Raw genomic sequence first — 55,456 nt, 5'->3', positions numbered from 1 at the left:
TGCCGAGGGGGGAGCAAGCCGCCCCGCCATGTCCTGCACGATCGGATCGTAGCTGGTGAGCAGAGGGGCAGCCAGAGCAACCACGATCAAGAGCACGATGATGACGAGGCCGGCCAAGCCTAGCGGGTGCAGGCTGAATTTCAGCCATCCCTGATGGATCTGCTGCGTCGACGACTGAAACCAGCCCTGAGGCTCCGGTGCCAGCAGCCATTTGCGAAAGCCGCCGGCGTCGGCGCTGTTTGCGTCTTCGGTGGAGATCGTCATGGCGTCACCGTGTTCTCGGATCAAGAATGCGATAGAGGAAGTCCGACAGGATGTTGATGATCAGGAAGACGGCGCCGATCGTCAGCACCGACCCCATGACGACGTTCATGTCGTTCATCTGCAGCCCGCGGGTGAGGTACTGGCCGAGCCCAGGCCAGCCGAAAACCGTCTCGATCAGCACCGCCCCTTCGAGCAGCCCGCCGAAGGTCAGCGCCAGAATCGTCAGGAGCTGCACGCGGATATTCCTGAAAGCATGGCGCCAGACGACCTTGCGGGTGCCAAGCCCTTTTGCCCGGGCGGTGATGATGTATTCCTGGCTCAGCTGCTCCAGCATGAAGCTTCGCGACATGCGGCTGATATAGGCGACGGAATAATAGCCGAGGATCGCCGCCGGCAAGATGATGTGGCCGAGCGCGTTATAAAACACGTCCCATTGGCCCTGGATTGCCGCGTCGATCAGAAGAAAGCCGGTTATCGGCGTGACGAGGCCCTCGTAGAAGACGTCGATCCGGCCCGATGCGCCGACCAGCTTCAGCTTCGCATAGAAGACGAAGAGCGCCATCAGCCCGGTCCAGAAGATCGGGATGGAATGGCCGGCAAGCGCAACGATCCGGGCGATATGATCGATGATCGTTCCGCGCCTGACCGCAGCCGTGATCCCCAGGGGAATGCCGATAATGGCGCCGATGATCATGGCGATGATGGCAAGCTCGATGGTCGCGGGAAAGATCGTCATGAGATCGGTGAGGATCGGCTGACCTGTTGTCGCCGACATGCCGAGATCGCCGGTGGCGATCTTCCCGACATAGGCGAGGAACTGCATCCAGATCGGTTCTCCGAGCCCCAGCTCGTTATAGACGCGGTCGTAAACCTCCTTGCTGACCTCCGCCCCGGTGATGGCGAGCACCGGGTCGGCGGGAAGCAGGCGGCCCATCGAGAAGGTCAGGAAGAGCAGGCCGAGCAGCGTGGTCACGACAGCTACACCACGCCCCGCCAGGCGCCGCAGCAAGCCCATCAACGGATGCGGGGCCGCATTAGCGAACCCGCCCGCCTGAGAACGGCCGCTGCTCTCCTGCTTCGATGTCAGATCGGCGCTCGCCACGCGCTCTACTCCTTCGTCACGTCATGCCAACGCGTCGACCAGGTCGTGTGCCCGTGATAGTTCTTGACGTTGGCGCGCATGACATAGGGGTCGGTTCGCTGGAAGAAGATGACGAGCGGCGAGGCCATGCCGGCATAGATGCCGTCCATCTTCTTGAAGATGTCGGTGCGCTTTTCCGTGTCGCGCTCCTTCATCGATTGGTCGATGAGCGTGTTGAGCTCGTCCACCTTCATGCCCGTGCGCCAGAGATAATAGCTGCCGAGGCGCGCCTCGTCGCTGTTGTCGGGGTTGTAGGCATATTGAGTGGCGACGGCGAAGGGATCGGGCAGCCGGGCGCCGGAATTGCCGAGCAGCACTTCGAATTTGCGCTCGCGGAAGGCGGGCGTGAATTCGCCGGGCACGAGATCGAGATCGAGACCGGCAGCCCGCGCGCTTGCCTGCAACGCTTCCGCAAAGGGCAGGGTCGCCGCACCCGACGGATTGAGGACCTTCTTCAGCCCGTTGGGATATCCGGCCTCTGCCAGCAGCTGTTTGGCCTTGGCGGGATCGTAATCGTAGTGGGCCGCAGCCTCCCCGGGAGCGCCGATCATGCCGCGCGGGACCATCGACTGCCAGGGAAAACCGGTATAGCGCATGATGTTGCCGGAGATCGCCTTCCAGTCGAAGGCGTGCTGGAAGGCTTCACGCACCTTCGGCTTCTGCAGATCGGGGTCTTTCTGGTTGAGGGCGATATAGTAGAATCCGAGCCCCGGAACGTTGTCGATGACCATTTCCTTGTTGGTGGCGAGCGCATCGAGATCGCCGCTTGCCACATACTGGCCGACATCGACGTCGCCTGCTTCGAGCTGAAGTCTGAGATTGCCGGATTCAGGGATATGGCGGGCAACGACGCGAGCCATGGCAGGTTTGCCGCCCCAATATTTCGGTTGCGCATTGAAGATCGCCACGTCGTTCGGCCGCCACTGCGCGAGGCTGAACGGGCCGCTGCCGGCGGAATTGGCTGAAAGCCAGGCGCCGCCGAAATCGCCGTTCGCCTCATGCGAGAGCACCGTCTTCTTGTCGACGATGCCGAGCGACGAGCCGGCGAGCGAATAGAGCACCAGATCCGTGTTGACCGCCTGCGGCAGCTCGATCTCCAGCGTATGTTCGTCCTTGGCCCGCACGAGCTTCTCGACATTCTCGGGCTTAAAGCCCCAGAGCGCCACGTCAGTTGAGCCGACCTGACCCATCTTGATGACGCGCTGGATCGACCAGGCCGCATCCTCGGCGGTGACCTTGTTGCCGCTCTGGAAGATGGCGTCGTCGCGCAAGGTCAGCGTGATGATCTTGCCGTCTTCGGAGACGCTCCACTGCGTCGCAAGCATCGGCTTCAGGGTCTTCAGATCGTCCGGCGACAGCTGCACGAGGTTATCGTAGAGATTCGAGATCAGCTCGGAGACCGTGCGGGCATTGTTCTGAGCCGGGTCGAGTGTGCGGATACCGGTGAGATTGGTGCCGATGACCAGCATGTTCGGCGGCGATGCCGCGAGGGTGGGCTGCGCCGTCATCAGGGCGCCTGTCATTGCGATCGTCGTCAATAGCTGCTTGAGCATCTCAAGACCTCCCAATCCTGTTGCTTGCGGGGAATGATGATTTGACTTAGCCGGCTGCCTTGATGTTCTGCCGGTCCGTTTCAATGTCGCCTTCGGCCTCCCAGCCATGGAGCAGCCGATGGAGTTCCTCGCGGTCATGCTCGTCGAGGCGCGGCAATCCCGGCACGCGCACGGGGCCGACATCAAGGCCGGAATAGGTGACGGCCTCTTTCACGACGGTCACGTTCGCGCCGTTGCGGAATTTGGTCCGCATCCGCTCGAAGGGTTCGAGCCTGTTGACGATGGCTCTCGCCGCGGCGAAATCGCCTTTCTCGAGCGCGTCGTGGACGGCAAGCGAGAGCTTCGGCGCGACGTTGACGAGGCCCGAGGTGAAGCCGCGCGCGCCGGCTGCGGTGAATGTCGGCGCCCAGCTTTCCGCCAGGCCGCAGACGAACAGCGCGCCGGCCGGATCGGCCGCGGGAATCGCTCGCGACAGCAGCATCAGGTCTGTTGTGGCGAACTTGATGCCGGCAATGTTGCCGTGATTGGCCAGCCGAACGATGTCGGCAACGGTGAAACCCTCGGCCCTGACATAGGCGATGAGCGGCAGGGCGGACGCATCGGCGAGATTGCAGAAATAGTCGATCTGAGCCGAAGGTGCTGCGAAAGGATCGACGGGCTGATGCGACATGACGGCCGAGGCGCCGATCGCGGCCGCATCCCTGGCCATGCCGATCGCCTCGCGCAGCGACCGGCCGATCGCTGCCGTCACCGGCGCCCTGCCATCGACACCTGATACCGCCGCCTCATGGACGAGCCGGATCTCCTGCGGCGTCAGGGCATAGAATTCCCCGGTATTGCCGGCGGCGACGATGTTGTGAATGCCTGCAGCCGCCACCCGTGCATAGACCTTCGCCGTGATCCCAGGCTCGACTTCGCCTTTTCCGTCATAGGCCGTGACGGGAACGCCCGACACGCCGGTGAGCGCCTTGCGCATGATCGCGATGCTCATTGTTCTCCCCCGTTCGCTTTTCTTCCAGATGGTCGTCATCCGAAGCGGAAGGGCGCCAGCCCCTCAGCATCGACATCGAAGGCAATGACTGTGCCTGCCTCGAAACGTCCCGTGCGGTCGGTCGACAGGCTCGTGACGTAGAGGGTGCTGAGGTCAGGCCCTCCGAAACACGGCATGGTCGGTGCTGCGACCGGCAGAATGTAGATCTCGACGATTTCGCCTTCGCTCGACAGGCGGTTGAGACGGCCGGCAGAGACGCCGGCGCTCCAGTAAAACCCGTCGCGATCGGTCGTCGCTCCATCGGGGCGGCCCTGTTCTTCGGTAAAGCTGCGCAGCCGTCGCGCGGCGCCGATCGCGCCGGTCTCAGGATCGAAATCGAAAGCCTGCAGGAAGCATTGCCGGCTGTCGGAGTGATACATCCGCCGGCCGTCCGGCGACCAGGCAAGGCCATTGGAGCTCGTCAGTCCGGTTGCCACGGTCCGCGTGCTGCCGTCGGCGCCCACGCGATACAATGCGGCCTCGTCGGTCTGCGGCTTGGCTTCGCTGATCGAGCCGACCCAGAAGTGCCCGTCGGGCCCGACCTTTCCATCGTTCAGGCGGCCATTGATCTCGCGGCCGACCGGATCGGAAAGAAACTCGAGATGGCGGGAGACGGGATCGAAGAGATGAACGCCGGTCTGGAGGCCGACGACGATCCTGTTGTCGCGGCAAAGTCCGAGGCAGCCGATCTCAGCCGGCATGTCGAAGCGGTCGATCCTGCCTTCGCCCGAAAGCCGGACGAGTGCCGGCGCCAGGATATCGGTGAGCCACAGGGCGCCGGTCTCTTCGTCCCATACCGGCGACTCACCGACCGTCAGCGGTTGCTGCAACATCGAACGAACCTTCGGCTCAATGACACGCGGCGCCGTCACGAGACCGTCTCCAAGCCTTTGACGAGCCCCTCGGCATCGCGCATGTGGATGTCGCCGTCGTGATTGTATTCGCAGAAACCCCCGCCCTGGAACGTCAGTGCTATCCGGCCCTCGGCAACCTGCTCGATGCGGGCGTGATCGCGCGGGCGGTCTTGCGGGAGGTAGCCAAGGCGCGTCGCCAGATCGTTGTCCCACCATTTCTCGTCTGCATCGGAAACGCCGTAGACGACAGTTGCGGCGATCAGCGGGTGGGTAAGCCCGATGCGAACCAATTGCGCCAGATCCCGCGCGCTGATCCAGATCGCTATCGCCCGCTCGCTGTTGGGATAAGTGCCCGCATTGCCGATGCGGATGGAAAGCGTGCGGATGCCTGACGTATCGTAATAGAGCCCCGCCACCAGTTCGCCCCAGCATTTGGAAAGCCCGTAGGGGCTGTCCGGCCGCATCGGATCGAGAGGCGATACGACCTCGCCGCGCGGATAAAAGCCGGTCGTATGGTTGCTCGAGGCGTAGACCATCCGCTCAACGCCGTTGATCCGGGCAGCCTCGTAGAGATTGTATGTCCCGAGCACATTTGCCTGCAATATCGCGTTCATGTCGATGCCGCTTGCGATGCCGGCAAGGTGAACGACGCCGTCGATGCCGTTGAGAGCGGCGGTCGCCTCGTCGAGATTGGCAAGATCGGCCTGGACGAAGCTTTCGTTTTCAGCCAGTTCCGCGGGTTCGCGAACGTCGATCAGGCGGAGGTGCTCGACATCAGGTCGAAGGAGCGGGCGCAGCAGCGTTCCGACACGTCCGGCAGCACCCGTCACAGCGATCCGTCTCATCGTCCGTCCTCCCATCATCGTTCAAACGCCCTGGAACATGCGGGCGCGTGCATTCAGTATGTGTCTCTTCATCGCGTCATGCGCTTCGGTTTCCCGCCGCGCGAAGATCGCCTCCACGATCACCGCGTGCTCGTCCTGCACACTGCGGATCTGCTCCGGCGTGCGCTTCAGGCTCAGGCTTCGCGTCACCGAATGGCCGATGGCGAAATGCGGTCTGAACCATTCGCGCACGGTGATGTGAAACTGATTGCCCGTCGCCATCGCAATCGCATCGTGCAGAGCCTGGTCCTCCTCAGCGCCGAGTTCGCCGTTCTTCAGACATTGCTCGATCGCCAAAAGGGCGGCCGTGATCCGCTCCTTGTCAGCCGGCTGCCAGTTTCGCGCCGCAAGCTCGGCCGCCTCCGCTTCGAGGCCGGCGCGGAACTCGAAGAACCGCTGTACATCCGCAAGCGAGCCGACCGGAACCATTTTCAGCATCGACGAATCCGGCCGCTGCCTGACATAGGAGCCGGACCCCTTGCGCGACACGATGAGGCCGTCGGTTCTGAGCCTCTCCAGGGCCTCGCGCACAACGGGCCGCGACGCACCGAAATCGGCGGCGAGCTTCGTCTCCGATGGCAGCCGCTCGTTCACAGGAAACTTGCCGTCTGCGATCATCCCCACGATCTTCTCGTAGATGATGTCGCTGAAGCGCGTTGCGCCCCTGTTCGAAACGGCATCGACTGCAAACGTCATTATCGTCCTTTTCTCTCCCGCCACATGGCCCATTCACCCCATCGGCTCTTCGCCCGGCGAGCAGAAGCCAGATATGCCTCCTCGACCATGCGCCAGCATGGCGCGATGCAGTCAGCTGCTGCGATGTTGTTGTGGACAACATCTGACAGATCTGCCGTCTTTCCTTCCGCGAGGCTTTCCTGCCAATGGCTTGAGCGCCTCGTTTGATGCTGCATCGCTATCGAATCTGTAATTATCTGTCAACTCTTGTAATCATTTGAGAACGTGTCTATGGTTCCCTCGCAGCGCCGAGGAGGGCGCGAAACGGCAGGTCGGGAGCCCGCCGCAGCAGCCGGCACAAAGGCCATACCGGCATAAAAGCGGCCGGCATAAAAAGGGGAGGAACTCGATGTCCAATGAAATACTGTCTGGCGGCGTCACCCGCCGCGCCGTGCTCGGCGGCATGGCTGGTGTCGCGGCACTGTCGCTTGCCGGCCGCGCCTTTGCCGCAGGCGGCGAAGCGCCTGATCTGGCGCAGCTCGTCAAGGACGGCAAGCTGCCGCCGCTGGCCGAGCGCCTGCCGAAAAAGCCGATGGTGGTGACGCCGTTCGAGAAGGTCGGTACCTATGGCGGCACGCTGCGTCGCGGCCTGCGCGGCTCGTCGGACCATAACGGCATCCTGCGCATGGTCGGCAACCAGAGCCTCGTGCGCTGGAACCTGGATTTTACCGCCGTGCAGCCGAACCTTGCCGAGCGCTGGGAGGTCAATGACGACGCAACGCAATTCACCTTCCATCTGATCGAAGGCGTGCGCTGGTCCGACGGCCATCCCTTTACATCAGACGATATCGTTTTCGCGATCGAGGATTGCGTTAAGAATACCGAGCTTTACAGCTCGACGCCGGCCCAGCTTTCCGTCGCCGGCAAGCCGGTCACGGTCGAAAAGATCGACGACCATACGGTGAAATTCACCTTCGCGGCGGCGAACGCCCTTTATCTGGAAAACCTCGCCACGCCGCTCGGCCAGCATCCGACGCTCTTTCCGAAGCATTACTGCAGCCAGTTTCTGCCGAAATACAATCCAAACGTCGAAGCCGATGCGAAGAAGGCGGGCGTTACCAGCTGGACGGAGCTGTTCCGCAGCCGCTGCGGCGACATCGAAATCCCGTCGCGGTGGGGCAATGTCGACAAGCCGACGCTCGATCCATGGGTCGTCAAGGAGCCCTATGCCGGCGGTGCGACGCGCGTCGTCATGACCCGCAACCCCTATTTCTGGCAGGTCGATACATCAGGCAACCAGCTTCCCTATATCGATGAGATCAACTTCGGCATCTCGCAGGACGTCGAATCGCTGATGCTGAACGTCATTTCCGGAAAGATCGATATCCAGGAACGCCACATCAGCGTGCTCGCCAACAAGCCGACGCTCTCCCAGAACATGCAGAAGGGCGATTACCGCCTGCTGACGCTCGTGCCTTCGGCCTCGCAGCAGTGCCAGATCTATTTCAACATCACCCACAAAGATCCTGCCATGCGCAAGATGTTTGCCGATAAGTCGTTCCGGCAGGCGCTGTCGATCGGTCTCAATCGCCAGGAACTCATCGACATCGTCTATTTCGGGCAGAGCGAGCCCTATCAGGCCGGACCGCGTCCGACCCATCCCTGGTATCATGAGAAATATGCGCGCCAGTTCACCGAATTCGATGCCGACAAGGCGGGCGCGATGCTCGATCAGGCCGGCTACAAGAAAGGCGGCGACGGCTTCCGCCTTCGCCCGGACGGGCAGAAGGTGTTCTTCTCGGTCGACGTCATTCCGACGCTCTATCCCGACCTCGTCGATGCCCTGGAACTGGTCAAGACGCATTGGGCCCAGATCGGCATCGACATGAAGGTCAACACGATCGAACGGGCGCTCTACTACACCCGCGGCGACGACAATGCCCATGATGCGCAGGTATGGCCGGGGCCGGGCGGTCTCGACCCAATGCTCGATCCGCGCGATTTCTTCGCTTTCCATCCGCAAGGATCGCGTTACGCCATTCCGTGGACGCTCTGGTATACGTCGAATGGCGCGCGCGGCGAGGAGCCGCCGGAAAGCCAGAAGAAGCGCATGAAGCTGTTCGACGAGGCGCGTTCGACGGCCGATCTCGACAAGCGCGGCGCGATCATGAAGCAGATCTTCGATATCGCGGCGCAGGAATTTGAAACGGTCGGCCTCTGCCTTGCCGTCGGCGGCTTCGGCATCATCCGCAACAATCTGCGCAATGTTCCCGAGAAAGAGCCGGACAGCTGGTCCTGGCCCAATCCGGGGCCGGCACTGCCGCAGCAATTCACCTTCACAAGCTGATTTCGATCTCAAGCGCCGCACCCTCAGGCACGGTGCTTTCTTTCAGGTTCGCTCTCCCCTTGCGGTCGTGAAAGCCGCAAGGGCCAGAGGGCGGCGTCCAAGCCGGGAGACGCCTCATGTTGGTGTTCATCGCCAAACGCTTCTTATGGATGATTCCATCGCTTTTTGCCGTCAGCTTCCTGGCTTTCGTGCTGATCCAGCTGCCGCCGGGCGATTATGTCACGACCTATATCGCGACGCTTGCGGCATCCAACGAGATCGTCGACCAGAACACGGCCGCACAGCTGCGCGAGCGCTTCGGCCTCGATGATCCGATGCTCATCCAGTATTTCAAATGGATCTGGGGCATCCTTTCGCGCGGCGATTTCGGTATTTCCTTCGAGTGGCAGCAACCGGTCTCGGATCTGATCTGGGAGCGCATGGCGCTGACCCTGGTGCTCGCCCTTTCGACATTGATCGCCACCTGGGCGATCGCCCTGCCGATCGGCGTCTTTTCCGCCGTAAAGAAATATTCGATCGGGGACTATCTGTTCACGGCTTTCGCCTTCTTCGGCCTGTCGGTTCCGTCATTCCTGCTGGCGCTGGTGCTGATGTATGTCGCGGCGGTCGAATTCGGCCAGGATGTCGGCGGGCTGTTTTCGCCAGCCTATGAGACGGCGCCCTGGAGCTTTGCCAAGATGCTCGATCTCCTGACGCATCTCTGGCTTCCGGTCATCATTCTCGCCGTCTCCTCGACGGCGAGCCTCATCCGCGTCATGCGCGCGAACATGCTGGACGAGCTGCCGAAACCTTACGTGGTCACCGCGCGGGCAAAGGGCCTCTCGGAGTTCCGGCTGCTGATGAAATATCCTCTGATGATCGCGCTCAATCCGTTTATTTCGACGATTGCCTGGCTGCTTCCCAATCTGATTTCCGGCTCGGTCGTCGTCGCCATCGTCCTCAACCTGCCGACGGCCGCACCCTTGCTGCTGCAGGCGCTCATGGCCCAGGACATGTATCTTGCCGGCGCCTTCGTTCTGCTGATCTGCGCGCTGACGCTGATCGGCTCCCTGATCAGCGACATTCTTCTGGCGCTGGTCGATCCCCGCATCCGGCTGGAATAGGAGGCTGGCATGGCCGACATCAGCATTACAAATCTGCAGCCGGATCGCGCCGCCGTCGCATCGCAATGGCAGCTCATCTGGTGGGCTTTCCGCCGGCACAAGCTGGCCATGGTGGCGCTCGTCGTCACCGTGATGATGTATATCGTCGCCCTGCTTCCCGGTTTTTTCGCCATCAACGATCCGAACCTGCAGAATGCGCGGGCGACCTTTCACCCGCCGCAGAGAGTGCATCTGATCGATACTCAGAACGGCTTATCCTTCGGCCTGCATTATTATCCGATGAAGCTGACCCGCGATCCGGAGACGCTCGCCGCCATCTTCAAGGAAGACATGACGAAGCGCGTCGATATCAAGCTCTTCGGCCGAGGCTACGAATATTCGGTGCTCGGCCTCTTCAGGTCGAACATTCATCTGATCGCTTCGCCCGACAAGACGACGCCGCTGCTTCTCTTCGGCGCCGACAGGCTTGGGCGCGATGTCTTCAGCCGAACGGTGCAGGGCGCGCAGATCTCGTTGTCGATCGGCCTCGTCGGTGTCTTCTTCTCGCTGATGCTCGGCATCGTGCTCGGCGGCATCTCGGGATATTACGGCGGCCGCATCGATTTCTTCCTGCAGCGGGTGATCGATTTCGTACTGTCGCTGCCGACGATCCCGATCTGGCTGGCAATGGCCGCGGCCCTGCCGCAGGACTGGCCTGCGACGCTGCAATATATGATGATCACGATCATCCTGTCGCTGACCGGCTGGGCACAGCTTGCCCGCGTCGTTCGTGGCCGCTTCCTGTCTTTGCGCACCGAGGAATTCGTCGCCGCCGCAAGACTCGACGGCGTTCGCGAAAGGCGCATCATCTTTCGCCACATGCTGCCGAGTTTTGCGAGCCACATCATCGCGTCCATCACGCTTGCGGTGCCGGCGATGATCCTTGCCGAAACCTCTCTTTCCTTCCTGGGACTCGGGCTGCAGCCGCCGACCATCTCCTGGGGCGTGCTTTTGCGCGAGGCCCAGAACATTCGCTCGATCGCCACGGCACCCTGGCTCTTCATGCCGGGCTGCGCCGTCGTGGTCGCCGTGATGGCGCTCAACCTCCTCGGCGACGGTTTGCGTGATGCGGCCGATCCCTACAACAAATGAGGCTGGCATTGACCGATATCGTACCCATTGCCGGCAGGCCGCTGCTGCAGGTGAAAAACCTGACCGTCGAGTTTCCTCTACGCACCGGCGTCTTTCGCGCCGTCAGCGATCTGTCCTTCTCGATCGAGCCGGGCAAGACGCTCTGCGTGGTCGGCGAAAGCGGATCGGGGAAGTCGGTGACGGCGCGTTCGATCCTGCAGATCGTCGATGCGCCCGGCCGCATCTCCGGTGGATCGATCATCTTGAACGATCAGGATGGCGGCTCGATCGATCTGACCAGCCTCAATCCGCGCGGGCGCCAGATCCGTGCGATCCGCGGCCGCGACATCGCCATGATCTTCCAGGAGCCGATGTCGTCGCTGTCGCCGATCCACACGGTCGGCAACCAGATCGTCGAGGCGCTCCGCCTTCACACCAGGATGAGCAAGGCAGAGGCACGCGCTGAAGCCATATCGCTGCTCAAGCAGGTCGAGATTCCCTCGCCGGAAAAAGCGCTGGACCGATATGCCTTTCAATATTCCGGCGGGATGCGCCAGCGCGCGATGATTGCCATGGCTCTCGCCTGCAAACCGCAGCTCTTGATCGCCGACGAGCCGACCACCGCCCTCGACGTGACGACGCAGGCTGAAATTCTCGACCTGATCGCCCGGCTGCAGAAGGACAAGGGCATGGCCGTCCTCTTCATCACCCATGACATGGGCGTCGTGGCGCAGATCGCCGACGATGTGCTCGTCATGCACAACGGCGTCGCGAAGGAATATGCGCCGGTCGAGCAGATCTTTCATGCGCCGAAAGACGACTATACCCGCATGCTGATCGGCTCGGTGCTGAAGCTGGAAGCAAAGGCCGAAATCCGGCTGGCCCGCGCTCCGCTCGACACGACGGTGCCGCCGATCCTCGAACTCCGCAATCTCTCGATGGATTTCGGCGAGGTGAGGGCGCTGGACGATGTTTCCATTTCGCTTCTTCCGGGCGAGACGCTCGGCATCGTCGGCGAGAGCGGATCCGGAAAAACGACGATGGGCCGCTCGATCATGCGGCTGATCGATCCCACAGCGGGCGAAATCCTCTATCGCCGCGCCGACGGCGACATCATCGATCTGGCAACGGCAAAGGGCCAGACGCTCGCCGCCGCAAGGCGGGAATTGCGGATGGTGTTTCAGGATCCTTTCGGCTCCCTCAACCCACGCATGACCGTCTCCCAGATCATCGGCGAGCCGCTGCTCGTCAATGGCGTGGCAAAGGGGCGGGTGCTGGACGAGCGCGTTTGCCATCTCATGGAGCAGGTCGGCCTCGACCCGAGGGCGCGCGAGCGCTATCCGCACGCATTCTCCGGCGGTCAGCGCCAGCGTATCGGCATTGCGCGGGCCATCACGCTCAATCCGCGTGTCATCGTTGCCGATGAGGCAACCTCGGCGCTTGACGTTTCCGTGCGCTCGCAGGTGCTCGATCTCCTGATGCGCCTGCAGGACGAACTCGGCCTCGCCTATATCTTCATCAGCCATGACATCGGCGTCATCCGCTACATGTGCGACCGTGTCGGCGTCATGTACAAAGGCCAACTCGTCGAAATCGGCGATGCGGAAAAAGTCTGCCGCACGCCCGAGCACGCCTATACGCAGGCGCTCATCTCAGCCATTCCACGCCCCGATCCTCGTGACCGGGATCATTCGCGGCGTTTCCGCTACGTCGCGCCGGACATTCTGAAGAATGGGAGTTCTCAGCGATGAAAATCACCGGGATCCGCACGTTTCTCATGCATGCCGGTCAGCCCGATCCCTCGAAATGGGCCTCGGACGAGCGCTCCGGAGACGGTGCGTCCAGGCAGCTCGCCGGCACCCGCAACTGGCTCTTTCTGAAGATCGATACCGACGAGGGCATCACCGGTATCGGTGAATGCTCCGGCTGGCCGCGCGTCATCGAGACGGCGATCCACGATCTTGCGCCCCTGCTTATCGGCGAGGATCCGGCCCATATCGAACGGCTGTGGCAGAAGATGCATATCGCCATGATGGGTCACGGCATGCTCGGGACGGTGGGCGGCGGCGCGATGACCGGTATCGACATGGCGCTTTGGGACATCAAGGGCAAGGCGCTCGGCGTGCCTGTCTGGATGCTGCTCGGCGGCAAGGTGCGCGACTGGATCCCGATCTATTCGCATGCGAATACGCCCGAGCGCGCGCTTGCCATCAAGGAGCGCGGCATCAAGGCGATCAAATGCGGCGGGGTCGCCGATCCCGTCCGTAAGGTCGCAGCTCTTCGCGACGCCGTCGGTGACGACATGGACATCGCCATCGATCTGCATGGGCCGCCATGGCTGACGCCAGCCGATGCCTGCCGGCTGGTGCGGGCGCTCGAACCTTACGAGCTGATGTGGGTCGAAGATCCGATCGCGCCCGACAATATCGACGGCTACCGGCGCATCCGCGACGCAGCCCATGTGCCGCTTGCGGCCGGTGAGCGCTCGGCGACTATCTTCGGCGAGCGCGAGCTCATCGAGAAGGAACTGGTCGACGTGATCCAGCCGGATACCGGCCGGGCCGGCGGCATCACCCAGATGAAGAAAATCGCCGCCATGGCCGAGGCGCATCATATCCAGATGGCGCCGCATTCGGGCTCGCTTGGGCCGGTGGCGGAATATGCCGCCTTGCATCTGCTTGCGGCGATCCCGAACGCCCTCATTCTCGAGCGTCTTGACGACGACTGGGACGGCCGCCGCCAGACGATCGTGCCGCACCCCGTCCAAGTCGACGGCCTGATTGCGGTTCCCGACGGGCCGGGACTCGGCTGCGATATCGACGAAGCGTTTGTCGCTCGCTTTCCGAGCGGCAGCAATGTCTCCGTTCCCGTGCCGGAATCTGCCGGCTCCTACAATCCCGGAACCTACAAAGAGCATCTCTACGTGCAGACGCGCGTCGCACGCCGCAGCTATTTCAATCTCTAGAAGGACAGAAAGATGAAGATCGACCGCATGCGGGTTTTCATGACCCGCGACAAGGACCGTCCCCGCGTGATCGTCGCGCTCGACACCGATGACGGGCTGACGGGCTGGGGCGAATGCTACAATCATGGCCCCGACAAGGCGCTTCCGCCGCTTTTGGATTATCTCTACGCCTTTCTCTCCGGCCAGGATCCGACGCGCGTCGACTATCTCGTCAATCTGTTGATCCAGCAAAGCCGGTTTCCGCCTGGCGCGCTTGGCCTTGCCGCGATCTCCGCGCTCGACCACTGCTTATGGGATCTTGCGGCCAAGGCAGCGAATGTCCCGGTCTACAAGCTGCTGGGCGGCGAGGTGCGCGACCGCATCAAGGTCTATGCCGGTGTCTACACCGCACCGGATGCTCCGGCGGCCCGCGACGAATTCGATCGTTTGAAGGAAGAATGGGGTTTCACCGCCTTCAAGCTCAGTCCCTGGCGGATCGATATGCATGCCCATCGCTGGGGCAATGTCGTCAAAGCCTCAGCGGATTATTTCCGCTCGCTGCGCGAGACGGTCAACGACGAATACGAGATCGCCTTCGATGCCCATGCCAAGATTTTCGAGCCGGTCGCCGCAAGGCAACTCGGCAACGCGTTGGCCCCCTACGATCCCTTGTTTTATGAGGAACCGCTGCGCCCTGAGAACATCGAGGCCTGGGGCGATCTGAAGCAAGGACTCAACTGCGTGCTCGCGACCGGCGAGTCGCTCTACAACAGAAATGAGTTCCTGCGCCTGCTGCAGGTCAAAGGCGCCGATCTCATCCAACCCGATATCTGCGTCGTCGGCGGCATCAGCGAAATGCGCCGCATTGCGACGCTGGCCGAAGCCTATTTCGTCGGGGTCGCGCCGCACAACCCGATGGGGCCCCTTGCGACGGCGGTCAATGTTCATTTTTCGGCCGCGGCGCAGAATTTCCGCATCCTCGAATACCGGTTGCCGAAGGGCCAGGCCTATGTCTATGGCGGCCTCGACCTCGAGAAGCGACAGGGGGAAACCCGCTATGTCGTCGATCCTTATCTGCCGAAGGATGGCTATCTCGAACTGCGTCCCGACCGGCCGGGCTGGGGCGTCGAAATGGACGAGAAGGCGATGGAGGAGGAAGGCTACATTCACTGGCAGCGGCGCGTGCCGAAGCGGCCGGACGGCTCTTACGCCTTCGCCTGATCTGCTGAGAGACAGCACCGGCCGCCAACCGAATGGAAAGCGGCCGGTCCTGCAGCGAAAATGGGGAGCCGGACAGGTGGGACGCTCGCCTGCCAATTCGTTGGCCACAGAATGAAGCCGAAAAAAAGCCGTGTTCGGAGAAGCGGGCGATGGTATCAGCGACACAGCGATGGAAGGCCCGGATGATCTCCCGCAGATCCTCAAGATCGAGACGCGAAGCGAGCGCCGTCGAGCCGACGAGATCGACGAACATGACAGTAAGCTGCCGGCGCTCGGCATCAGGCTCGGCAGCGCTCGAATCGGAGTGGTTTGTAGACCGCCCTAGTTCCGCGATTGCCTTGAGAAGCCGCTTGCGATGTCCGAGCAAATACCGAGCTGCCGGAGGTCTGCTTCGGTCAGGTCGGACAGAACTTCTGCATCGACCGCATTCTCGCGGAACGCCTGTTCGTATTGCTCGAGGCCGAGGCGTCGCAACCAAGAGGCAATGTCCACGACAGCCCCCTTCGCCTGAATTCGCCCTAAGACATACTAATGAAGAAGTGCCGACGCGTCATCATCATTCCGTGACCACCGTCATGTTACTGAAGCGATAAATCGCCGCTTCAGACACGCAGCTTCTTCATTTGCCCATTTGCAGGACACGTTCCCCCAAAACCCATCCGCAAAAAGAAGCGCTAACTGCGCAACACAACATATCGCAGCAGACTTTTCTCGCGCATCCCTGGTTAACCCCACAAAATCACGCAGTAATAAACCGGATCGGGTGTCTTCACGTTTCGAAAGCAAGGAAGGATCCTCTAGGATCGAGCCGTCAGGGGCAGCTTAAACGCGGACCAAAATAGCGGAAAAGACCGGGCTCGTGTGCCAGCGCGGCCCCGGTCGTGGTAAGATGCCCAATTCCCTGTTTCAAAAGGGGGCAGAGAAATGGAGAGGCGTCTCGCCGCGATACTTTCCGCTGACGTGGTAGGCTATAGTCGCCTCATGGGAGTGGATGAGGGCGGCACGCTTGAGCGCTTGAAGGCCTGCCGTCGGGAACTGGTCGATTCGACCATCGAAGAGCACCATGGTCGGATCATCAAACTCATGGGTGACGGCGCGCTGGTCGAGTTTGCTAGCGTTGTAGACGCGGTTCAATGCGCGGCCGTAATCCAGCGGGGAATGTCCAGCAGAGAGCGAGGACTTCCTGCGGAACAGCGCATCCGGTTTCGCATCGGGATCAATCTCGGCGACATTATTGTTGAAGGCGATGACATCTATGGCGACGGCGTCAACATCGCCGCCCGTCTGCAGGGAATCGCCGAACCTGACGGAATTTTCATATCCGGCACCGCATTCGACCACGTCGTGCACAAGGTCGATGCCGGTTTCTCGGCGCTCGGCGAGCATCACCTGAAAAACATCGCCGACCCCGTTCGCGTCTACCGTGTTCTGCTTGACCCATCCCACCTCGGCAAGGTCGTCTTTGCCTCGCGGGCAAGGTCGCGCGCTATGGGGTTGTTAGCACTCGTAGGGCTATCGATCGCCACCGTTGCGGCCGTCGTCGCATGGCAATGGCCTCATAAACAACGCGCATCGATTGCAGTACTGCCGTTCGCCAACTTGAGCGACCAGACCCAAGATTATTTCGCCGATGGCATTACCGACAACCTGATTACCGATCTCACCAGGCTGTCGAAACTTGATGTCATTTCCCAGAATTCCGTCTTTGCCTATAGGGACAAGCCCCACGTACTTGCAGACATACGTCGTGATCTCGGCGTGCGTTATGTCGTCGAGGGCAGCGTGCAGCGAATGGGCGACTTGATGCGCGTCGACGCGCAACTGCTCGACACTGAGAGCGGCGACCATCTGTGGGCCAATCGGTTTGACCGCAGCGGGGCGGACGTGTTTGCCGTCCAGGATTCGATGAGCCGTCAGATCGCCAATGCGCTCGGTTTGAACCTGACCCCGTCCGAGGCAGAGCGAATTGCGCGTCCGCCGACCGCCAATCTCGAGGCATATGATTATTATCTGCGTGCCGAGCAGGCCGCCCGGACGGGACGTCGTTCTCTGATGCTGGAGGCGTTGGCGCTGTTTGACAAGGCCGAGGACCTCGACAGCGGCTTTGCCGAAGCCTTCGCGTCCGATGCGCACGCGACGGCCTATGTCTGGCGAAGCGCCTATGACGATGTCCTCCAGAGTGCCCTGGCGCGCAAAAGAACCTACGACAAGGCAAGTCGCGCCCTTGCCCTCGATCCCGAACTTCCGTCGCCTTATGCGGTCCTCGCGATCATGCAGGTGGTGGACCGACGCTACGAGCAGGCGATCGCCTCGGCCCAGAAGGCCGTGGCACTCGGCCCCTCCGACGCCGAAGCTCATATGGCGTTCGCATATGTTCAATTGATATCGGGCAATCACGCCGATGCTGTTGCGGCTGTCGAGAAGGCGCTCAGGTTTGATCCGAACCCCTCCGCCGTCGACCGATATACGGCTGGCATGATTTTTTATCTGCAACGCGACTACGAGAGGGCGATAGACAGTTTCAAACGCGCGGGCTACGGCTCTCAAGGCAACGGCGAGTTCGTTACCCCTCTCGCCATGGCGTATGTCCGTGTCGGTCGCATTGATGAGGCCCGAGCGACTGTCGCCGAGGCCCAACGTCTTCTCGGGGGACGCGACTGCCTTGCGGCTTGGCGTATCGGCAATGCGCATTTCAGGGACGAGGACTTAGCATTTATCCTAGACGCGCTGCGCGAGGCCGGGCTGCCGGAATGGCCGTTTGGCTTCCAGGGCGACGAACAAAGTCGGTTGAAGGGTGCCGAGATCGCCGCCACTGTCATGGGCAAACTTCTGCGAGGAAAGACCGAACCGTCCGAAAGCCTTGCGCTCATGCAAGTCCAACTGGACGGAAAGGCCGCATTCCGCTCGGCATCCCAGATGATGACCGAGAAGGTTTCTGTCAAAGGGGACCTGCTTTGCGAGCAAAGTGAAAACGCATTTGGCCGACCCGATTGCGGCCCGGTCTATAGACACGCAAACCCGGCCGACCAAACCAGCTATGCTTACGTAAATTCGACCAAGGTTTTTTACTTTTCGGCTGCCCAATAGAGCCTTGTTAAGCCGTCAGTGATACTGATCCAGTTCGAGATCGGCCGCGACCTTCGCCCATCTGGCATCCGCCTTGGCCACAGTGTCCGCCGGATGCGCGGCAAAGTCCTCCGCATCCGCCTTGTCATACATCAGGTAAAGCTTGCCTTCGACAATCTTGAAGGCTTCCGGATCGATGTTGACCGTGACAGATCCGTCGCTTACTTCGCCCGTGCAGTAGCCGCCGTATTGAGGCGCGTATCTAAGCGGTTCGCTCATGAACATCTCGCGATGTTTGGCATTTGCGAAATGCCAGGGCGTCCCCATCCATTCGTAGGAGATTTTTTCCGAACCTTTCGTCGCTTTGCCTTCGGTAAAGTAGGCGACAGTATCGTAGCCCATGATTGCGACACCGCCGAAGTACCCCGTGTTTACCGAGTCGTCCGCCATGGCTGGCGATCCGCTGACAACTCCCGCGACAGCCAGACCGATCACTGCCAAAGATCGACCAATGCATCGTGTCCCGTTTCCAAAATGCATCTGCGCCTCCTGTCTTATTCGTGTATTTCCATGCACTTAGCGTAATTGTCCGCGCCGAGAACGCTGGCCGGAGGACATGCCACGCCATGTCGCTTGAAGAGCCGGACAATATCGAAATTGCCTTTCCACATGGCCCTCGTGATTGGTGCATAGCCGTGAACCTCGGCGTGGGTGACATCGGCGCCCTTGGCGAGGAAAAACTCCGCGAGGAGAACACGGTTCTCTTCGCCTGCAACCATGAGCGGCGTAACACCCGCTTTATTGGAAGCATCGTCGAGAATTGCTCCGTGCTCTAGGAGCAGTTTGCTGATGGGTACGCTACCCGAAAATGCCGCAGCATGCAGGGGCGTAAAGCCGCCTGAATTCCTGGCCATAACATCGGCATTTCTGTCTATTAGCAACTCGGCAACGGCAAGCTGATTTTCAAGTGCGGCGTTGATGAGTGGTGTTGCCTGGTCGCGACTGCGGCTGTTGACATCGGCACCCGTAGCCAGGAACTGCTCCACGGCAACGGTGTTTCCCGCTGAAACGGCGTCGAACAAGGGATCACCCGCGGCCGCGACTGTCGCAGAAAAAAACAACGCTACCGATGTAAGAAACCGGCGCATAGCGTCACCATAATGTTTTCCGCCAGAATAGCATACCGTTGGCAGTTAGGCTACCCAGCACCTGCGTCGGCAGCAGCGACCGCCTTGAAATGGGCGGCTTCTCCTGGACAGTACGAGTCGGGCCCCCACCCGATCCGATTGACAGCGATCTATCACGCAGCGCCGGTGAGAGGCCGCCGCTTGCGGCTCTACTCCGGAGGTCCGCTCCAACGAGGAGAGGGAGACACCGAGCAGGCGGATGCCTTTTCGCGGCGGAAAGAACGGCGAAAGCAGCAGGCCAATTATCTCGTCAAGGTCGGTGATCGCCGGCAGACCCTGAGAATCGGCCGGAGGCAGTTGAGGTATGCTAGGAGGGGGCAAGATGGCCCACTCCGACGCAGAACTATCGGCGTTCCTCGCTTCGCAGTATCGCAAGGATAGTTTTGATGTTATTTCTTTTAGCGTTCGGTTCGGCGGAGGCCTGTCATGAGGCCCTGGAAGAGGGTCAGACTACCGGACACCAAAACTGGGATGACGCCATGACGGAGTTCGACCCAAAAAAACTGTCGCACATTCACCACGCGCTCCACAGCGACCTTCCGTCTGAGCCCGCCTTGCGCACCAAGGCTCTCGAAAGCTTGCTGACCGAGAAGAAGCTGCTTGACGCCGCAGCTATAGACGCTTGGATAGAGATGTACCGCGATGAAATCGGACCGAAGCGGGGAGCGGCCGTGGTCGCGCGCGCCTGGATCGATCCGGCCTTCAAGGAAAGGTTGCTTGCTGACGGAACGTCAGCCATCGCCGAACTCGGCTTTGCCGGACATGCCACGGGCCATCTCCAGGCGGTCGAGAACACGCCGACGGTCCACAACCTCGTCGTCTGCACATTGTGCTCCTGCTATCCATTTTCACTGCTCGGCATGTCGCCCGCCTGGTACAAATCGAACGAATACAGGGCACGCGCGGTGCGGGACCCAAGGGGTGTGCTCAAGGAGTTCGGCGTCGAACTAGGCGCAGAAACACAGGTGCGCGTTTGGGATTCGACGTCCGAACGCCGCTATCTCGTCGTTCCGCAACGTCCCGTGGGCCTCGAGGGTTGGGAGGAGGGCGCTCTAGCCGAGTTGGTGACGCGCAATTCGATGATCGGCACGCAGCGCGATCTTTATCCGTCAGGGATGACGAGCTGATGGACGGTGTCCATGACCTAGGCGGCCGTGAGGGCTTTGGCTCCGTCCCCAACAAGGAAGATGGCAAGCCTTTCCATGCCGAGTGGGAGACCCGTGCGTTCGGTATCGTCCAATCGTCTGCCCTTGGGCCGGGATGGTCCATAGACTGGTTCCGGCACTGCCGCGAGCTGATCGTTCCGACGGATTACCTGACCCGGCCGTATTTTGACCAGTGGATCACAACGCTTGCCGCTCAGATGGTCGATGAGGGCTACATCACGCTCGATGAAATCCGGTCCGGACAGTCGTCCTTCATCCCCCAGCCCGCACATCCCCCTGACACTGCCGAAGCGTCGCGCGCTTATGTCAAAGCGCCGAAGAGCTATGCTAGGGAAGTTGGAACGGCTCCCAGGTTCTCTCCCGGCGATTCTGTCTGTTGTTCGGCGATGGGTCGGCCTGGCCATACGAGGCTGCCCGGATATGTTCGAGGCCGCAGAGGCGTCGTCCACGCGCATCACGGCGGCCATCTGCTTCCAGACGCATCGACGCGCGGCGAGACGAAGGCAGAACACCTTTACACAGTGATGTTCGAAGCCGGCGAGCTATGGCCTGAAGCAGAGCGCGCGATGGACCAGGTGTTTGTCGATCTCTGGGAGAGCTATATTGACCCCGTATGACCTTCACGCGCCGGAGCGACTTAGGATGCGCGACGGGGAGCCGCCGTTTCTTGAGCCGTGGCATGCGCAGGCGATGGCCATGGCGGACCTGCTTGTCAAGTCCGGACAGGTTTCTTCTAAATCGTGGGCCGAGGCGCTCGGCGCGCAGATAAGCGCGTCAGCTGCAAGGGGGGCGGCCGATAACTCGGAAGCCTATTTTGGAGCTGTCCTTTCTGCGCTGGAACGGCTGCTGGCCAACGACGGGAAGGTGTCTGCGGCAGAGCTTCACGAACGTGAGCACGCGTGGGAGGAAGCTTATTTGCGGACGCCTCATGGGCAGCCCGTAAAGCTCGACTAGCTGTTTTTCTTCACTACCTTTTCGATGTTGGCGCAGATCTCCGATGAACTGTTACGCGTTGGGCGAAACTCTGAGCCCGGAAACTGGCCCTCACCTGGTCTGTGACGATCGGGAATGCCTACCACTCGATGGACGAACCCGTCGTAAACGACCCGCCTGTCTGCGACGCCCTGTCCAAGAGCAAGCTGAGGCAGCAGTGGTGCGATGCCGAAATGCGGAAATTCGCCGGGGAGCGGTGAACGCCCACAAACCGTCGCGTTTGCTATCCTTCGCCTGCCCGAGCCACGCGATGATGTGATGGGTGTGGCGGAAGCTCCGGACAGCGTCAAGGAGCTCATTGTCGAGCGTTGGCCTCTCTTGCGCGCTTGAAGAACATTTCCGCCCGGTCATTGTCCCCCTTAGCTTGGGAAAGCAGGCCGAGATTGTAGTTCGTCTGTTGGTCGTCAGGTCGAAGCCTCAAGGCATTGGCATAGTGCTCCTCGGCGGCATCCAGATCACCGGCTTCGTGAAGCAAAACGGCCAGATTGTTATGGGCCTCGGCGTAATCTGGATCGGCGAAGATGGCCGCGCGATAGTGATCCTCGGCCAGGCTTGGATCGCTCAACTCGAGGGACGACGCGAGATTGTAGTGGGCTTCGGCGTAGTCGGGCTGTAATCGCAAGGCCTCTGCATAATGTGACTGCGCCGACGCCGTATTACCCTTCCGCTCAAGGAAGACGCCATAATTGTTGTGGGCCTCAGCGAAGCCCGGTCGTAAGCGCAGGGTTTCCTGAAAATGCCGCTCCGCTTCAAACCGATTGCCCGTCGCTTCCAAAAGGCCCGCATACCGCAGCCAGGCGTCGACGTAATCCGGCCGCGACCGGATAGCCTCGCGATAGTGCGCAGCCGCTTCGGCGTGTTCGCCAAGCGCCTCCAAAAGGATCGCGTAGTTGTAATGTGCCTCAGGATACTGAGGCCAGTGGCGGAGCGCTTCCTGGTAGTGCTCATCAGCCAAAACGGGATTTCCGATCGTTTTGTGCAGAACCCCCAGGTTATTGTGGGCTTCCGGATACGATGCTCGAAGTTGGACAGCTCGATTATAGCACCGCAGTTCCTCATCGACGCCTGCAGTCGATTGGTTGGCAACGCTTACGCCCTTGAGGAACCAGTCCTCCGCCGTCATCGCCTCTTCCGATCGCGCAGAAAGTGCCAAGCTGTCTATCGATGACACTCTGTAAAGCTGCCTCTGCGGAAGGAAATCACCCCGGAGTTCAAAAAAGCCAGCCTCGACAAATTGATAGACGGGGAGGTCGATCAGTTCGAGGATCGTTTGGGTCACGAACAGCGAATCCGCCTCAGCGTTCGATTCCACCCTTTTTGCGATGTTGATCGCACGTCCAATCCACGCGTCCTCGTCCGCCATCCTAAAGCATTCGCCGAAATGGCATCCTACACGCATCGGCATGTCCTGTGCGCTCGGTGCGGCCACCAGCGACCGACGGCGCTGCTTCCAATAGGCAATGAGCTTCAGCCCGAAGTGCACTGCTACGTCCGCGGATTCGAACAAATAGAGGTGTCCGTCGCCGGTGAAATTCTCGTGTCTTCGGCCATATTGGCTTGCCAGGGACTGCGACAAGTAGCGGTGCTCCGCGATGACGTGGGTGATGTTGTCGCGAGGCATTCTGGCCCACGCTACTGAGTGGCGGACCAGATCGGTAAACACGGCGGCGAAATAGATATTCATTCCGTTTTCTACCGCGAAAAGCTATAGTTTGGACGATGGTGGCCGTGAATATTTCGCCGCCGCCTGTCTCACGCCGAAGGAGACTATCATGCCACAGTATATGGTTGAAAGACACTTGCCTGGCATCACTCCGGAACAACTCACCGCAGCCGCGTCTCGTGCGAAGGCTGTCACCGCCAAGTTGACGGACGAAGGTAAGCCGGTGCGCTATTTGCGCTCGACGTTCGTTCCCTCAGAGGAGAAGTCTTTCTGTCTCTTCGAAGCGCCTTCTGCCGAACGCGTCCGCGAGGCGAATGTGCTCGCGGAAATACCCTTGCTTCGGATCATCGAGGTCGCTCACATCGCGGCCGATGATCTGGCCTGACAAAAGTTCGCCATGTGTTCAATGAGCAAGAACGGCTCCTAAGCCCATAAATTCGAGTGATGATGACGGACAGTAGCACAAATAATCCGTGCCTAACGCGCGGATCGCCGGTTCATCTCCTTTCAAGGCGACCGGTATTGGAGATAGCTGGCGGACAAATTTCTCAATTGGGATGTCCAATCTATCGCCGCGGTGGACGCCCTGATCCTAGTAGCTGATCAGTCGTTCAGCAGTGAACTTGTCGGTCACGAGCATGTCAATGACGCCGATATGAAGGGCTCCTGCAATAGCAGCAGTCTTCTTTGCACCCCCCGCGAGCGCAATTACCCGATCGACCCGCTCTAAATCTTCGATAGGAAGACCGATGACGCGGTCATCGAGGGGCGTTTTCACCAATCGGCCATTCTTGTCGAAGAATCGTAGGGAGATGTCTCCAACCGCGCCGGCCTCCTCGAGGTCAGCAAGTTCACGCGACGAGAAGATGTTGCCGGATCGCGCCAACAATTCGGATGGTTCAACACCACCAACGCCGACAATCGCAAGAGTGATGCTGCCGAAGAGGTCCATGGTCTCGCGCACGTAAGGGTCGGACTGCATCAGCAGCCTGGCTTCGCGCGAGGTCGTGACGCCCTGCACGGGCAATAGCTTCGGCTCAGCTCCGGTAAGGCGTGCCAGCCGCGTGGTGAGCTGTGTCGCGTGTGTTTGCACTGACGGATCGCCCATCCCTCCGAGCGTCTGGACGACATATTTCGCCTGGGCACTTTTCTGCGGATGGATGTTTTCGACCATCTTGAAGATCGTCTGGCTCCAACTCGACACGCCAATGATCTCACCGGGTGAAAGCGTCACTTCGAGCATATGGGCCGCGGCTTCACCAATGCGGGCCATGATGGCCCCGTCCCGGTCTTCGGTGCATTCGACGACGATGGCTTCCGGTAGTTGGAACTTGTCGCGCAGCCCGCCCTCAAGTTCGCTATAGGTCCCGACGGGGGGGATGACGCTCGTGCGAACGATGTCCTCGGCCTCGGCCCTCTTCAGCATTCGCGAGACCGTCGCCTGGGAAAGCCGCAGATGCTGCGCTATCTCCGCCTGCCGCCGCCCTTCGATGTGGTACATCTGGGCAACCCTGGAAATCAGGCGGAGTTCGTTGAGTCGGGACATGGGCGATACCGGCTTGAATTTTTATTCACATTTAACCGGTGTCGGTCGCAACGTCGAGCGGGCCAACGCATCATTCCATGTATTGAGGAGGCCGATGCGATCGATCTCTTCGGGGCGGATGACTGCGGTGCTTCGGGGCAGTGCCTCGATTGCGTCGAGATCCTTCCACAGCCCGAGTGAAAGCCCGGCGAGATAGGCGGCACCGAGAGCGGAGGCCTCCGGTGCCTCGCACTGGATCACAGCATGCTCGATCAGATTCGAAACGCATTGCATCAGAAAGCGGTTCTGGCTCGGGCCGCCGTCGACATACAGAGCGCCGAGCTTTCCGCCACTCTGGGCGCGCATTGCGGCGATCACATCATGCACCTGGCAGGCGATCGAATCCGTTACTGAGCGTGCCATCTGGGCGCGGGTTGTGGAAAAGTTGATCCGAGCGAAGAGAGCGCGCGCGTCGGAGCTCCAATAGGGGGCGCCGAGGCCGACGAAGGCCGGCACGAATCCCGGTCCGCCCGGCTCGGCCGTTGCCGCAAGGTCGACGAGGGCGGCCACATCGGCAAGTCCCAGAATACCGGCCATCCAGGGAAGGCTCGCGGCCGAAACAAGGATATTGCCTTCGAAGGCAAAAGTCGGCACGCCAGCGATCCGCCAGGCGACCGTCGTGGTGATGCCGTTTTGTGGCGCGATGAAGCGCGGCAATGTCGTCATGACGGAGGAGCCGGTTCCAAACGTCACCTTGCCATCGCCGGGCTTGAAGGCGCCATGACCGAAGAGTGCCGCATGGCTGTCGCCAATGGCGGAGCGGATCGGCGTGCCATCTGCGATGCCGGGAAGCCCCCGCGTCGTGCCGAAATCGGCAGCACTGTCAAGCACTTCGGGCAACAGGGCGATATCGACGCCAAAAATTTGGCCGAGTTCCTCGCTCCAGACCTGGCCATTGAGGTCGAACAACTGGCTGCGGGCGGCATTGGAGGCATCGCAGACGTGGCGGCGTCCATCCGTCAGGCAATGAATTAGCCAGCTGTCGATCGTGCCTAGACGCACCCGGTGCCCGGCCGGAACGCGATCGAGCAGCCAGCGGAATTTCGACCCGGGAAACATGGGGTCGAGCGGCAGACCGGTAAGAGCTTGCACGCGGTCCAAATGCCCTTCGGCGATCAGGCGCTCGCAGTCCGGCGCGGTGCGGCGGCACTGCCAGCTGAGCACGGGGCCGAGCACCTCGCCGGTCTCTGCATCCCACATCGTGACAGATTCACGCTGGTTGGACACCGCCACTGCCTCGATAGTGACGTCGGAAACTTTCTTCAGGCAGGACTCGATTGCTTCGCAAACGGAGGCAAAGATCCGGCGGGCATCCTGCTCGACCCAGCCTGGCTGCGGATAGGAGATGCCGACTGTGGCCGAGCCTCTGGCAAACACCTCCCCTGTTTCGGAAACCAGAACTGCCTTCGAATTGGTGGTGCCCTGATCGATTGCCAGAATAGCCCGCATCATCGTCTCCTCGGACAATGGCCAAGGCGGATGCACGCCCCGGCCCAATAGACCTGCTATCAGATTATTTGCGCGTGATCAGCGCCTGGGCCGCGTCGGCGATCGCCGCCGGCGCCATGCCGAATTCGTCGAGGAGGAATTCGGCCGAACCCGTCGGCGCGTATATGCCGGGAACGCCAAGACGCTTCATCGGCACGGGCGCGTTGTCGACGACCACTTCCGCGATAGCGGAACCGAGGCCGCCGAAGATTGAATGTTCTTCAGCCGTCACGATTGCACCGGTCTCGTTGGCAGCCGCGATAATGGCGGTCTCATCGATCGGACGAACGGTTGCCATGTTGAGCACGCGCGCCTTGATGCCGCGCTCTGCCAGGATTTCGGCGGCCTTCACGATGCGGTGGGTCAGCGTGCCGTTGGCAATCAGCGTGACATCGGAGCCTTCGCGCAGCAGGTTCGCCTTGCCAACTTCGAACTTGTGGCCCTCGGGCAGCAGATCCGGGACGCCGACGCGCGACAGGCGCAGGAAGCAGGGACCATCGTAGCTTGCGGCCCATTCCACGGCGGCGGCAGTCTCTATCCTGTCGCATGGCGCGATGACCGGCAGGTTCGGCAGCACGCGGGTCCAGGCGAAGTCCTCGATCGAATGATGGGTCGGACCAAGTTCGCCGTAAGCCATGCCCGAGGAAATGCCGACGAGCTTGACGTTGGCATTGGAGTAGGAAATGTCGGCCTTGATCTGCTCGAGCGACCGGCCGGTCAGAAACGGCGAAGCGCCGCAGACATAGGGCAGGCGTCCGCCATTGGCGAGACCGGCGCCGACGCCGACCATGTTCTGTTCGGCAATGCCGACATTGACGAGGCGATCAGGGAATTTCGATTTGAAACCGCCGAGCTTGGAGGAGCCGACCGAGTCGTTGCAGACGGCAACGATGGTTTCATTCTCGGCCGCCAGCCGTTCGAGCGTCGCGGCAAAGGCATCGCGGCAATCAAAGAGCTTCGGTGGGTTTACGGGCGCGTTCATTGGAGTGCCTCCGACAGTTCTGCCAATGCGGTTTCATACTGTTCCTTGCTCGGAACCTTGTGATGCCAGTCGACGCGATCCTGCATGAACGAGATGCCATGGCCCTTGTTGGTGTGCGCGACGATGCAATGGGGACGGTCACTGCGATGCTCGAGAGCGGGCACGATCGCGTGCATGTCATTCCCGTTGATTTCGCTAACCTCCCAGCCGAAGGCCTCGAGCTTGGGGCGAAGCGGCGCGAGATCGTTGGTGTCCGAGAGAGAGGCGCCCTGTTGGAATCGATTGTGGTCGATCACCAGCGTCAGGTTGTCCAGGCGGAACTGGTAGGCGGCCATGATGGCTTCCCAGTTGGAGCCTTCCTGCATCTCACCGTCACCGGTGATGACATAGGTGTGGTATTTCGCGCCTGAGAGTTTCGCCGCCTTGGCCATGCCGACAGCGACCGGCAGTCCGTGTCCCAGAGGCCCGGTATTGGTTTCGACGCCCGGCACCTTGTTACAGTTCGGATGACCGTTCAGCCGGGAATGCGGCTTAAGGAAGGTTGCGATTTCCTCTTCCGGAATGAAGCCCCGCTTGGCGAGGACCACGTAGAGCGCGCAGGCCGTGTGACCCTTCGACAGCACGAACCTGTCGCGATCAGGATGTTTGGGCTGATGGGGCCAGATACGCAGCACGCGGAAGTAAAGCGCGGTGAGCAGATCGATCACCGACATCTCGCCACCAATATGGCCGGCACCTGCCTCGTATACGGCCTGGAGGTCGCGCAGACGTATCTGGCGAGCAACATGTTCAAGTTCGGAAGGCTCCATCGGTTCCTCTTGCATAAATATTCACATGGTTATATTTTTGCATACAACCAGCCTTAGTCAAGCCCCTTATTGGCCGTTGTGCTTTGTCCAGCGTCCGAAAAGCCAGTTGACAGTATCTAAGCAAGTTGTTAATGAATTTTCCAGCAGGCATGAATAAATATTCGTGCTTGAGGAAATATTGGCCGCCGGCCTTAATCCCAGGGAGGAACAATGGTGGCGATCGACGTGAATGAACAGAGCCGTCCGTCCGGCACGTGGGTCAGCAAGCTCACGGGAGCAACCGGCCCGCTCATCGGGCTGCTCTTGCTCTGCCTGTTCCTGACCTTCAGCACCGATGCATTTCTCTCCGTCCGCAATGGTCTGAACATTCTCGACCAGATCACCGTGCTCGGGATCATGGCAGTTGGCATGACCTTCGTGATTCTGATCGGGGGCATCGACCTGTCGGTCGGTTCGGTTCTCGCTTTGGCGATGATGGTGATGGGCTGGACGGCGAATATCGCCGGCCTGCCGCTTGGCGTCGGGATCCTGTTAGCGCTCATTGCCTCGATGATCAGCGGATTGATCGTCGGTATCATGGTCACCTGGTTCAGGGTGCCCGCCTTTATCGCGACGCTAGCGATGATGTCGGCCGCACGCGGCGTGGCGAACATGATCACTGACGGCCAGCAGATCGTCGGCTTTCCAGACTGGTTCATGATGCTGGCGATCGATCGTCATTTCGGCGTTCTGACCGCAACCGTATTCCTGATGCTTGCCGTTACGGCGGCCGCTTGGATCTTCCTTCACTTCCGCGCGGAAGGCCGCATGCTCTATGCGGTCGGCGGCAATCCTGAAGTGGCACGCCTTGCCGGCATCAACGTCCAGCTCGTGACCATTCTCGTCTATGTCGCCAGCGCCGTTCTGGCGGGTCTTGCCGGCATCGTTCTTGCCGCCCGTCTCGACTCCGCCCAGCCGTCCAGTGGCTTCGGCTATGAGCTCGACACGATCGCGGCCGTCGTCATCGGCGGGACCTCGCTCTCGGGGGGCGCGGGCGGTATCGGAGGAACACTTATCGGTGTTCTTATCATCGGCGTCCTTCGCAACGGGCTCAATCTTCTCAATGTGTCGCCGTTCCTGCAGCAGGTGATCATCGGCATCGTCATCGTGCTCGCGGTCGGCACGGAGACTATTCGTCGGCGTCGCGCCTGACGAACGGGGGCGCCCACGTCGGCGGGCCTGGAATTCCGCTCTAAAGGTTTGGGGCGGATCAATACCCCGAGGGGGAGGACACACCCGAGGGTTCCATCAAACAACGGAGGAAATACAATGAAAATTGCGCGCACCATGCTCGCGTCTGCTGCACTGCTCGGCCTCACGCTCGGCCCCGTACACGCGGCGGAACTGAAGAAGCTCGGCTTGGCCGTTGCCAACCTTCAGGCAAACTTCTTCAACCAGATCAAGCAATCGGTCGAAGCCGAAGCCAAGAAGCGCGGCATCGAAGTCATCACGGTCGACGCAAAGGGCGACGGACCGACGCAGGTCAATCAAATCCAGGATCTTCTCACCCAGAAAATCGACGCGCTGATCTACATTCCGGCAGGTGCGGCGGCTGCGACCGTGCCGGTCAAACTCGCCAAGAGCGCTGGCATCCCGGTCGTGAACGTTGACCGCAACGCCGAGGGAGCACCCGGCGATACCTTCCTTGCAACGGATTCCGTCGCGTCTGCCAAGGCGGTGTGCGACTACATCCTGAAGGAAGCCGGCGGCAAGGGGAAGATGGTCATCATCCACGGCCAGAAGGGCACGACGCCGGAAGTTGATCGTTCGAAGGGTTGCGGTGAATCTCTCAAGGCATATCCGGACGTCAAGGTTGTCGCCGAGCAGTTTTCGAACATCTGGAGCCAGGATGAAGGATTTCAGATCATGCAGAATATGCTGCAGGCAAATCCGGACGTTTCGATCGTATTCGCCCAAGCCGACGGCCTCGCCCTTGGTGCCGCGCAGGCGATCAAGGTTGCCAATCCTTCCCAGAAGATTGTCGTCGGCGGCTTCGATGGCGACACCGCAGCTCTCGAAGCGCTCAGCAAGGGCGTCTTCAACGTGACCGCGACACAGCAGACACAGAAGATGGGCCGCGATGCGGTTGCCAACGCCATCAAGCTCGTCGCCGGCGAAAAGGTTCCCCCGGTCCAGCTTCTCGATGCCACCCTGACGACCAAGGAAAACGTGGCAGGCTTCATCGCCAACCATCCGTAATCAGTCGAAATCTCGAGGAGGTGTGCTGTGACCGAGCCGGTTCTTTCCCTGAGGGGGATATCCAAGCGCTACGGAGCGCTCCAGGTTCTGAAAAACGTGGACCTGGACGTCTATCCCGGTGAGGTGGTGGCACTTCTCGGCGAAAACGGCGCCGGCAAGTCGACGCTATCGGGCATCATCGCCGGATCACGCACACCGTCCGAGGGTACGATGACATGGCTGGGGCAGCCTTATGCCCCGGCCGCTCCACGTGAGGCGATCGACAAGGGCGTCGTACTGATCCATCAGGAACTGCAGCTTCTGCCGCATCTATCCATCGCTGAAAATGTCTTTATCGGACGTTGGCCGATGAAGAATGGCGTAGTCGACCGCACCCAGATGGTCCGCCGCGCCCAGGAACAGCTCGCGCGGCTGAACCTGCATATTTCCGCGACCCGAAGGGTCGCCGGTCTTTCGACCGCCAACCAGCAGCTCATCGAGATCGCCAAGGCGCTGGCGCACAATGCAAAACTCCTGATCCTCGACGAGCCGACGGCAGCCCTTGGCGGGGCTGAGACGGAAGCCCTGTTCGAGCAGATACGCAAGCTCCGCGCCGAGGGCGTGGGCATCATCTACATCTCCCACCGCATGGAGGAAATCAAGCAGATCACCGACCGTATCGTCGTGCTTCGCGACGGAGAGCGTGTCCATGAATTTGCTGACAGCTCGACGCCGGTGCGCACGATCGTCGAAAGCATGGTCGGCCGCTCGCTCGATCGCATGTTTCCGACGCTTCCCGAGCCGACCAGCAGGCCCGTCCTTGAGGTCTCTGGGGTGACGTCGCCGGACGATTCCTTCCGGGATGTGAGTTTCGACGTTCATGCGGGCGAGATCCTCGGCATTGCCGGCCTCGTCGGTGCCGGCCGCACCGAGCTCGTGCGTGCGATTTCCGGTGCCGATCCAATCAGCGCCGGCTCGATCCGGCTGGAAGGCCAGGCGTTGAAGCTGCGCAGCCCAGCGGATGCGATCGCCAAGGGCATCGTGATGGTCCCGGAAGATCGCAAGGACCAGGGCCTCGTCGTTGCGCACAAGATTAGCGAAAACATCATCTACGCCAATCTCGACAAGCTTGGCGGGCGCTGGCTCACCTCCGGCGTGAAACGCGTTTTCGCCGAAAAGGCGGTGACGAAATTCGGCGTCAAGGGGCGTGCGGAGCAGTTTGCCTCCGACCTCTCGGGTGGCAACCAGCAGAAGGTCGTCATCGCCAAATGGCTGATGCGCGATCCGAAAGTCGTGGTGCTGGATGAGCCTACGCGAGGCATCGATGTCGGAGCCCGCGCCGGAATCTACGATATTATTGTGAACCTCGCCAAACAGGGCGTCGCGGTCATCGTCGTAAGCTCCGATCTCGAAGAGGTTCTCGGCGTATCACACCGGATTCTCGTGCTGGCGCAGGGCAAACAGGCAGGCATTTTGAAGCGTGACGAAGCGAACGACGTTTCGGTCATGGAACTGGCGACAATCTAGGTAAAGACAGAAAGGAAGAGCGGTGTCCGACATCTCTCTGAACGCACCGAAACTATTCGATCTCAGTGGCCAGGTTGCCATCGTGACGGGCGCCGGCAGCGGCATCGGGCAAAGGATCGCCATCGGTCTTGCCCAGTGCGGCGCCGACGTGGCACTTCTCGATCGCCGCAGCGATGACGGTCTTGCCAATACCGCCAGCCATATCAGGGCTGTCGGCCGCCGCTCGATTGAAATCGCCGCCGATGTGACCAGCAAGTCGTCTTTGGCCGATGCTGTCGCCCGCACCGAATCCGATCTCGGCGCCCTCTCGCTTGCCGTCAATGCGGCCGGCATCGCCAATGCCAACCCCGCCGAGGAAATGGAAGAGGACCAGTATCAGACGCTGATGGACATCAACCTGAAAGGCGTCTTCCTGTCCTGCCAGGCCGAAGCACGCGCCATGCTGAAGAACGGCCGCGGTTCAATCGTCAACATCGCCTCCATGTCCGGTGTCATCGTCAATCGAGGTCTCAGTCAGGCCCATTACAACGCTTCCAAGGCGGGCGTGATCCACATGTCCAAATCGCTGGCGATGGAGTGGGTGGGGCGTGGCATCCGCGTCAACACGATTTCGCCAGGCTATACCGCAACGCCGATGAATACCCGGCCGGAGATGGTGCATCAGACAAAGCTCTTTGAAGAGCAGACGCCGATGCAGCGCATGGCTGGCGTCGACGAGATGGTCGGTCCGGCCGTCTTCCTGCTGTCGAATGCCGCAAGCTTCGTGACGGGCGTCGATCTGCTCGTCGACGGTGGCTTCTGCTGCTGGTGATGCCCATGCGCAGGCTGATCGCAGGCAACTGGAAAATGAACGGTCTCGCCTCCTCCCTGGCAGAGATCGCGGCGCTGAGGGAACTAACGGGCAAGGCGGCGTGCGATATCGTCGTCTGCCCGCCCTTCACGCTGATCGACCGCGCTGTCGAACGCGCCAAGGATTCGAACCTGGCGATTGGCGCGCAGGATTGCCATGCTCAACAGTCAGGCGCCCATACGGGCGATGTTTCTGCCGAAATGCTCGCCAATATAGGTGCGCGTTATGTCATCCTCGGACACTCCGAGCGCCGTCTGTCTCACGGCGAAGATGATGAAATCGTCCTTGCAAAGGCTATTGCCGCGCATAGAGCGGGCTTGATTGCGATCGTCTGTGTCGGTGAAACGCGGCATGAGCGAGACGAGGGCCGGGCGATCGAAGTGGTTGGCGGGCAGCTGAGGGAATCCATCCCAGAGCGAGCGACGAGTGCGGATCTCGTCATCGCCTATGAACCCGTCTGGGCGATAGGAACCGGGTTGGTGCCGACCAACGAACAGATCGAGGAGGTCCATGCCGCGATCCGGCAGATACTCGAAGAGCGGCTGGGCAGCGATGGTCGTTCGGTCAAGATCCTCTATGGCGGCTCGGTCAAGGCATCCAATGCCCAAGCGATATTCGGGCTTCGCAATGTGGACGGAGCGCTGGTCGGCGGCGCTTCGCTGAAGGCGTCGGAATTCGCTGGGATTATTTCTGCGGCCGTTTGAAGCCTGAGTGAGGAGGCATGTACCGCCGACCTACAGATCGGCGCGCTCATGCCGGCACCGTTGAAGGGAAAAGAGAATGCAACGATTTGAAAGCAAGACCGTCATCATTACCGGCGCAAGCCGCGGTATCGGGGCTGGGATCGCCAAACGCTTTGCGCGCGAAGGCGCCAATCTCGTCGTTTCGGCCAATGAAGACAGCGTGCATAGCGTGGCCGAACAGATCAAGGCCGATGGCGGCAAGGCAATTTCCTTCGTTGGCGACGTCACTGACAAGGCTAGCGTCAAGGCCCTATATGACGCAGCCGAGCAGGCATTCGGCGCTGTCGACGTTTCCATTCAGAATGCCGGCGTCATCACTATCGCCCGCATCGAGGATCTGACCGAGGGCGAGTGGGACAAGGTCATGGCCGTCAACACCAAAGGCGTGTTCCTCTGCGCCCAGGAGGCGATCGCCCGCATACGCAAGCACGGCCGCGGCGGCCGTATCATCAACACTGCCTCCGGCCAGGCGCGCGACGGCTTCATCTATACGCCGCATTATGCCGCCTCGAAGATGGGCGTCGTCGGCATCACCCAGAGCCTTGCCAAGGAAGTCGCGACCGACGGCATCACCGTCAACGCCTTCTGCCCGGGCATCATCGAGACCGACATGTGGGCCTATAACGACCACGCATGGGGCAAGCTGCTCGGCAATTACGGACCCGGCGAACTGATGAAGGAATGGGTCGAAGGCATCCCGATGAAGCGCGCCGGTTCCGGCGAAGACGTCGCCGGTCTCGTCACCTTCCTTGCCAGCGACGATGCAGCCTACATTACCGGTCAGACCATCAATGTCGATGGCGGCCTGATCATGTCCTAGCTCCGTTCGGCAATAGGAAACGGTGCTTTCACCCCTGCGAGGCAATTCCCGCGGCGAAATCTATACACAACCTCTTGCAGAACAAGGCCTTCATCATCTATCTAGGTAATGTTCTCAGGGCGGGGTGCAATTCCCCACCGGCGGTATCGAGGCAACTCGGAGCCCGCGAGCGCCTTCGTGAAAGCGAAGGGTCAGCAGATCCGGTGAGATGCCGGAGCCGACGGTCATAGTCCGGATGGAAGAGAGCAACGCAGAGGGCACCGCTCGGCTCGCGGTGTTTCATATGCTTGTTCGCCCAAGGGAAATTGGTGGCTTTTGATAGGCCATGTATGCCGCACGCTGCGGCTAACCCTTGAAAGGCAGAGAAGATGGCAATTTCCAAAATCGAAGATGCGGTCGCCGCAATTGCGCGCGGCGAAATCGTCGTCGTCGTAGACGATCGCGACAGGGAGAATGAGGGCGACCTCGTCATCGCTTCCGAAGCAATTACCCCACAGGCAATCGCTTTCATGATGAATTACGCCCGCGGTCTCATCTGTGTGGCGATGGAAGGCGAACGGCTGGACGAACTGCAGATCCCGCTGATGGTGCCCAATAATACAGAAATGTTGAAGACTGCCTTCACCGTCTCGGTTGATTACATTCCCGAGACGACCACCGGCATCTCCGCCGCCGATCGCGCCGCGACGGTTCGAGCGCTGGTCGGCGAAGGGTCACGTCCTGAAGAGTTCGCGCGTCCTGGTCACGTCTTTCCTCTTCGGGCGCATCCAGACGGTGTGCTCTCTCGCCCCGGACATACAGAAGCGGCTGTCGATCTTGCTAAGCTCGCCGGTCTTTCTGCCTCGGGCGTCATCTGCGAGGTCGCAAACGATGATGGCAGCATGGCCCGCCTTCCGGATCTGGAGATATTCGCAAAACGCCACGGCCTGCATCTCATCACGATCGAAGATCTCATTGCGCATCGACAACTGGCATTGGCAATGAAAGCCGCTTAGACCTCTTTGAGTGACAGGGCCAAATCGGGACGAGACTTGCCAACCGCGATGCCGCGATTGGTCGGCTCCCTCCAACGATTCAATATCGCCAGCGGTCCGATCTGTTTCATCATGTCTTCGAGATGGTGATGCAGACGCGGGCGCGCCTGGCACCTTTTCGACGGGCACAATTCCGTTTACCCGGGCGTCTGGCAAAATCCTATGAGGAGCACGGCCGGATCGTGACCGCGATCATCTACGCGGAAGCCGCGGCCGCGGGGCAGGCGGCATATGCTCCTGTAGAAGTTGTCAGCGATGCCAGCGCGATATTTGCAACGGCCGGAGAGTAGAGGGGGCGTGACGCCTAAAATCAGGCCCCATTAGCCCTCTTACGAAGAACGCCCAGTTGTTTCGCAGCGTCTCCTCCGCGGCTTCGACGAAGCGGTGAGCAATTCAAGAACCTGTCCTCCCGTGGCATCAGCTTGCGAGAAATACTCATCATGCCAACGGACCCTTCAGTGTGGCTAACTGTCATAAATCTGTCATAAACACGCTCAGGCAATTGAAGCAACGGGCAAATCGGCAAGCCAATCACTATGAAGTCTACCAAAAAAAGCCCGGAGCCCCGACCAGACAAGTCCCAGACATTGCTTCGGCAGCTTGCGACCGTTCCCGCCAAGCTGTTCTCCGGTGCATTCCGTCAACAGTACGGCGCTCTTTGCTTCCGCTACAGCAATGGAGGACCCCAGGTCGAAATCCTTGTGGTTACATCACGCGAGAGCGGACGCTGGATCATCCCGAAAGGGTGGCCGATGAAAGGGAAGAAACCCTTCGAAGCTGCGGCGATCGAGGCGTGGGAGGAGGCAGGCGTGCGCGGGGCGGTGAGGAAGAAGCCGGTCGGCTACTACACCTATCTGAAAGAACTCGAGAATGGCGACGTGGCGCCCTGCATTGTCGACGTGTTTCAGGTTGAAGTCACGGAGATCAGGGGTGACTTCAAGGAGCAGGGCCAGCGTGTTCTCGAATGGGTAAGCCCTGATGAAGCGGCGCGACGCATTCGTGAGATCGAACTCAAGTCACTGCTCGTCCAATTTGAGGCGCACGGCCGAAAGAAGCGTGATCGCGGCTAACCAGGGGCGTCTTGCAGGCGTGCCACAGCGCGCCCGCGTCTTTATCGCTCGAATGGTTCGCCGAGCGAAGCGACGCCGTTCAGTTTCAGTAGACGACGGTCCGCAGAGATGATGCCGAGCACGATGATGGTGACGAGATATGGCAGGCTCGAGAGCAGTTGCGAGGGAACGTCCAGTCCGGTTGCCTGGGCTGCAAGCCCCATCAACGAGACCGCCCCGAAGAGGCAGGCTCCGAGGAAGATCCGGCCGGTAAGCCAAGTCCCGAAGACAACGAGGGCGATGGCGATCCAGCCGCGCCCGGCAATCATTCCATCGGCCCAGAGTGGCGTATAGACCACCGACGCATAGGCGCCGGCGAAACCGGCCATCGCACCGCCGAAGGCGATGGCGAGGACGCGGACTGAGATTACCGAATAGCCGATGGCGTGGGCGGCCTTGGGGTTCTCGCCAACGGCGCGGACGATGAGGCCAAGCTTGGTGTGGGCAAATATGGCCCAGAGAGCGAGAGTCGCGGCGAGCGAAATCCACACGACGATGTCCTGGATGAAGAGGCCGCCGACAACCGGTAATTCCGAAAGCCCGGAAAGGGCAAGCTTGGGAAGTCCCCTGACCGTGAGGCTTTCATAGGTCTTGCCGAAAAGCGCGGAGAGGCCCTGACCGAGAATGCCGATGGCAAGGCCCGCTGCCACCTGATTTGCCCGGAATCCGAGCGTGACGAAGGCGAAGAGCAGGGAAAGGACAGCGCTGCCGAGCCCAGCGACGACGAAGCCCAGGAGATGTCCGCCGCCCTGATAGACGACGATGAAGGCGAGCACGGCGCCGAAGGCCATCAATCCCTCGACCCCGAGGTTGAGAACGCCGGCGCGCTCGGCCACCAGTTCGCCAAGGGCCGCAAGAAGAAACGGTGTCGCAGCCGCAAGCATGCCGGCAAGAATGAACTCGATGGCGTTCATGACGGGCTCCGGTGGGCGGCGCGGCGCCATTCAAGGCGGTAGCGCACGAAGGCGACGGCGATCAGGTAAGCGAGCAACAGACTGCCCTGGAAGACCCGGACAGCGGCGATCGGCAGGTTAGCCGAGACCATGGCATTGTCGCCACCGATGTAAATGACCGCCATGACCAGCGCCGAGGCCACGATGCCGATCGGATTCAAGCCACCGAGATAGGCGACGATGATGGCCGCATAGCCATAGCCGCTCGCGACAGAACGCTGCAGCTGGCCGAGTGGACCGGCAACTTCGGCGGCCCCGGCAAGGCCGGCAGCAAAACCGCCGATCAGCAGCGAAAGCCAGATTGCCCAATCCTCCTTGAAGCCGGCATAGCCGGCGGCCCGAGGCGCCAGACCGCCAACCTGTAGCTTGTAGCCGATGAAGCTCTTCTGCATGAAAACCCAGGCCGCAACCGACAAGACGAGCGTAATCAGGAATGAGACGTTGAGGCGCGTGCCGGAAATCAGCGTTGGCACCATCGCATCATATTGGAACATCACCGACTGGGGGAAGTTGAAGCCGTTCGGATCCTTCCAGGGGCCGAGCAGCAGGTAGTTCAACAGCTGCGCCGCAACGAGGCTCAGCATCAGCGAAACGAGGATCTCATTGGCGTTGAGGCGCATGCGCCAGAAGGCGGTGAGAGAAGCCCAAAGTGCGCCCCCGATGGCGCCGAGCAGCAGCATTGCCGGCCAAATCCACTGGCCCGTTGCCTGAGGAAACCAGACCGGAATGGCAGAGGCAAAGATCGCGCCGAGAATGAACTGGCCTTCGGCGCCGATGTTGAAGACCTTGGCGCGAAAGCCGATCGCCAGTCCCTGGGCGATCAGGAGCAGCGGACCTGCCTTCAAAAGCACTTCCGAAAATGACGCCCAGGAGAGAAAGGGCTCGAAAAGCATCGCATAGACGACCGCGACGGGGTCACGGCCCATCAAGATGTAAAGGCCGAGGTTGAGGGCGATCGCTATGACAAGCGCCATGACGGGCGCGAGCAAGGTCGCGGCAAGCGAAGCGCGCTCCCGGCGGACCAGGGTGGGAACGAAAGCAAGGAACCAAGCACTCATCATTGGACTTTCTCAGGCGAGGCTTGTGCCCCGATCATGTATCGGCCGATCTCCTCGGGCTCCGTGTCCCGCGTCTTTAGCGGCGGGCTGAGCCGGCCGTGATACAGTACCTGGATGCAATCGCAGAGCTCGAACAGTTCTTCCAGCTCCTCGGAAATCACCAGAATCGCCATCCCCTGATTGCGCAATGCGACCAGGCGGCTGCGGATGGCGGATGCGGCGCCAATATCGACACCCCACGTCGGTTGCGCCACGAACAGCAATTTGGGTGCCAGCATGATTTCCCGGCCAACGATGAACTTCTGTAGATTGCCCCCGGAAAGCGTCCCGGCTTCGGCATCCGGGCCGGGTGTACGGACATCGTACTGACGGATACAATCATGGGTGAACGCAGTGGCTCGCGTCCCGTCGACCAGACCGTATCGCAAAAGCTTGAGCGGATGGGCCGTCAGCAGGCTGTTGAGGACGAGCGACATTTCGGGCACAGCGCCGCGTCCGAGCCGGTCTTCCGGCACGAAGGCAAATCCCAGCGTCCGTCGCGCGGCGGCATCGAGCCTGCCGACGTCGATCCCCATCATGTAGATCCGATCGCGTTGGTCGCGCCCCAGCACCGTCTCGCCCGAAATCAACGTGGCGAGCTCGCTTTGGCCGTTTCCCGAAATACCGGCGATCCCGAGGATTTCACCGGCATGCACTTCGAGGCTGATGCCGGAGAGCGACACCGCAAAGGGATCGTCGGGCTGATAGTCCAGACCGATGATCTCCAGCCGCTTTTCGCCACCAGACAGCGGTAGCGCCGAGATGGGGGCGGGCATGTCGCGGCCGATCATCATGCGGGCAAGGTCATGGGCGTCATGTTCGCGCGGGTCGACGTCCCCGGTCACCCGCCCGCCGCGCAGGATCGTCGCCCGGTCGCAGATTGCCCGGATTTCCTCGAGCTTGTGGGAGATCAACAGTATGGACACGCCGCCGTCGCGCAGCCGGCGGAGTGTATCGAAGAGCTTCTCCACCAGTTGCGGCGGCAGGACGGAAGTGGGCTCGTCGAGGATCAGCAGCTTCGGATCGGTCATCAGGCTTCGGATGATCTCCACCCGCTGCCGCTCGCCGACAGACAGCGCATGCACATGGGCGAGCGGATCGACTTCAAGGCCGAACTCCCGTCCAAGAGCCCGAATGCGTTCCTTGAGCTCAGCCTTCCGCCCCGGCACGACCAGCCGAATATTCTCCAGGACGGTCAAGGTCTCGAACAGCGAAAAGTGCTGGAAGACCATGCCGATACCCTTGCGCCTTGCCTCAGCGGGTGAGGCAAGGCGCAAGGGTTTTCCTTCCCAGATGACGTCTCCGCCATCCGGTTGCTCGACGCCGTAGATCAGCTTCATCAGCGTCGATTTTCCCGCCCCGTTTTCTCCGAGGATCGCATGGATCGATTGCGGAGCCACGTCCAGATCAATGGCCTGATTGGCGTGGATCTGGCCGTAGCTCTTCGAAATGCCGCGCAGCGACAGGAGCGGGGTCGTCATGACTTATTTCGGCAGTGGCGTGGACACGCCCTTGACGTGCCAATTCATGGCGATGATCTCGGCGTCGGCCATGGTTGCACCGGATGCGACACCTTCGCTGCCGTCGGCCTTGATGATCGGCCCGGTGAAGGGCGAGAAGCTGCCGTCAGCGATCTTTGCCTCGATTTCCTTGATCTTGGTCATCACGTCAGCCGGAACATCCGCACTCCAGTCGACCACTTCGACGACCTTGTCGGCAACGCCGAGGAACGCATTGGCGCCCTTGAAGGTGCTGGCAAGGTGGGCGTCGACCGATGCCTTGAAGAACGGCGACCAGTCCGTCGAGATGCATCCGAGATAGGTTTTCGGTGCATATTTCTTCATCGAGGAATTGAGGTTGAAGGCGTAGACGCCGGCTTCCTCGCAGGCCGAGATGACGGACGGGGTGTCCTGGGCGTTTGAGAAGATCACGTCACACTTCTGCGCGATCAGGGCTTTGGCGGCTTCCTGCTCCTTGGCCGGGTCGAACCAGGAGTTCACCCACACCACCGAGACCTCGATATCGGGCTTGACGGCCTGGGCTCCGAGGGTGAAGGCGTTGATCGAAGTGATGAGTTCGGGAATGGCGAAAGCGGACACAGAGCCGAGCTTGCCGGTCTTGGAAAGTGCTGCGGCAGCCATGCCGAGCAGATAGGTGCCCTGGAAATATTTGGCGGCGAAAGGCGAGAAGTTCGGAGCAACCTGGAAGCCGGAAGCATGCAGGACCGTAACCCTCGGATCGCGGCGGGCGATCTGCAGGGCGCCGTTCTGATAACCGAAAGAGCCGGCGATCAGGAACTTGTTTCCGTCGGCGACCGTCTTGTTCATGATGCGGTCCGCATCCGGACCTTCCGCGATATTCTCAAGCACGGTGACCTTCACCTTATCGCCGTAAGCAGCCTTGATCGGCTCGAGACCGGCGGCCAGTGCATGCCCCCAGCCGACATCGCCAATCGGCGACGGAACGACGAGCGTGATGCCGAGCGGCTCGTCCGCGGCCAAAGCAAGGCGGCTGCCGAGCACACCGGCAAGGCCGGTGGCGGCAGCGGCCGTCATCAGGTTTCTGCGGGTCAGTTTGGTCATGGTCTCAGTTCCCTCTTTTGGTTTTTTTAAAATTCCACGGCGGATAGTGCGGCCTCCGCATCGGCAGCGAGCTTGGCCTCGTCGAGCCCGGGGAATTCGCCCTTCTGCCAGACGATGCGGCCATTGATCATGGTCATGTCAGTCGCCATGCCGATCCCGACGCGGGCAATCAGGCTCAGCGGGTCGTGCCGCGTGCCGACATAGTCCATGCGGCGTGTGTCGATCGCAAACAGGTCAGCGGCCATGCCAGGCGCGAGCCGGCCGATATCGCGCCGGCCGAGCAGGCTGGCACCCCCGGTGGTGCCGTAGCCGAGGAAATCGACCGGAGGCGGCACGGGATGGGCACGGCTGGAGGATACGAGGCACTGCAGCATATAGGCGGAGTGCAGGCAGTGCATCAGGTTGGAATTGTCGTTGGAAGCAGCGCCGTCGCAGCCGAGGCCGACACGCAGGCCGAAAGCGGCCATGGCGGGAATATCGGTGACTTCTGCGCCGACCAGATAGACCGGTTCCGGGCAATGCGCGACGCCGGTGCCACTGGCCGCCATCTTCCTGAGTTCGTCGTGGGTCAACTCCCAGCAATGGGCATAGAAGGCGTCGGGTCCGGCAAAGCCGAGTTCTTCCAGATAGTCGACCGTGCGCATGCCATGGCGAGCCTGAATGACTGGACTTTCGCCTTCGCCCACATGGCTATGCATCATGACGCCGCGATCACGCGCCAATGCCACCGATTCCACGAAGGTCTCACGGTAGCAGTTCACCGGCTGGCAGGGCGCAACCACGACCTGCCGCATGCTGTAGGGGCTGGTATCGTGATAGGTGTCGATCAGTCGGGCGCAGTCGGCGATAAATTCGTCGGTCGTTTCCAGCATCTCATCGGGGATGGTCGAGCCTTCCGACTTCGGCAGGGTGTTGCCGCCACGGCCGGCGTGGAAACGCATGCCGAGCAGCTCGGCTGCCTCGAACTGCCGGTCGATCAGCCGCTTTCCAGCGTGCCGGGGAAAATTGTACTGATGGTCGAAAGCCGTGGTGCAGCCATGCTTGACCATCTCGGCCATCGCCGTGACGGAGGAGTGGTAAAAGCACTCCTCGTTAAGCTGCGAAAAAATCGGGTAGATGCGGTCCAGCCACTCGATCACCGAGAGCTTCGTCCAGTCGAGATCGGCGCGGTTGCGCACGAAGCACTGGAAGAAGTGATGATGGGTATTGACCAGACCGGGATAGACGAACCAGCCGGCAGCATCCTCAAGGATCGTGCCGGCAGGCAGCGCGTCCGCCCCGAGATTTCCGCCAATCGCCTCGATCGCCGGCCCGCTGGTCAGGAGATCGACATTGCGGTGAACGACCGGCCCGTTGCCTTCGTCGACGATCACGGCTGCGCAATTCTTCAGGAGATATCCAGCCATGTCACGCCTCGCCCGCTTCGATCTGGGGTTCCGGCTTCAATTCGTGCAGCCGGTGAATGCCTGGCATCTCGATAAACTTGTCGAGGGCGCGCAACGCGCGGGACCAGAGCCGGATCGCAGGATAAGCGTCCAGCGTGACGCCGCCGTCAGGGGCCAGCGCCGCATAGGGAAAGCAGGCGATGTCAGCAATTGTCGGCCGGTCGGAGGCGAGGAAGCGCATGCCGCGAAGGCCCTGCTCGACCAGCCCGGCTTCAAGCTCGCGAAGGGCGGCGGTGCCCAGGGCCTGCAGCGCGCCGATATTGCCCGGCCGCAGCAGCATTTCATGGAGCCTCGCTGTCCCGAGGCTTGCCGTCAGCCGGCCGGAGAATGACAGCCATTGCTGCACTCGTGCCGCTTCCTTTGCCTTGCCGCTGCCGAGCCATTCGGGTGCTACCTTGGCGGCGAGATAGACGAGGATCGCCGAGGATTCGGTCAGGATCAGGTCGCCATCCTCAAGGATCGGAATGGAACCTGCCGGGTTGAGCGCAAGCAGCTCGGGGCTGCGATGCTCACCGCCGGGATGGAAATCCACCGGGCGCAGGTCAAGCTTCACACCGATCAGCGCCGCCATTAGGCGAACCTTGTAGCAGCTCGGCGAGAGAATGTAGTCGTAGAGTTTCATTGCGCCACCAGCTGTGCACCGTAGGTATAATTGTGACGCTTCAGCCAGCGCCGGTAGGCGATCGATGTCAGGTCGGCGCGCGTGGGGATTTCCATGCCGGGGTCGAGCGGCAGGAGCCGCGGGATCTGGTTTTCGAGGATGGATCGGTCCTGCAGAAAGATCGTTTGCTGGAAATGGATGAGGTCGGTCATGGAGGTTTCGTCGTCGAAGAGCGCCATCCATGGCCAGACGTCGCAGAGGTCCTCGGCCAGCGGCTGCACGAAGAGCGTGATGACATCCCATTCGTTCGGGCGCGGCGGACAGGTCTTGTAAAGTACGGAGCAGGTCGGTGCCGGCACGCGATACATATATTCGGTGGTGATTCCGCCGCTTGCCGACTTGGCGGCCTGCGGCTGGTAGAATTTTACCTGCGTTGCCCAGACCTCGTCTTCTTCCTCGCGAATCTCAACCTTGTAATTCTGAACCTCGGTGTGCGGTTCAGCGCCAAGAATATCGGTGTGGACGAAGGGGAAATGGGCGATGTCGAGAAAATTCTCGACCGCACGCAGCGGCGAGCAGCGCACCCGGACCACGCCGACAGCGACGAAGCGGCGGCCGGGCTGATCGGCCTCGGGAATCGGGAAAAGTTCCTTCTTCGGCTCGCCGAGGGAGGACCAGACGTGACCGTAACGGATGCGCACCGGCAGTACACGGCCGTCGCCGGTCGTGACCCTCGCATTGCCATCGGCATCGCACGCTACGTCGATCGGCTCCCCCATCAGCGCCGTCGTGCGGCCTGCGCCGTCGAGCTGGCTGAAAATCCCGACCGGATACCATTCGTCGATCATCGCCTGCACGGTCATTGCGCGATCTCCTTTTTCTGAAGATCCTCAGCTCGGCGGCGCAGACTCTCAGCAGCTCGCGAAGCGCTAATGCCCGCCGCGGGACCGGCGTTCCCTTTCAGCAGCACATGGATCAGCGTCTGTCCGTCTTCCCACGAGGATAATAACAAACAGATGGTCCCGTTGAATGCGTCGAATTCAAGCAAACCTTCAGGGTTTGCCTCCGCACCGGCTGCCGCCTTGATCGCCGCGACGCCGGCAAACACTGTCAGGGAGCGCAGGGGAATGAGGCCCTCAAGCGTCGGCGGCTTCGCAACAGGCGCGCCCACGGCCACCCAGATCACGCTGTCCGTTTCCTCGACGTCAAAGGTGGCGACGCGGATGGTTTCTGGTGGCGTCAGCCCCGGATGGGCCGGAATGCGGAGGCAATTTCCGGCCTGTCCGTAGCTCCAGCCGTGATAGATGCAGGAAAGCGTCTCGCCGCGGACGAAGCCATGAGACAAGCGCATGCCACGATGCGGACAGCGATCCGCCGATGCCGATATTCGCCCCGAAACGCTGCGCCACAGGGCAATTGGTCCGGCTGCCGTCCGTGCCGGCATGACGGTACCGGCCGGCAAATCCCGAGAAAAGGCGACTGGCGCCCAAAAGCCGGCCTGATCGGATGGCATGGCAAAGTTCCTAAACAAAATCATATGCTTGCCGAGCACGCCTCACCTCCGCAGCGAGGCAATTCCGCTCAACCTTATCAGGCTTGCATAATTTTTTCGCATTGGCAATATTGAGTAAATAATATGCACGGCCGAAATGCACCGGAGTCCGGTACTAGGTCCTTTCACCGCTGATCGCCGTGCGAACTATCCTCTCGACCCATACCTCGATGGGTCCAAGAGAGCAGCCCATCTCCATCATATCGATCAGCTCCTCCGGCCCGGCGACCTCGATTTCGATCCGCCTCGAACTCGTGTATGCGATGGTGGGCGAGAGCCCAAGCTTGGCTGCGTGGCGGCGGATCCAGGGTACAAAGCAGGCTGCCTCGAGATCACCCACTATCGTAAACCTCTCCAAGAGGTGGCTTGTATCTTGTCCCGCCATCAGGATTCTCTCCCTCGCTTTCCATAAAGCATTTTTGGTGGGATAACCCAGCTGACGAATAGTCGCCTTAACCCGCTTGCCAAGCTTTATATACAACTCAACCGCTCGGATCCTGTCTGCGTAGGAAGACATGAACTACCTCCTGGTGGTCCAAGTTTTCGTCCGCATCCCCTATCCGGCAATGCCGGGTCACAATCAACGGGATTTTCCTTTGATACAACAAATCATCGGCAAGCACCGCCATCGGGGTTGGTCGCGATCATATGGCTGAAGGTTCGATGGTCACTCGAAGAGCGCCCCGTTCCCTAGCAACCTTATGCAGGGAGGCAGTTGCTTCGACGGGGCGGGCGGAACTCTTTTAGACGTATCCGAAAAATCGCGAGTCTAATCGCCAGGTGGGGTTGTGCCGATGGGACGCAGGCATCGCTGTGGCCTTGCGTATGCGCTGCCCTCCGAAGCCACGAAGCGCGAGATTCCGTCGCCGGGTCTTGATGCCTTCATCGATTGCGGAGGAGGAGAAGCATGACAAAACATATATCTATCGCGGCAGCGGCGATCGCATGTCTTGCGGCAGCGCAGGCGCAGGCCGCCGAAAACGGCAACACCCAGTATGCACCCGGTGCCGACCGGCAGCTACGAAGCCGACAGTTTTGCGAACACCGGCCTCAATCACTGGTCGGTGCAGCCGACGATCGCCTACAAATATTTCGATCCGCAGGGCCTCGATGTCTCGCTGTCGTCGCGCCTCATCTTCAACACGGAAAATACCGATACCCACTACACAAGCGGCACCGAACTCGTCATCGACTACGCAGTGGGCCGGAATCTGGGCAAGGTGAAGATCGGGGCAACCGGCTACTACCTGAAGCAGTTGACAGACGATGAAGGCCCGGCTGTCGCTTCGGACGGACACAGAGGCGAGGGCCTCGCAATCGGCCCGTCCCTTACCTACAGCTTCAATCCCGGCATGCAATTGAGTGCTTCGTGGCAGCACGACGTCATTGCCGAAAACAGATCCCAGGGCGATGCCGTCTGGGTGAACTTCGCGACAAAATTCTGACCATCGGCGGTACGGAGCCGGTCTTCCCCCTCCGTACCCCATTCGATGTGGCCGAGGAAACGCGCTTCGGCATGAGTTTCCGCGCCTAGCAGGCGAAACTCCTCAAAGCAGTGGAGTGGCTCGCCGCCGGCCGAAGCGTCGGCGATATCGCCTTCTCGCTCGGCTCAGCGCCTTCATTGCGGTGTTCAGGACGGCTTGCCGTTCTTCTCCCGGACAATGTTTCTAAGGAACTTTCCGAGCTATGGTGCCGAACCGTGCGATATCGCGTCAGGCTATCCGGCGGCCGGGTTCTTTCGGTGCAGGCATCCGCCAGAGAACGCACCCTCGCCGCTCCGCAGGATTGGTCGACTTTGCGGCTGGACCATGAGGAAGCCGATATTCTTGCAGACGCCGCCCATGTCCTGCGCTTCGGAGACAACGAAGGCGAGACGACCACGCCGATCGGGCGCAACAGTTACTTATTCCCCGCCGGCACGACGACCGCGCCAATGATCTCTGGACCGTGTGGAACGTGGTTCAGGAAAACGCCATCAAAGGCGGGTTGCATGGCGTGGGCCGCGACGATCTCGGCAGGCCGCGCCGTGTGAAGTCCCGCGCCGTGAACGGCATCGATCTGGATATCAAACTCAACAAAGCCCTTTGGCTCCTCGGCGAAAGGATGGCGGCGTTGAAGGCGTGAGTGGGCAAGCACATGCGCCGCCACAAGAGGCGGCGCAACGCCCCCGCGCGCGGTCCCTTTTGTTTGCAAGATGATGAGCCTTGGCCACCGATGTTTGCCGTTTGCCTGTCCTTCACCGCTATCCAAGCGGCGCGTGCCAGGACGAGGGATGCCCCGAAGCCCCATCCCTGGCACTCCCTTCCCACCCGTGAAATTCAGGATTTCGAGGACAAATCGTCCTGATCGCCGGCCTTGTCGAGCTGGTCGCGTATATAGGCTTCGATGTAGTCGAAAACCTCGACCGCATGCTCTCTCTCTGCGCGCCCATTTCAGGACTTCGCCTTCGGTGCGCAGCACGGGGCCGGACATCTCCAGTATCTTCGCGAGGTGATGTGATTTCACCATGAATGCGGTTTGATGCTGGCCCGCCGACGCCCCGGGGACGACATCCGGCAATTGCGACGTCCGCAACTCGTCGTCGGAATATGCCGCCTGACCCAATGAGCCAGCTTCGCCAGCGAGCTCGGGGAGGGATGGGAAAGCGCCGGCGCGGGGGCTAGGGCACTTCCCCCGCAACCCAAAAGTTACATGGCTACAGGGTTGTCGCAAAAGCCTCCTCCAATCGCCGGACTTTTTGCGTCTGACATTTGCGACGGGAATTGGTGAGCAATTTAGGCCTTGCAAAATCTGCCCAGAAAAATCAGGATTTTCGCGGAAGCACTAATCACCGCGAGATCTTGACGACCGCTCTGCCGCTAACCGCAAAGATGCGGCCGATGGTGTTGAGCAGAAGTTGGGCGGCGAGAATAGCGGTTGTGCCGGTATGGTCGTAGTCGGGCGCGACTTCGACCAGATCAACGCCGACGATGGTGCCACGCTTCGCAAGACCGGCAATCAGTTCCAACACCTCATAGTAGATGAAGCCTCCATGACTTGGAGTGCCTGTACCTGGCGCGATCGATGGATCGAAACCGTCGATGTCGATGGAGAGGTAATAGCGTTCACCTGCAGGAATTCGGTTCAGAACGCCTTCGACGCCGAGATTACGGATCTGACGCACCGATAGAATGTCCGATCCTTGAGCGCGGGCATGGTCGTAACCTTCCTTGGCGGTGGATGACACATTGCGGATGCCGAGCTGCGTCATGCCGGTGACCCAAGGCTTTTCCGACGCGCGGCGCATGGGACTGCCGTGGCCGTAGCGCACGCCGTGACGCTCGTCGACGAAATCGAGATGCGCGTCGAACTGCACGAGATGAATCGGCGCCTGGTCACTGAAGGCATTGATGCAGGGTATATTGATGGAATGATCGCCGCCAAGCACGACCGGGAGCGCGCCCGCCGCAAGAATCTTGCGGACACCGATTTCGATATTGGCGTGGCTCGAAATCGTGTCGGTGTGAATGATATCGGCATCGCCGATATCGACGATCCTGACCCCTTCGAGATAGGTTACGTCGTCTTCATGATCGTAAGCTCCCGCGTGGCCGAACGCAAACAGCGTAGACGCCTCGCGGATGCTTCTTGGTCCGAAGCGCGCGCCGGAACGCCACTGCGTGCCGAAGTCGAAGGGCGCGCCGAGGATAGCGACATCCGCTGCGATCTGATCCCAGTTCTCGACATAAGGGCTCTTGGCAAAGGTAGAAATGCCGACGAAGGGCAGGTTGAGCCGGCCATTGTCGTAACCGTGAGCAGCCATGATCGTTCCTTTCAAGGTGTCAAAGCGCGCGTTCGCGCCAGGTTTGTAGAAATTGCGCAAGACGCATGCTCTTCGGCTCGGCGAAAAGCGCTCGCGGCGAGCCTTCCTCGACAATGCGACCGCCATCCATGAAGACGACGCGGTTGGCCGCATGGGCAGCGAAACCCATCTCGTGCGTGACGATGACCATGGTCATGCCCTCCGCCGCGAGCGTCTTCATGACCGAAAGCACCTCGCCTACCAGTTCGGGATCAAGCGCGGACGTCGGTTCGTCGAACAGCATTGCCTTTGGCTTGCAGGCAAGCGCCCGGGCAATCGCCACGCGTTGCTTCTGCCCCCCGGACAGACTGTCGGGACGGCGGTCCGCGAAGGTGGCAAGCCCTACCTTTTCCAGCATTGCACGCCCGGTTTCCTCCGCTTGCTTTCGAGCAGCGCCATGCGCCAGCCGAAGCGCCAATGTGACATTGTCGAGTACGCTCATATGCGGCCAGAGGTGGAAATGCTGGAACACCATGCCGAGCGGTCGGCGTGTTTCCGCCAGTTCTTTCGCACCGGCCCGTTCCCGCCCGAGTGGCGTTTCCCGCCAGCCGATCATCTTTCCAAAAACTTGCACGTCGCCGCTGTCGTAAGGGTCGAGAAAGGCGATCGAGCGCAACAGCGTGCTCTTGCCCGAACCGGAGGGGCCGATGATGCAGGTGACGTCGCCGGTATGAATGTCGAGGTCGATGCCGGACAACACCGTCTTCGCACCGAACCGCTTCTGAAGTCCGCGCACCGAGATCGCAGCTGTTCTTGCCGTCATGTCAGGAGCCTTTCACCGCAAAGTGCCGCTCCGCATAAAAGCCGAACCGCGAAATAATTTCGACGAGCGCCCAGTAAAGGAGGGCGATGGTAAGATAGGGAGTGACGACGGCAAAGGTGATGGAACTGATCATGCCGGCAACCTTCGTCAGTTCGCCAAGCGTGATGACAGATAGGACCGCCGACTCTTTCACCAGATTGATCGTCTGCCCCACGGAGGCAGGAAGCGTGAGGCGCAGTGCCTGGGGTAGTTCGATGTTGAGAAAGGTTTGGCCCGGCGTGAGGCCGAGCATTTCGGCCGCCTCACGCTCGCCCGTCGGGATCGCGTTGAAGCCGGCACGAAAGATTTCCGCAAAAGGGCCCGCGCCATAAAGACCGAGACCGACGATGCCAGCGACATAGGGGCTGAGCAACAAACCAAATTGCGGACCGCCGTAATAGAGAAGGAAAAGCACCAGCGCGAGCGGTGCGCCGCGGGCAAATTCGACGTAGAATCGAACCGGCAGCGCGATGAACTGGAAGCGGCTACGCAGCGCCAGTGCCAGAACGATGCCGACGAGAATGGAAATGCCAATGCCGAGCAGGGAAACCGCAACCGTCGTGGCGAGGCCGGCGGCATAGAGTGGAATATCGTTGACGAAACCGGGCATTATCGTTTTGCCCTCCGCGCCAAGTGGCGTTCGAGCAAAAGACCGATACATGCCAGCACCGCTCCGATCGTCACGTAAAGCAACAGCGCTGAGGCATAGGCTTCCAGCGGACGGAACGTAGACGCGGCCACTTGCTGCGCCCGGCGGGCAATGTCGGTAACGGCGATCACGGAGACGAGCGAAGAGTTCTTGACGAGGGCCTGCATCTCCCCGACCAGCGCCGGCAGCATCAGACGCACCGCCTGCGGTGCTTCGATCCTGAAAAACGTCTGGCTGGCGGACAGACCAAGCATTTCAGCCGCCTCGATCTCCCCCTGCGGGATCGCTTGAAGTCCGGCGCGGTAGATTTCCGACTGGAAGGCAGCGGTGTTCAATGCCAGTGCCAGTGTTGCCGCGACGGCGGGTTCCATCACCAGTCCGAGAAAGGGCAAAAAATAGAAGACGATCAATAGTTGCACGAGGATGGGGGTCCCTCGCCAGAAGGAGATATAAAGCCCTGCCGCGCGGCTCACGACCTTGCCGCCGCGGGAAGCCGCGGCAAGGAGAATGGCCAATGGCGCACCGAGAAGAAGTGCCGAAAAACTGACCGTGACGGTGGTGACAAGGCCGTCCAGAAGCGGTGGCCAAACGCCTGCAAGTTCCCTGTTCATTACCGGTTCTCTTCGCCCGGCTTACTCTGCGGCGGGAAGGGATTCCGGCAGTTCCATTGGAGCGCCAAACCACTTCTTCTGCAGTTCGACAAGCTTGCCGGATTTGTTGAGCTTGACGAGCTCCGCATCGATCAGGGCGTTGAGTGAGGCGCTGTCGGCATCGTTGCGGCCAGCCCAGGAAAAATAGGTCTTTTGACCGAAAGTTGGCAGCACGACTTCGAAGACGTCCGGACGCTGACGCGCTGCTTCGAGGAGGTTAGGCAACGAGTTGACGACGGCGCTGATACGACCGGCTCCGAGGTCTGCATAGGCTTCTGAGAAGTCGGTGTATGTCGAAACCGCTATCTCACTCTTGCCGCCCGCCTTCAGTTCGCCGGCGAATTTTTCAAGCGCTGCAAGCTGGGCCGAGCCTGCCTGCGAGCCGACTGGCTTGCCGGCAATGGCTTCTGGCTTGGTAATCTCGGCATCACCCTTGCGCTTCAGGACAGCCATCGTGGCATCTGCGATCGGTGCGGAAAGATGGTAGGCCTTCATACGTTCCGGCGTAACCGTGACCGAAGTGACGACATAATCGAAGCGGCTAGCCGCAAGACCCGGCAGGATACCTTGCCAAGGCAGATCGAGCCGCTTCAGTTCGACGCCGGGCATTGCCTTCATGACTTCTTCCATGATGTCGGCGGAATAGCCAACGATCTTCCCGTCCTCGACAAATTCGAACGGCGCAAAGCGTGCCTCGGTGGCAACGGTGAAAACCCTTGCAGTCTTGATCTTTTCCAGCAGATCGGCGGAGCGCGCGCCAGGCGCAGCAAGGGCGACAGCAAGCACCGCGCCCACCAGAACGATCTTCGAATTCCGAATCGCTTTCATAGTTTCCTTCCCCTGTTTTTTCGGATCGCTAAGTGATCTCCGCAGAAGAGAAAAGCATGGACAATAGCGCAGAAAAATAGGAAAGATATAAAGTCTACATCAGAATTATTAATGTAAGGAAAGACGGATGCTGTTGGCTCAATCCGACCTTCGCTCCTTGACGGCGTTTCGGGCAGTCGTCGAGCATAAGAGCTTTCTCGGCGCACAGATCGCGCTCGGCCTTAGCCAATCCGCCGTCAGCTTTCACATCAAGGCTCTGGAGGATCGTTTGGGTTTCAAGCTGTGCCGGCGCGGCCGCTCGGGTTTCGAGCTGACGGATCGTGGCGCTATCGTGCTTGAACGATCGAAAGGACTCTTTCTGGCGCTCAATGCCTTCGAGAGCGACATTGGTGCGCTCAAGAACCGGATTACCGGCACACTGAGGCTCGGCTTGATCGACAACACCATCACTGACTGCGATCTGCCGATCCATCGAGTTATCGCTCGTATTAGCGAGAAGGCACCTGAAGCGCGAATTGAACTGGCAATCGACTCTCCGGATGCACTGCTTTCCGAAATCGCCAATGGCGGACTAGACATCGCGCTTCTACCGGAAACGCAACCCTATCAGGGTCTGAAGCTCTCCCGACTTCGGGAGGAAATCCATTCGCTCTACTGCGCCCAGGGGCACCCGCTCTTTGAGCAAGTGGAAGCCGAATTGACGATAGAACGCATCGAGGCCTTCGATTTCGTTGTACGGCCATACGCCAACATGCGTGAATTGCAATTCTTTCCGCAGGCACGAGCTCGCGCTGTCGCCTCCAATATGGAGGCACAGGCAATGTTCGTGATGTCCGGACACTATCTCGGTTACTTGCCGGACCATTATGCACGCGACTGGGTTCAGAAAGGTTGTTTCCGGTCGCTTATTCCGGACGAAACTCGAATTCACTCCACATTCGTCATCGCCACGCGTTCCGCAGAAAAGCCCTCGACCGTTCTCGACCTCTTCATCCGCGAACTGGCAGGCATTGCCTCGGAATCCTTACATAAGGAGGATTTTCTCGCTGCGGGGAACGTGGCACGTCTACAAGACTTGCCCAATCACGCGGGTTGAAGATTGTCGATCGGTTATTCGTCAGATCGCAGACGTTGTTTTCGCGTTGAAAGGGATCGAAGATCCCCGGCACAGCATTACAATCCCGTTGCGCAGATAGTTGAAGAATTTAACCGCAGGAATGCCATAAGGTCAGCTTTGCGAGTGCTGAACCCCTATTCTTGGCAAATATCCGCGAGCACGCATTTGTTTCAACAATTCGAGGAACACCAGAACCGCTTCCTGTTCCCGTTCGAAAACATGCTGTTTTTCCCGCCCGCGCTTACCAATCCTTCCCCACCGCCGGATGTGACATGCCTCTCCGAACATTGTCTGCCCGATCTCCATGCATAGTACCGGGCCATGTTTTTGGCCGGGTGCATTCTTCGGGAACAAAATGGACCCCTGGCCTGGCGTGTCGTCCCCCATGGGCGGAACCGCTTTCATAGTTGGGCGTTTTTGTCAGTTAGATCGGGTACTGCTGGCATTCCGCCGGCACTGCCGAATGGGAGAAAAATCATGAGAACGATATTGATCGCGATAGGTGCGCTATCGGCTTTGACCGGGTCTGCTTTTGCGGCCGAGCCGGCCAAGATGGTCGAGACGAAAATGGGCAAGGTCCTGGCCACTGAAAAAGGCATGGTGCTTTACACATTCGACAAAGATGCAAAAGGCAAATCCAACTGCGACAGCGATTGCCTGAAGAAGTGGCCGGCGTTCCACGCTGGAGCCAAGGCCAAAGCGGAAGGCGAATGGTCTCTAGTCAAAGCTGCGGATGGCAAAGAGATGTGGGCCTATGAGGGTAAGCCGCTTTACACCTATGTCGAGGATAAGAAAGCCGGTGAAGCCAACGGCGATGGCGTTGGAGGAGTGTGGCACGTGGCCAAATAGCTGACTGGCGACGGGTTCGAATGGGCGGTCGTCGGATCGCCCTGAACCAAAAGACCAACTTCTGGAACGACCTATCTCTCTGTGGCTTCGCCGACAAACCCGACCTGCCCGGCACGTCCCATGGAACCGACCGCTCAAGCCTGACTTTCCCGGAATTATGTGGCAAATGCCATCAATGTCCGCCTCTCGCCCGAAGCGGTCATGGACTACCGCAGATCTGACTTCAGCAGGATCCTTCTTCAGAGCGTTCAGGCCCGTGAAGCGCTCACGAAAGATTGGAGTGGCGCGGAGTTCCGACACCCGCGACACCCAGGCTCAAGCACTTATCGCGGCAGTTGGAGCGCCATTGGCCTTCAACTCAGTGGCCGACCCGGTATACGCGCCCGGTCAGCACGCCTTCAACGCTGCGTCTATAGGCCATTGCGACACGAGCTCCCGAGACGCTTTCATTACCGGGAAAGAACGGACCAAAGCGGTCCATCGATTCCGTTAGCATTGTCGGGCTTACTGCATTGATACGGATGCCTCGCGAGAAATCGCAGGCGGCGGCACGGACGAACCCCTCGATCCCGGCGTTGGAGGTTGCGGCGTTAGAGCCTTGCGCAATCGGCTCATCAACAGCGATGCCGGAGGTCAGCGTGATCGACCCTCGGTCATTCAGGTAATGCTGACCAACCAGTGCAACGCGCACCTGACTTAGCAGCTTGTCTTGCAAGCCTTTGTGGAAGTTGGCCGTCGTCATTTCTGCGATCGGCGCCAGGATGACATTGCCTGCAGCAACGATGATGGCATCAATCCGTCCAATCTTCTTGAACAGCGCATCCACGCTTTCATCACTCGCGATGTCGACCTGGTAATCACCCTGGGTGCGACCGACACGAATGATGTCGTGCTTACCATCGCGCGCAAGTTCTTCCACCACGAAGCGACCTACATCGCCACTGGCGCCGATTACAACGATCTTCATAGAATATTCCTTTCAAATTCAGCCTGAAGCGCCGCTATCATTTACCGAACCATTGAGATAATAAATGTGCCATAGCTTCGTTGTTCGCGAACTGGTGGTTAGCAATATGGATCGATTACGCGCCATGGAAACCTTCGTTGCCGTTGTGGAAGGAGGCAATTTCACCGAGGCTGCGCAACGGCTTGAAATGTCGGCTGTCATGGTTGGAAAATATGTGCGCCAGCTTGAAGACAGCCTTGGCGCGCGCTTGCTTGAGCGCACCACACGACGCCAAGGACTAACGGATGCCGGTCGCGTGTATTACGAAGACTCCAAGCGCGCCCTCGAATATGTACGCGTGGCCGAGATGTCGATCGAACGACTGCGTGCATCACCATCGGGCACGTTGCGTATCAGCGCTCCGATCACCTTTGGTTCATGCGTCATCGCTCCTCTGGTGGCGACGTTCCAGCGGACCTATCCGCTTGTGCATATTGAACTGGAATTAAGCAATCGCGTCGTCGATCTTATTGACGAGGGATTTGATATGGCCATCCGCATCGGCGAGCTGGGTGATGTCGACCTAGTAGCAAAACCGTTGACGATGTATCGCATGGTGATCTGTGCGTCGCCGGACTATCTAGCCCGGCATGGCCATCCACAGACTCCGCACGATCTTAGCGCGCATCACTGCCTTTCTCACACGGTATGGAACAGCCGTAATGCCTGGAAACTGAAAGGCTGGGATGAGGTGCAACCACCAATCGAACCGTCTTTCACATGCAATGACGGCAACGGATTGCGTATGGCTGCGCTGGCCGGGGCGGGGTTGTTACTGCAGCCCGAGGTTCTGGTGGCTCAGGACCTGGCGAGCGGGGCACTGATTTCAGTCCTGCAAACTTATCTGCCCGAACCGCGCGCGGTCCATATCGTGCATCGACAGGATCGAAGACCGCTCCCAAAACTCACTCGTTTCATTGGGCATTTGCTCGCGCATGTCGGGGAGCAGGAGACACACTAGCGATTTCGTGTCGAATGGATCTGAAGTCCGCAATTGAGGGATACCGTTGATAAAGTCGCGTCGAGATCGTGCGGCAGCTCTGGATTGCGGCTGGCGCGCCAAGGTGTAGCTCCCTTTATGCTGGTTTCGGCATCGGCGTCGGGATTAGCTTTGCGAGT

55 protein-coding genes, 4 pseudogenes and 1 riboswitch (1 of these 60 cut by a window edge) are annotated in these 55,456 nt (G+C 60.3%); of the genes and pseudogenes, 27 read left to right on the top strand and 32 right to left on the bottom strand.

Annotated elements, in window-relative coordinates:
• The 7 genes in view from EFB14_RS29800 to EFB14_RS29770 are tightly spaced (at most 46 nt apart) and all read right to left on the bottom strand, a layout consistent with a single transcriptional unit that may run on beyond the window.
• A protein-coding gene (locus EFB14_RS29800; protein WP_125847622.1) for an ABC transporter permease crosses the window boundary here: on the bottom strand, positions 1-264 show its 5' end (the start). 672 nt of this gene lie to the left of the window's left edge; the window shows 264 of its 936 coding nt (coding positions 1-264); it begins with the start codon at positions 262-264; its stop codon lies off the left edge, out of view.
• Positions 265-268: 4 nt separating this feature from the next.
• Entirely contained in the window at positions 269-1,366 is a 1,098-nt protein-coding gene (locus EFB14_RS29795; protein ID WP_125847620.1) for an ABC transporter permease, read from the bottom strand.
• Positions 1,367-1,371: 5 nt separating this feature from the next.
• A complete protein-coding gene (locus EFB14_RS29790) occupies positions 1,372-2,958 on the bottom strand; it encodes an ABC transporter substrate-binding protein (RefSeq protein ID WP_126830203.1) in 1,587 nt (528 codons plus the stop codon).
• A 46-nt stretch (positions 2,959-3,004) separates the two neighbouring features.
• Positions 3,005-3,949 (bottom strand): dihydrodipicolinate synthase family protein, encoded by a 945-nt coding sequence (locus tag EFB14_RS29785; RefSeq protein WP_125847616.1) that lies wholly within the window; start codon positions 3,947-3,949, stop codon positions 3,005-3,007.
• A 35-nt stretch (positions 3,950-3,984) separates the two neighbouring features.
• Positions 3,985-4,860, bottom strand: a complete 876-nt coding sequence (locus EFB14_RS29780; protein ID WP_125847614.1) for an SMP-30/gluconolactonase/LRE family protein — start codon at positions 4,858-4,860, stop codon at positions 3,985-3,987.
• On the bottom strand, positions 4,857-5,687 hold the full coding sequence (locus EFB14_RS29775) for an NAD-dependent epimerase/dehydratase family protein (protein ID WP_125847612.1): 831 nt from the start codon (positions 5,685-5,687) through the stop codon (positions 4,857-4,859). Before EFB14_RS29775 ends, EFB14_RS29780 begins: the two co-directional genes overlap by 4 nt.
• 21 nt (positions 5,688-5,708) lie before the next feature.
• The gene (locus EFB14_RS29770) at positions 5,709-6,422 is read right to left on the bottom strand and encodes a FadR/GntR family transcriptional regulator (RefSeq protein ID WP_125847610.1); all 714 of its coding nucleotides are present in this window, start codon (positions 6,420-6,422) and stop codon (positions 5,709-5,711) included.
• A gap of 388 nt (positions 6,423-6,810) precedes the next feature.
• Between EFB14_RS29770 and EFB14_RS29765 the strand changes: the two genes are divergently transcribed.
• From EFB14_RS29765 to EFB14_RS33635, 7 genes are all read left to right on the top strand, one after another.
• The gene (locus EFB14_RS29765) at positions 6,811-8,748 is read left to right on the top strand and encodes an ABC transporter substrate-binding protein (RefSeq protein ID WP_126830201.1); all 1,938 of its coding nucleotides are present in this window, start codon (positions 6,811-6,813) and stop codon (positions 8,746-8,748) included.
• A 116-nt stretch (positions 8,749-8,864) separates the two neighbouring features.
• A complete protein-coding gene (locus tag EFB14_RS29760) occupies positions 8,865-9,851 on the top strand; it encodes an ABC transporter permease (protein WP_125847606.1) in 987 nt (328 codons plus the stop codon).
• A gap of 9 nt (positions 9,852-9,860) precedes the next feature.
• The gene (locus EFB14_RS29755; protein ID WP_125847604.1) at positions 9,861-10,982 is read left to right on the top strand and encodes an ABC transporter permease; all 1,122 of its coding nucleotides are present in this window, start codon (positions 9,861-9,863) and stop codon (positions 10,980-10,982) included.
• Positions 10,983-10,990: 8 nt separating this feature from the next.
• Positions 10,991-12,712 carry an ABC transporter ATP-binding protein gene (locus EFB14_RS29750; RefSeq protein WP_126830199.1) on the top strand — a complete coding sequence of 574 codons (1,722 nt, stop codon included), beginning with the start codon at positions 10,991-10,993 and terminating at the stop codon, positions 12,710-12,712.
• Positions 12,709-13,926 (top strand): mandelate racemase/muconate lactonizing enzyme family protein, encoded by a 1,218-nt coding sequence (locus tag EFB14_RS29745; RefSeq protein WP_126830197.1) that lies wholly within the window; start codon positions 12,709-12,711, stop codon positions 13,924-13,926. The genes EFB14_RS29750 and EFB14_RS29745 overlap by 4 nt, the downstream gene beginning before the upstream one ends.
• A gap of 12 nt (positions 13,927-13,938) precedes the next feature.
• On the top strand, positions 13,939-15,126 hold the full coding sequence (locus EFB14_RS29740) for a galactarate dehydratase (protein ID WP_126830195.1): 1,188 nt from the start codon (positions 13,939-13,941) through the stop codon (positions 15,124-15,126).
• A 130-nt stretch (positions 15,127-15,256) separates the two neighbouring features.
• On the top strand, positions 15,257-15,451 hold the full coding sequence (locus tag EFB14_RS33635; RefSeq protein WP_245438341.1) for a hypothetical protein: 195 nt from the start codon (positions 15,257-15,259) through the stop codon (positions 15,449-15,451).
• Here EFB14_RS33635 and EFB14_RS33630 read toward each other — a convergent pair.
• The gene (locus EFB14_RS33630) at positions 15,448-15,618 is read right to left on the bottom strand and encodes an SAM domain-containing protein (RefSeq protein WP_245438335.1); all 171 of its coding nucleotides are present in this window, start codon (positions 15,616-15,618) and stop codon (positions 15,448-15,450) included. The genes EFB14_RS33635 and EFB14_RS33630 overlap by 4 nt on opposite strands.
• Positions 15,619-16,050: 432 nt before the next feature.
• Between EFB14_RS33630 and EFB14_RS29730 the strand changes: the two genes are divergently transcribed.
• Complete coding sequence (locus tag EFB14_RS29730) at positions 16,051-18,213, top strand: adenylate/guanylate cyclase domain-containing protein (RefSeq protein ID WP_126830193.1); 2,163 nt, start codon at positions 16,051-16,053, stop codon at positions 18,211-18,213.
• 15 nt (positions 18,214-18,228) lie between these two features.
• On the opposite strand, the gene EFB14_RS29725 is transcribed toward EFB14_RS29730, so the two are convergent.
• From EFB14_RS29725 to EFB14_RS33625, 3 genes and pseudogenes are all read right to left on the bottom strand, one after another.
• Complete coding sequence (locus EFB14_RS29725) at positions 18,229-18,732, bottom strand: YHS domain-containing (seleno)protein (protein ID WP_183605214.1); 504 nt, start codon at positions 18,730-18,732, stop codon at positions 18,229-18,231.
• A 14-nt stretch (positions 18,733-18,746) separates the two neighbouring features.
• Positions 18,747-19,340, bottom strand: a complete 594-nt coding sequence (locus EFB14_RS29720; protein ID WP_125847592.1) for an ankyrin repeat domain-containing protein — start codon at positions 19,338-19,340, stop codon at positions 18,747-18,749.
• A 180-nt stretch (positions 19,341-19,520) separates the two neighbouring features.
• A pseudogene (locus EFB14_RS33625) lies at positions 19,521-19,652 on the bottom strand (DNA polymerase IV); the annotation flags it as partial.
• A 206-nt stretch (positions 19,653-19,858) separates the two neighbouring features.
• On the opposite strand from EFB14_RS33625, the gene nthA reads away from it, so the two are divergent.
• From nthA to EFB14_RS29700, 3 genes are read left to right on the top strand one after another with little or no spacing between them, the layout of a single operon-like run.
• Positions 19,859-20,506: a nitrile hydratase subunit alpha gene (nthA, locus tag EFB14_RS29710; RefSeq protein WP_126830191.1), complete on the top strand. Its 648-nt coding sequence runs from the start codon at positions 19,859-19,861 to the stop codon at positions 20,504-20,506.
• On the top strand, positions 20,506-21,162 hold the full coding sequence (gene nthB, locus EFB14_RS29705) for a nitrile hydratase subunit beta (RefSeq protein ID WP_126830189.1): 657 nt from the start codon (positions 20,506-20,508) through the stop codon (positions 21,160-21,162). The genes nthA and nthB overlap by 1 nt, the downstream gene beginning before the upstream one ends.
• 25 nt (positions 21,163-21,187) lie before the next feature.
• Positions 21,188-21,499, top strand: coding sequence for a nitrile hydratase accessory protein (locus tag EFB14_RS29700; RefSeq protein ID WP_125847588.1), 312 nt, complete (start codon positions 21,188-21,190; stop codon positions 21,497-21,499).
• Between the two features lie 334 nt (positions 21,500-21,833).
• Here the strand turns inward: EFB14_RS29700 and EFB14_RS29695 are convergent, their stop codons facing one another.
• Positions 21,834-23,222 carry a tetratricopeptide repeat protein gene (locus EFB14_RS29695; protein WP_126830186.1) on the bottom strand — a complete coding sequence of 463 codons (1,389 nt, stop codon included), beginning with the start codon at positions 23,220-23,222 and terminating at the stop codon, positions 21,834-21,836.
• An 88-nt stretch (positions 23,223-23,310) separates the two neighbouring features.
• On the opposite strand from EFB14_RS29695, the gene EFB14_RS29690 reads away from it, so the two are divergent.
• Positions 23,311-23,586, top strand: coding sequence for a DUF4242 domain-containing protein (locus EFB14_RS29690; RefSeq protein WP_028748181.1), 276 nt, complete (start codon positions 23,311-23,313; stop codon positions 23,584-23,586).
• Positions 23,587-23,793: 207 nt separating this feature from the next.
• Here EFB14_RS29690 and EFB14_RS29685 read toward each other — a convergent pair whose 3' ends face one another.
• From EFB14_RS29685 to EFB14_RS29670, 4 genes are all read right to left on the bottom strand, one after another.
• Positions 23,794-24,747: a sugar-binding transcriptional regulator gene (locus tag EFB14_RS29685; protein ID WP_126830184.1), complete on the bottom strand. Its 954-nt coding sequence runs from the start codon at positions 24,745-24,747 to the stop codon at positions 23,794-23,796.
• Between the two features lie 21 nt (positions 24,748-24,768).
• Positions 24,769-26,235, bottom strand: a complete 1,467-nt coding sequence (locus EFB14_RS29680; RefSeq protein ID WP_126830274.1) for an FGGY family carbohydrate kinase — start codon at positions 26,233-26,235, stop codon at positions 24,769-24,771.
• A 64-nt stretch (positions 26,236-26,299) separates the two neighbouring features.
• Complete coding sequence (locus EFB14_RS29675; protein ID WP_126830182.1) at positions 26,300-27,256, bottom strand: transketolase family protein; 957 nt, start codon at positions 27,254-27,256, stop codon at positions 26,300-26,302.
• Positions 27,253-28,065 (bottom strand): transketolase, encoded by an 813-nt coding sequence (locus EFB14_RS29670; protein WP_125847576.1) that lies wholly within the window; start codon positions 28,063-28,065, stop codon positions 27,253-27,255. The genes EFB14_RS29675 and EFB14_RS29670 overlap by 4 nt, the downstream gene beginning before the upstream one ends.
• Before the next feature lie 210 nt (positions 28,066-28,275).
• Here EFB14_RS29670 and EFB14_RS29665 point away from each other — a divergent pair, with 210 nt between their 5' ends.
• The 9 genes and pseudogenes from EFB14_RS29665 to EFB14_RS29625 all read left to right on the top strand — a co-directional run bounded on the left by EFB14_RS29665 (position 28,276) and on the right by EFB14_RS29625 (position 36,326).
• Positions 28,276-29,256, top strand: a complete 981-nt coding sequence (locus tag EFB14_RS29665) for an ABC transporter permease (RefSeq protein ID WP_125847574.1) — start codon at positions 28,276-28,278, stop codon at positions 29,254-29,256.
• A gap of 117 nt (positions 29,257-29,373) precedes the next feature.
• Positions 29,374-30,303 (top strand): sugar ABC transporter substrate-binding protein, encoded by a 930-nt coding sequence (locus EFB14_RS29660; RefSeq protein WP_125847572.1) that lies wholly within the window; start codon positions 29,374-29,376, stop codon positions 30,301-30,303.
• Between the two features lie 27 nt (positions 30,304-30,330).
• The gene (locus EFB14_RS29655; RefSeq protein ID WP_126830180.1) at positions 30,331-31,809 is read left to right on the top strand and encodes a sugar ABC transporter ATP-binding protein; all 1,479 of its coding nucleotides are present in this window, start codon (positions 30,331-30,333) and stop codon (positions 31,807-31,809) included.
• Positions 31,810-31,831: 22 nt separating this feature from the next.
• Positions 31,832-32,620, top strand: coding sequence for an SDR family oxidoreductase (locus tag EFB14_RS29650; protein WP_125847569.1), 789 nt, complete (start codon positions 31,832-31,834; stop codon positions 32,618-32,620).
• Between the two features lie 5 nt (positions 32,621-32,625).
• The gene (tpiA, locus tag EFB14_RS29645; RefSeq protein ID WP_126830178.1) at positions 32,626-33,363 is read left to right on the top strand and encodes a triose-phosphate isomerase; all 738 of its coding nucleotides are present in this window, start codon (positions 32,626-32,628) and stop codon (positions 33,361-33,363) included.
• Positions 33,364-33,439: 76 nt separating this feature from the next.
• Positions 33,440-34,222: a glucose 1-dehydrogenase gene (locus EFB14_RS29640; RefSeq protein ID WP_126830176.1), complete on the top strand. Its 783-nt coding sequence runs from the start codon at positions 33,440-33,442 to the stop codon at positions 34,220-34,222.
• A 106-nt stretch (positions 34,223-34,328) separates the two neighbouring features.
• A riboswitch (FMN riboswitch) is annotated at positions 34,329-34,473 on the top strand.
• A gap of 117 nt (positions 34,474-34,590) precedes the next feature.
• Positions 34,591-35,217 (top strand): 3,4-dihydroxy-2-butanone-4-phosphate synthase, encoded by a 627-nt coding sequence (gene ribB / locus EFB14_RS29635; RefSeq protein ID WP_126830174.1) that lies wholly within the window; start codon positions 34,591-34,593, stop codon positions 35,215-35,217.
• A 110-nt stretch (positions 35,218-35,327) separates the two neighbouring features.
• Positions 35,328-35,546, top strand: a pseudogene (locus tag EFB14_RS29630) (FCD domain-containing protein); the annotation flags it as partial.
• A 246-nt stretch (positions 35,547-35,792) separates the two neighbouring features.
• Positions 35,793-36,326 carry an NUDIX hydrolase gene (locus EFB14_RS29625; protein WP_126830172.1) on the top strand — a complete coding sequence of 178 codons (534 nt, stop codon included), beginning with the start codon at positions 35,793-35,795 and terminating at the stop codon, positions 36,324-36,326.
• Positions 36,327-36,367: 41 nt separating this feature from the next.
• Here the strand turns inward: EFB14_RS29625 and EFB14_RS29620 are convergent, their stop codons facing one another.
• The 9 genes from EFB14_RS29620 to EFB14_RS29580 form a co-directional block, all read right to left on the bottom strand.
• Positions 36,368-37,279 (bottom strand): ABC transporter permease, encoded by a 912-nt coding sequence (locus tag EFB14_RS29620; protein WP_126830170.1) that lies wholly within the window; start codon positions 37,277-37,279, stop codon positions 36,368-36,370.
• Positions 37,276-38,376: an ABC transporter permease gene (locus tag EFB14_RS29615; protein WP_126830272.1), complete on the bottom strand. Its 1,101-nt coding sequence runs from the start codon at positions 38,374-38,376 to the stop codon at positions 37,276-37,278. The genes EFB14_RS29620 and EFB14_RS29615 overlap by 4 nt, the downstream gene beginning before the upstream one ends.
• Positions 38,376-39,896: an ABC transporter ATP-binding protein gene (locus EFB14_RS29610; RefSeq protein ID WP_126830169.1), complete on the bottom strand. Its 1,521-nt coding sequence runs from the start codon at positions 39,894-39,896 to the stop codon at positions 38,376-38,378. Before EFB14_RS29610 ends, EFB14_RS29615 begins: the two co-directional genes overlap by 1 nt.
• A gap of 3 nt (positions 39,897-39,899) precedes the next feature.
• Positions 39,900-40,997, bottom strand: a complete 1,098-nt coding sequence (locus EFB14_RS29605; RefSeq protein WP_125847555.1) for a BMP family ABC transporter substrate-binding protein — start codon at positions 40,995-40,997, stop codon at positions 39,900-39,902.
• 26 nt (positions 40,998-41,023) lie between these two features.
• A complete protein-coding gene (locus EFB14_RS29600) occupies positions 41,024-42,403 on the bottom strand; it encodes an amidohydrolase (protein WP_126830167.1) in 1,380 nt (459 codons plus the stop codon).
• A gap of 1 nt (position 42,404) precedes the next feature.
• Positions 42,405-43,064 (bottom strand): glutathione S-transferase family protein, encoded by a 660-nt coding sequence (locus EFB14_RS29595; RefSeq protein ID WP_126830165.1) that lies wholly within the window; start codon positions 43,062-43,064, stop codon positions 42,405-42,407.
• A complete protein-coding gene (locus tag EFB14_RS29590) occupies positions 43,061-43,906 on the bottom strand; it encodes an aromatic ring-hydroxylating oxygenase subunit alpha (protein ID WP_126830163.1) in 846 nt (281 codons plus the stop codon). The genes EFB14_RS29595 and EFB14_RS29590 overlap by 4 nt, the downstream gene beginning before the upstream one ends.
• Positions 43,903-44,556, bottom strand: a complete 654-nt coding sequence (locus EFB14_RS29585) for a Rieske (2Fe-2S) protein (protein ID WP_126830161.1) — start codon at positions 44,554-44,556, stop codon at positions 43,903-43,905. Before EFB14_RS29585 ends, EFB14_RS29590 begins: the two co-directional genes overlap by 4 nt.
• A 154-nt stretch (positions 44,557-44,710) precedes the next feature.
• Positions 44,711-44,980 (bottom strand): acylphosphatase, encoded by a 270-nt coding sequence (locus EFB14_RS29580; RefSeq protein WP_125847767.1) that lies wholly within the window; start codon positions 44,978-44,980, stop codon positions 44,711-44,713.
• Between the two features lie 610 nt (positions 44,981-45,590).
• Here EFB14_RS29580 and EFB14_RS29575 point away from each other — a divergent pair.
• The 3 genes and pseudogenes from EFB14_RS29575 to EFB14_RS33620 all read left to right on the top strand — a co-directional run bounded on the left by EFB14_RS29575 (position 45,591) and on the right by EFB14_RS33620 (position 46,719).
• On the top strand, positions 45,591-46,040 hold the full coding sequence (locus tag EFB14_RS29575) for a SphA family protein (RefSeq protein WP_126830159.1): 450 nt from the start codon (positions 45,591-45,593) through the stop codon (positions 46,038-46,040).
• A gap of 89 nt (positions 46,041-46,129) precedes the next feature.
• Positions 46,130-46,266: pseudogene (locus EFB14_RS33835) on the top strand (AraC family transcriptional regulator); the annotation flags it as partial.
• A 285-nt stretch (positions 46,267-46,551) separates the two neighbouring features.
• Positions 46,552-46,719, top strand: a complete 168-nt coding sequence (locus tag EFB14_RS33620; RefSeq protein ID WP_376772395.1) for a hypothetical protein — start codon at positions 46,552-46,554, stop codon at positions 46,717-46,719.
• Between the two features lie 703 nt (positions 46,720-47,422).
• On the opposite strand, the gene speB is transcribed toward EFB14_RS33620, so the two are convergent.
• The 5 genes from speB to EFB14_RS29540 are packed head-to-tail and all read right to left on the bottom strand — an operon-like array spanning position 47,423 to position 51,365.
• A complete protein-coding gene (gene speB, locus EFB14_RS29560) occupies positions 47,423-48,397 on the bottom strand; it encodes an agmatinase (RefSeq protein WP_126830157.1) in 975 nt (324 codons plus the stop codon).
• 19 nt (positions 48,398-48,416) lie between these two features.
• On the bottom strand, positions 48,417-49,199 hold the full coding sequence (locus EFB14_RS29555; protein WP_125847541.1) for an amino acid ABC transporter ATP-binding protein: 783 nt from the start codon (positions 49,197-49,199) through the stop codon (positions 48,417-48,419).
• A 1-nt stretch (position 49,200) separates the two neighbouring features.
• Complete coding sequence (locus EFB14_RS29550) at positions 49,201-49,848, bottom strand: amino acid ABC transporter permease (protein WP_210276305.1); 648 nt, start codon at positions 49,846-49,848, stop codon at positions 49,201-49,203.
• Positions 49,848-50,498: an amino acid ABC transporter permease gene (locus EFB14_RS29545; RefSeq protein WP_125847539.1), complete on the bottom strand. Its 651-nt coding sequence runs from the start codon at positions 50,496-50,498 to the stop codon at positions 49,848-49,850. Before EFB14_RS29545 ends, EFB14_RS29550 begins: the two co-directional genes overlap by 1 nt.
• Before the next feature lie 21 nt (positions 50,499-50,519).
• The gene (locus tag EFB14_RS29540; protein ID WP_125847537.1) at positions 50,520-51,365 is read right to left on the bottom strand and encodes a transporter substrate-binding domain-containing protein; all 846 of its coding nucleotides are present in this window, start codon (positions 51,363-51,365) and stop codon (positions 50,520-50,522) included.
• 127 nt (positions 51,366-51,492) lie between these two features.
• On the opposite strand from EFB14_RS29540, the gene EFB14_RS29535 reads away from it, so the two are divergent.
• Entirely contained in the window at positions 51,493-52,461 is a 969-nt protein-coding gene (locus EFB14_RS29535) for a LysR family transcriptional regulator (RefSeq protein WP_245438334.1), read from the top strand.
• A 132-nt stretch (positions 52,462-52,593) separates the two neighbouring features.
• On the opposite strand, the pseudogene EFB14_RS29530 reads toward EFB14_RS29535, so the two are convergent.
• Positions 52,594-52,823: pseudogene (locus EFB14_RS29530) on the bottom strand (WGR domain-containing protein).
• A 136-nt stretch (positions 52,824-52,959) separates the two neighbouring features.
• On the opposite strand from EFB14_RS29530, the gene EFB14_RS29525 reads away from it, so the two are divergent.
• A complete protein-coding gene (locus EFB14_RS29525) occupies positions 52,960-53,331 on the top strand; it encodes a COG4315 family predicted lipoprotein (protein WP_126828238.1) in 372 nt (123 codons plus the stop codon).
• Between the two features lie 358 nt (positions 53,332-53,689).
• On the opposite strand, the gene EFB14_RS29520 is transcribed toward EFB14_RS29525, so the two are convergent.
• A complete protein-coding gene (locus EFB14_RS29520) occupies positions 53,690-54,298 on the bottom strand; it encodes a short chain dehydrogenase (protein ID WP_125850650.1) in 609 nt (202 codons plus the stop codon).
• Between the two features lie 64 nt (positions 54,299-54,362).
• Between EFB14_RS29520 and EFB14_RS29515 the strand changes: the two genes are divergently transcribed.
• On the top strand, positions 54,363-55,298 hold the full coding sequence (locus EFB14_RS29515; protein ID WP_205909815.1) for a LysR family transcriptional regulator: 936 nt from the start codon (positions 54,363-54,365) through the stop codon (positions 55,296-55,298).
• Positions 55,299-55,456 lie beyond the last annotated feature (158 nt).

The sequence above is a fragment of the Rhizobium fabae genome, assembly GCF_003985135.1.
Lineage (GTDB): Bacteria > Pseudomonadota > Alphaproteobacteria > Rhizobiales > Rhizobiaceae > Rhizobium > Rhizobium pisi.
This window is presented reverse-complemented; position numbering and strand designations above follow the sequence as displayed.

Excerpts from the sequence above, each read along its gene's own strand:
- EFB14_RS29520 (WP_125850650.1), bottom strand. The coding sequence starts at position 54,298 with ATGAAGATCGTTGTAATCGGCGCCAGTGGCGATGTAGGTCGCTTCGTG.
- EFB14_RS29760 (WP_125847606.1), top strand. The coding sequence starts at position 8,865 with ATGTTGGTGTTCATCGCCAAACGCTTCTTATGGATGATTCCATCGCTT.
- EFB14_RS29545 (WP_125847539.1), bottom strand. The coding sequence starts at position 50,498 with ATGAACAGGGAACTTGCAGGCGTTTGGCCACCGCTTCTGGACGGCCTT.
- EFB14_RS29670 (WP_125847576.1), bottom strand. The coding sequence starts at position 28,065 with ATGGAGCCTTCCGAACTTGAACATGTTGCTCGCCAGATACGTCTGCGC.
- EFB14_RS29680 (WP_126830274.1), bottom strand. The coding sequence starts at position 26,235 with ATGCGGGCTATTCTGGCAATCGATCAGGGCACCACCAATTCGAAGGCA.
- EFB14_RS29770 (WP_125847610.1), bottom strand. The coding sequence starts at position 6,422 with ATGACGTTTGCAGTCGATGCCGTTTCGAACAGGGGCGCAACGCGCTTC.
- EFB14_RS29725 (WP_183605214.1), bottom strand. The coding sequence starts at position 18,732 with ATGCATTTTGGAAACGGGACACGATGCATTGGTCGATCTTTGGCAGTG.
- EFB14_RS29660 (WP_125847572.1), top strand. The coding sequence starts at position 29,374 with ATGAAAATTGCGCGCACCATGCTCGCGTCTGCTGCACTGCTCGGCCTC.
- EFB14_RS29550 (WP_210276305.1), bottom strand. The coding sequence starts at position 49,848 with ATGCCCGGTTTCGTCAACGATATTCCACTCTATGCCGCCGGCCTCGCC.
- EFB14_RS29775 (WP_125847612.1), bottom strand. The coding sequence starts at position 5,687 with ATGAGACGGATCGCTGTGACGGGTGCTGCCGGACGTGTCGGAACGCTG.
- EFB14_RS29640 (WP_126830176.1), top strand. The coding sequence starts at position 33,440 with ATGCAACGATTTGAAAGCAAGACCGTCATCATTACCGGCGCAAGCCGC.
- EFB14_RS29700 (WP_125847588.1), top strand. The coding sequence starts at position 21,188 with ATGCGCGACGGGGAGCCGCCGTTTCTTGAGCCGTGGCATGCGCAGGCG.
- EFB14_RS29595 (WP_126830165.1), bottom strand. The coding sequence starts at position 43,064 with ATGAAACTCTACGACTACATTCTCTCGCCGAGCTGCTACAAGGTTCGC.
- EFB14_RS29685 (WP_126830184.1), bottom strand. The coding sequence starts at position 24,747 with ATGTCCCGACTCAACGAACTCCGCCTGATTTCCAGGGTTGCCCAGATG.
- nthB (WP_126830189.1), top strand. The coding sequence starts at position 20,506 with ATGGACGGTGTCCATGACCTAGGCGGCCGTGAGGGCTTTGGCTCCGTC.
- EFB14_RS29610 (WP_126830169.1), bottom strand. The coding sequence starts at position 39,896 with ATGACGACCCCGCTCCTGTCGCTGCGCGGCATTTCGAAGAGCTACGGC.
- EFB14_RS29720 (WP_125847592.1), bottom strand. The coding sequence starts at position 19,340 with ATGCGCCGGTTTCTTACATCGGTAGCGTTGTTTTTTTCTGCGACAGTC.
- EFB14_RS29755 (WP_125847604.1), top strand. The coding sequence starts at position 9,861 with ATGGCCGACATCAGCATTACAAATCTGCAGCCGGATCGCGCCGCCGTC.
- EFB14_RS29765 (WP_126830201.1), top strand. The coding sequence starts at position 6,811 with ATGTCCAATGAAATACTGTCTGGCGGCGTCACCCGCCGCGCCGTGCTC.
- EFB14_RS29790 (WP_126830203.1), bottom strand. The coding sequence starts at position 2,958 with ATGCTCAAGCAGCTATTGACGACGATCGCAATGACAGGCGCCCTGATG.
- EFB14_RS29745 (WP_126830197.1), top strand. The coding sequence starts at position 12,709 with ATGAAAATCACCGGGATCCGCACGTTTCTCATGCATGCCGGTCAGCCC.
- EFB14_RS29580 (WP_125847767.1), bottom strand. The coding sequence starts at position 44,980 with ATGGCGGGACAAGATACAAGCCACCTCTTGGAGAGGTTTACGATAGTG.
- EFB14_RS29605 (WP_125847555.1), bottom strand. The coding sequence starts at position 40,997 with ATGACCAAACTGACCCGCAGAAACCTGATGACGGCCGCTGCCGCCACC.
- EFB14_RS29785 (WP_125847616.1), bottom strand. The coding sequence starts at position 3,949 with ATGAGCATCGCGATCATGCGCAAGGCGCTCACCGGCGTGTCGGGCGTT.
- EFB14_RS29675 (WP_126830182.1), bottom strand. The coding sequence starts at position 27,256 with ATGAACGCGCCCGTAAACCCACCGAAGCTCTTTGATTGCCGCGATGCC.
- EFB14_RS29525 (WP_126828238.1), top strand. The coding sequence starts at position 52,960 with ATGAGAACGATATTGATCGCGATAGGTGCGCTATCGGCTTTGACCGGG.
- EFB14_RS29665 (WP_125847574.1), top strand. The coding sequence starts at position 28,276 with ATGGTGGCGATCGACGTGAATGAACAGAGCCGTCCGTCCGGCACGTGG.
- EFB14_RS29515 (WP_205909815.1), top strand. The coding sequence starts at position 54,363 with ATGTGCCATAGCTTCGTTGTTCGCGAACTGGTGGTTAGCAATATGGAT.
- EFB14_RS29690 (WP_028748181.1), top strand. The coding sequence starts at position 23,311 with ATGCCACAGTATATGGTTGAAAGACACTTGCCTGGCATCACTCCGGAA.
- tpiA (WP_126830178.1), top strand. The coding sequence starts at position 32,626 with ATGCGCAGGCTGATCGCAGGCAACTGGAAAATGAACGGTCTCGCCTCC.
- EFB14_RS29555 (WP_125847541.1), bottom strand. The coding sequence starts at position 49,199 with ATGACGGCAAGAACAGCTGCGATCTCGGTGCGCGGACTTCAGAAGCGG.
- EFB14_RS29535 (WP_245438334.1), top strand. The coding sequence starts at position 51,493 with ATGCTGTTGGCTCAATCCGACCTTCGCTCCTTGACGGCGTTTCGGGCA.
- EFB14_RS29590 (WP_126830163.1), bottom strand. The coding sequence starts at position 43,906 with ATGACCGTGCAGGCGATGATCGACGAATGGTATCCGGTCGGGATTTTC.
- EFB14_RS29615 (WP_126830272.1), bottom strand. The coding sequence starts at position 38,376 with ATGAGTGCTTGGTTCCTTGCTTTCGTTCCCACCCTGGTCCGCCGGGAG.
- EFB14_RS29600 (WP_126830167.1), bottom strand. The coding sequence starts at position 42,403 with ATGGCTGGATATCTCCTGAAGAATTGCGCAGCCGTGATCGTCGACGAA.
- ribB (WP_126830174.1), top strand. The coding sequence starts at position 34,591 with ATGGCAATTTCCAAAATCGAAGATGCGGTCGCCGCAATTGCGCGCGGC.
- EFB14_RS29620 (WP_126830170.1), bottom strand. The coding sequence starts at position 37,279 with ATGAACGCCATCGAGTTCATTCTTGCCGGCATGCTTGCGGCTGCGACA.
- EFB14_RS29730 (WP_126830193.1), top strand. The coding sequence starts at position 16,051 with ATGGAGAGGCGTCTCGCCGCGATACTTTCCGCTGACGTGGTAGGCTAT.
- speB (WP_126830157.1), bottom strand. The coding sequence starts at position 48,397 with ATGGCTGCTCACGGTTACGACAATGGCCGGCTCAACCTGCCCTTCGTC.
- EFB14_RS29625 (WP_126830172.1), top strand. The coding sequence starts at position 35,793 with ATGAAGTCTACCAAAAAAAGCCCGGAGCCCCGACCAGACAAGTCCCAG.
- EFB14_RS29575 (WP_126830159.1), top strand. The coding sequence starts at position 45,591 with ATGCACCCGGTGCCGACCGGCAGCTACGAAGCCGACAGTTTTGCGAAC.
- nthA (WP_126830191.1), top strand. The coding sequence starts at position 19,859 with ATGACGGAGTTCGACCCAAAAAAACTGTCGCACATTCACCACGCGCTC.
- EFB14_RS29740 (WP_126830195.1), top strand. The coding sequence starts at position 13,939 with ATGAAGATCGACCGCATGCGGGTTTTCATGACCCGCGACAAGGACCGT.
- EFB14_RS29540 (WP_125847537.1), bottom strand. The coding sequence starts at position 51,365 with ATGAAAGCGATTCGGAATTCGAAGATCGTTCTGGTGGGCGCGGTGCTT.
- EFB14_RS29695 (WP_126830186.1), bottom strand. The coding sequence starts at position 23,222 with ATGAATATCTATTTCGCCGCCGTGTTTACCGATCTGGTCCGCCACTCA.
- EFB14_RS29585 (WP_126830161.1), bottom strand. The coding sequence starts at position 44,556 with ATGCCATCCGATCAGGCCGGCTTTTGGGCGCCAGTCGCCTTTTCTCGG.